We start from the raw sequence: 56,274 nt of genomic DNA, 5'->3' as shown, positions 1-56,274 counted from the left end.
CGCACGAACTTGGCCAGGATGTCGCCGCTGGCATCGAGCGCCAGCACGCGCTCGCCGAGGATGCTCTCGTCGTTGACCAGGCGCGCCGGCGAGCCGGTCGACGACAGGATGATCTGGTCTTTGCGCGAATAGTCGGTATCGCGATGCGTCGCCGTCGGGTTCTCGGCGAACCAGCCGGTGCCGGTGCCGGAAAACTGCGCGCCGTACTGCGCCCGCCAGTCGAAATACAGGGCGGCCGCTTCGTCGTAGCTCGCCAGCAGGTCCGGCGTTTCCTTGACATAGCCCTTGCCGGCCAGGATTTCGGGAATCGTCCGACCGGCAATGTCCGGCCCGGTGATACGCAGCGTCGCCGTGGCCATGCGGGCGCGCGAATTGGCCTTCAGTTCGACGAAGATCTTGCCGCTCTCCTCTTCCGACGGCGGCGTGTAATCGAGCCGCGTCACCACCCAGGCCAGCGGCTTGCCGGTGATCGCCGCCGAAAACACCCAGCCGCGCGTGGCGTCTTCGGCGAGATAACGGGCTATCGCCGGCACCGCCATTTCCAGTTCTTCCGCCGCGAAGCGCCGACCGTCCTCGGCAAAGGCCCGGCGCAAGGTGGCGATCTGCGCTGCCCGGGCCCGCAGTTCGGCATCGCCGGTCGCGTACAGGGATTGCAGCAAATCGAGCTCGGTCGCTTCGAGTTGCTGGAAGCCGAGTTCGACGCGATTGCCGAAACGCAACTGCTCGCGGACAAATTCAAGACGCGGAAAACGCTGCAACATCGTTTCGATGTGCGCTCGGTCGATCTGCAACTTCATCGGCTGCCTCCCTGGCAATTGAACCGAGCAACAACTAGCCAGTTTCGTGCCTTGCGACCGACGCGGCCAAAGCATTAAAAATCAAACAATTGGCGCAAGCCGCCATTGTCGTGCTTGCGACAGGCTTTCGTGGGACAATCCGCTCCCCGTAGAAGAAAAGACCGCCATGCACCCGCGCAACAAGAACGCCAACGGCTACGACCTCGCCGCCCTGACCCCCACTTCGGCGGCACTGGCGAAGCACATCAAGACCACGCCGGCCGGCACCGCCAGCATCGATTTCGCCAACCCGGCGGCGGTCAAGGCGCTCAACCGCGCGCTGCTCATGCACCACTATCAGGTCAAGGGCTGGGAGATTCCGGAAGGCTACCTGTGCCCACCGATCCCCGGCCGCGCCGACTACCTGCACAGCGTCGCCGACCTGCTCGCCAGCTGCAACAAGAAGAACATTCCCGGCGGTGCCGGCGTGCGCGTACTCGACATCGGCACCGGCGCCAATCTGGTCTACCCGCTGATCGGCCACGCCGAATACGGTTGGTCCTTCCTCGGCGTCGATATCGACGAAGCGGCGCTGGCCAACGCGCAGAAAATCCTCGCCAAGAACCCGGAACTGGCCGGCAGCATCGAACTTCGCCACCAGCCGGTCTGGGACAACATCTTCACCGGCTTGCTGCGCAGCGGCGAAAGTTTCGACCTGTCGATCTGCAACCCGCCCTTCCACAACTCGCCCGACGAAGTGCTGGCGGTCAGCCAGCGCAAGTGGAACAACCTCGGCAAACCCGGCGCCAAAAAAGGCAGCGCCCAGCCGCGCCTCAACTTCGGCGGCGGCGGTACCGAACTCTGGTGCAATGGCGGCGAACGGGCCTTCGTCAAATCGATGATCGAGCAGAGCTGCAACATCCCCAAGCGCGTGCTGTGGTTCACCAGTCTGCTGTCGCAAGCCGACAACCTGCCGCACATCGAAGCCGCGCTGAAAAAGGCCAAGGTCGTCGAATCGCGCATCATCCCGATGGCGCAGGGCCAGAAGCAGAGCCGGCTGATTGCCTGGACCTTCTGTGCCAACGGTGACCGGGAGAAGTGGCGGCGCGAGCGCTGGTCCTCAACCCCGGCATTTGGCACCCCTGTCACAGGCGATGACATACCGGCGGCAAGCGAGCCCTTATAATCCCTGGTTTTCGTACTGGAATCCTGCCTGTGTCCGATCGCCTTGCCGTCCTACCCCAATACCTGCTGCCCAAACAGGCGCTGACCCGCCTCGCCGGGCGACTGGCTTCCGCTGAAGCCGGCGCGCTGACCACCGCGGTGATCCGCTGGTTTGTCGGCCGTTACGGGGTAAACATGGCCGAGGCAGCCAATCCTGACATCGCCAGCTACAAGAGCTTCAACGAATTCTTCACCCGGCCGCTCAAGGATGACGCCCGCCTGCCGGCGGCAGCGGATTTCCTCTGCCCGGTCGACGGCGCGATCAGCCGGTTCGGCGCGATCGAGCGCGACCAGGTATTCCAGGCCAAGGGCCACAGCTATTCGACCACCGCGCTGGTCGGCGGTGACCGCGAACTCGGCGCGCAGTTCGAGAACGGCAGTTTCGCCACCCTCTACCTCAGCCCGCGCGACTACCACCGCATCCACATGCCCTGCGACGGCCAGTTGACGCGGATGATCCACGTTCCCGGCGCGCTGTTCTCGGTCAACCCGACCACGGCGCGCGGCGTGCCCGGACTGTTCGCGCGTAACGAGCGCGTCGTCTGCGTCTTCGACACCGCCAGCGGTCCCTTCGTGCTGGTGCTGGTCGGCGCCACCATCGTCGGCAGCATGGCCACCGTCTGGCACGGCATCGTCAATCCGCCGCGCCCGGGCGTTGTCCGCGAATGGCGCTACGACGGCGAGACCGTGGTCAGGCTGAAGAAGGGCGAGGAAATGGGCCGCTTCCTGCTCGGCTCGACCGTCGTCATGTTGTTCCCGAAGAACACCCTGAGCTTCAATCCCGACTGGGCACCGGCCCGCGCCATCCGCATGGGCGAGGCGATGGGGCAGAAGACCGCACGGGAGGGCGCATGAACGACAAGCGCGCCATCCTGCTGATGCGCAGCGTCAGCGCCCTGGCCATTTTCCTGCCGATGCTGTGGATCGCCTGGGCGTACACGCCGGTGCCGCTGCTGATCACCCTCGGCATCGCCGCCTCGCTGGTCTCGATCCGCATCGGCCAGGCCGGCGAAGCGCGTTACGGTCGCCGTGTCCAGGTCACCGAGATGCTGCCGCTCGGCCGTCAAGGCGACAAGCAGATGCTGATCGGCGGCATCGCCGGCTACCTGATGATCGTGTTCTTCGGACTCGCCGCCTGGCTGGCCTTCCACGACTGAGATGCAGATCTGGGTCGATGCCGACGCCTGCCCCGGCGTCATCAAGGAAATCATCTACCGCGCCGCCGAACGCAAACAGATCAAAACCACGCTGGTGGCCAACCAGATGCTGCGCACGCCGCCGTCGAAGTTCATCCGCGCCATCCAGGTAGCCAGCGGCTTCGATGTCGCCGACGCGCACATCGTCGACCAACTGAGCACCGGTGACCTCGTCGTCACCGCCGACATCCCGCTTGCCGCACAGGTCATCGAACGCGGTGCACATGCGATCAACCCGCGTGGCGAGCTGTACACCACGGCAACCATCCGCGAGCGCCTGAACATGCGCGATTTCATGGAAGGCCTGCGCGCCGCCGGCATCGAGACCGGCGGCCCGGCCGCTTTCAGCCAGGCCGACCGGCAGGCTTTCGCCAACCAACTCGACCGCTTCCTGGCGAAAATTCCGGGTTAGTGGTTAGTTCTTGCGGCCGTGGCCGGTGCGCTGTTGCGTCGCCGCCAGGATGCCGCGCAGGATATTGACTTCGTCCCGCTCCAGATCGGCCCGGCCAAACAGCCGACGCAACTTGGGTAGCAAACGGCCAGGCTGCGCCGGGTTGAAAAAGCCTGTTTCGGTCATCACCGCCTCGAGATGGCCGTACAGCCCCTCGATCTCGTCATGCGTGGCCGGCGGTGCGGTGAACGGGGTGGTCAGTTGCTCACGCAGCGGTGCCGCACCGGAAAACGCCGCCATCCGGCATTCGTAGCAGAGCACCTGGACGGCAGCCCCGAGATTGAGCGAACTGAAATCCGGATTGGTCGGAATGGTCACCGCCGCCTGGCACTGCAGGACTTCCTCGTTGGACAGGCCCATGGTTTCGTTACCGAACACCAGCGCCACCTCGCCCAGGCTCGCCCGTTCGAGCAAGCGCGCCATGGTGTCGCGCGGCGTGCCGATGGTCGGCCCCAGATCGCGCTGCCGCGCCGACAGGGCAACGGCGAAGACACAACCGTGCAGGGCCTCGGCCAGCGAATCGCTGACCCTGGCGCTGGCCAGCAGGTCAACGGCGCCGGTCGCCCGGGTATCGGCTTCCGGATCGGGAAACTGCTTCGGGCTGACCAGACGCATGTCGGACAGCCCCATGGTCTTCATCGCCCGCGCCGCCGCGCCGATATTTCCCGGGTGGCTGGGGCGGCACAGGACCACCCTGATGCGGGACAACAGGACTTCTGGTTTCATGGTGTAAAATTCGCGCTTTCCCAAATATGAATCGGCGGGTCACGGCCCACCGATCGCTCTTTCATAAGCCATGCATCCAGTCATCAATATCGCCGTCAAGGCCGCGCGTCGCGCTGGCCAGATCATCAACCGCGCTTCCAACGACCTCGACATGCTCAAGGTTTCGTCGAAGCAGCCGAACGACTTCGTCACCGAGGTCGACAAGGCAGCCGAAGCGGCGATCATCGAAGTGCTGACCGAGGCTTATCCGAATTACGGCATTCTAGCAGAGGAGTCCGGCGTCACCCCGGCCAAGGGCGGCCGCGACGCCGAGTACCAGTGGATCATCGATCCGCTCGACGGCACCACCAACTTCATCCACGGCATGCCGCAATACGCCGTGTCGATCGCCCTGGCCCGTGGCAACGTCCTCGAACACGCGGTCGTCTTCGACCCCAACCGCAATGAACTGTTCACCGCCTCCAAGGGTGCCGGTGCCTTCCTCAACGAGCGCCGCATCCGCGTCTCCCGGCGCACCCGCCTGGGCGAAGCCCTGATCGGTACCGGCTTTCCCTATCGCGAATTCGACAAGATCGACCTCTACCTGGCCATCTTCAAGGAACTGGCGGAAAAGACCGCCGGCCAGCGCCGTCCCGGCGCCGCCTCGCTCGACCTGGCCTATGTCGCCTGCGGCCGTTACGACGGCTTCTGGGAATTCGGCCTGGCCCCGTGGGACATGGCTGCCGGCGCCCTGCTGATCTCGGAAGCGGGTGGCCTGGTCAGCGACCTGCGCGGCGAAGCCAACTACCTGGAAACCGGCAACCTGATCGCCGGCACGCCCAAGGTCTTCGCCCCGCTGCTCAAGCTGATCGAGGACAAGCTGCCGGAATCGATCCGCGGCTGAACCCGCTTCACGCCCAGGTATTGACCGTAGTCCCTGCGGCCGACCTGGGCGTTGAATCGTAGGCCGCCAGGCGGCCACGCCCTTCTTCCTCGCTGCCACGCATTGCGGCCGCCCGCTGCTGGCTCATTTCCATACGAGCCGAAACTTCCATCTGGGTAGCGGCAGCGGCCACTGCCCTGTCCTGCGGTGAAGGATCGGACGGTGCCAGTGCCGCCCCGCGGATACGCTGTGCCCGCGACACCGTTTCTTCGGGGGTACGTCCCGGCGAAGTATCGATCCGCACTTCACCGGCCACGGCGTAATTCACCCCATCCGGCCCCTTGCGATAACTGTAGCTGGCCCCCGAAGTGACCATCCCGGCACCAGCCGCCATATGCGCCATTTCGTGCTGACGAACCTGACGATCGATCTTCTTCAACTCGGCGACCTGTTGCTGCTCCTCCGGCGTCAGGGTTTTGGCCGCACCGGACGTAGCCCCGCCCTGCCCCGATCGACTGGCGACCGATGCATAGGCGCTACCTCCCGCACTGACACCTGAAACGTTCATCAAAACCCTGTTGAAAACCAATACCCGTGATTCATCTTAGGCGCTGATGCGATTTAATCAATTTTCGCGTCCGGCAGAAAGGCCATTGAACACAAAATCACGGACATTTGATTGACCCACTCCGCGCTTCTGCTACAATGCGCGGCTTCCGGAGAGGTGGATGAGCGGTTTAAGTCGCACGCCTGGAAAGCGTGTGTGGGTTAATAGCCCACCGCGGGTTCGAATCCCGCCCTCTCCGCCAGGACACATGAAAACCCGCTCGGCCATCGCCCAGCGGGTTTTTTCATTTGCTGGCATGTGGATATTTGTTTCCCATCGGGGTCATGGTAGGGTTCCGACACTACATTTTGTCCGGAAAGCAATTTTCAGCCATGAAACGGCTACTGCCCCGCCTCCTGTTCGGCGTCCTCTGCATTGCCAGCATCTTCGGCCATGTCATCGGGAACTGGCAGATTCCGCTGCTCACATTGCTGGACAACTACTCCTACGATGTCCGCACACGCGCTTTCATGCCGGATACGCTGGACGAGCGCATCGTCATCGTCGACATCGATGAAAAAAGCCTGGGCGAGCTTGGCCGCTGGCCGTGGAACCGAAAGGTGATGTCCGACCTGATCAGGCAACTGACCGATGAATACCGGGTTGCCGTGATCGGTTTCGATATCGTGTTTGCCGAGCGCGACGACAGTTCCGGGCTGCCGGTGCTTGAATCGCTGGCCAGCGGCGAATTCCGCAACAACGTCGAGTTCCGTCGCGCCGTCGAAGCACAGCGACCGCTACTGGACTATGACCGGATTTTTGCCGAGACGTTGCGCGAGCGTCCGACCGTGCTTGGCTTCCATTTCTCCGAACGTCCCGGCGGCTCCCCGGGCAGCGCATTGCCGCCGCCACAGCAATTCCCGGCCCCTTTACCGGCCGGACAATTTCCCAGCTGGCCCGGTTATGGCGGCAATCTGGCGGCATTCCAGGAGGCAGCGGCAAGCGGCGGCCACTTCAACCCGAAGATCGACAACGACGGCATCATCCGCCGGGTTCCGTTGCTGGCAGAAAACGACGGCAAGTACTATCCCGCCTTGTCGCTGGCCATGCTGCAACTGCTCGTCGGCCAGGGAGAACTGCACCCATACGTACCGGCCCCCGGGGAGCCGGTCGAAGCGATCGATGTCATCGGCCTGCGTGGCATGGTGCGCCTGCCGGTCGATGGCGATGGCTGTGCGCTGATTCCCTACCGGGGTCGCGAGGGTAGCTTCCCCTATGTCTCAGCAGCCGATGTCCTCGCCGGTCGTGCCGATTTCGAGCAACTCTTCGGCCGGATCGTGCTGATCGGCACCAGCGCCCCCGGACTCAAGGACTTGCGGGCGACGCCCGTAGGCGGCAGCTATCCTGGCGTGGAAACACACGCCAACCTGCTGGCCGGCGCACTCGACGGCTCGGTCAAGGAAAAACCGTATTACATGCTTGCCGCCGAGATCGTGGCGCTGATCCTTGCCGGTGGCATCCTGGCGCTATCGCTACCCTTCATGTCACCACTGCGTGGAACACTGCTCACACTGGGCATCTTCGGCATTCTGGTCGCAGCCAACTTCGCATTGTGGCAGGTGCATGTCGTCATGCCGATTGCTTCGGCCACGCTGGCCATCCTGATGATCTATGTCTTCAACGCCGCCTGGGGATTTTTCTGGGAGTCCAACGCCAAACGCCAGTTCACCGCACTGTTCGGGCAGTATGTCCCCCCCGAGCTGGTCGACGAGATGGCGAAGAACCCCGAGGAATACAGCATGGAGGGGCGCAACGCCGACATGAGCGTGCTCTTCTCGGACGTTCGGAACTTCACGACGATTTCCGAAGGCCTGCCGCCCAGGGAACTGAGCGCGCTGATGAACGAGTATCTCGGTGCGATGACCCTGATCATCCAGAAACACCGGGGCACGCTCGACAAGTACATCGGGGATGCCATCATGGCGTTCTGGGGCGCCCCCGTCGCCAATCCGCTGCACGCACGGGAAGCAGTGATGACTGCGCTCGAAATGCAGCGCCGCCTCCGCTCGCTGGGCGAAACCTTCGCGGCAAAAGGTTGGCCGGTGCTGAAGATCGGCATCGGCATCAATAGCGGAACCATGACTGTCGGCGACATGGGCTCTTCCGTTCGCAAGTCGTACACGGTGATGGGCGACGCGGTCAATCTGGGCGCTCGCCTCGAAGGCATCACCAAGGAATACGGCGTCGGCATCGCGGTCGGAGAGAAGACCCGGGACGCCTGCCCGGACATCGTTTTCCGGGAACTGGACAAGGTGCGAGTCAAGGGCAAGGCCAGCGCGGTATCGATTTACGAACCCTTGGGCACGACAGAATCCGTAACCCCTGAGCGGATGGAGGAACTGGCGAACTGGTCGCAGGCCCTGACGCGCTATCGCGAACAATCATGGGCAGCCGCGGAAACGATCCTCCGCGACCTGCAACGAAAAGCCCCGGATGACATGCTCTACCGCGTTTATCTCGAGCGTATCGCCCACCTGCGCGAATTGCCACCAGGCAACAGCGAGTGGGACGAAGGCGTCACATCCTTCAATACGAAGCAAGCGCGCTAAGCTCGCGCGCCCTTTTCTGAAGAATGGATCAGCCCACCCAGCGCCGGGCGTTGCGGAACATCCGCATCCACGGGCTGTCCTCGCCCCAATTTTCCGGGTGCCAGGACATCTGCACGGTACGGAAGACGCGCTCCGGGTGCGGCATCATGATCGTGAACCGGCCGTCGGCCGTGGTCACGGCGGTCAGGCCGCCCGGCGAACCGTTCGGGTTGTACGGATAGACCTCGGTCGGCTCGCCCTTGTTGTCGACGTAGCGCACGGCGGCCAGGCACTTGCCCTGATCGTCGGCGTTATCGAAGACGGCACGGCCCTCGCCGTGCGAGACGACGATGGGGATCTGCGAGCCTTCCATGCCGGCGAAGAAGATCGACGGCGAATCGAGCACTTCGGTCATCACGAAGCGCGCCTCGAATTGTTCGACCTGGTTGCGACGGAAGGCCGGCCAGTGTTCGGCACCGGGAATGATGGACTTCAGTGCGCTCATCATCTGGCAGCCGTTGCAGACGCCAAGTGCGAAAGTATCCGGGCGGTTGAAGAAGGCGGCGAACTCGTCGCGGCAACCGTCATGCATCAGGATGGTCTTGGCCCAGCCCTGGCCGGCGCCGAGCACGTCGCCGTAGGAAAAGCCGCCGCAGGCGACGAGGCCCTTGAAGTCCTTGAGGCTGACGCGGCCGGCGAGGATGTCGCTCATATGCACGTCGACCGACTGGAAGCCGGCGCGGTCGAAGGCGGCGGCCATTTCATAATGGCTGTTGACGCCCTGCTCGCGCAGGATGGCGACGCGCGGGCGACCGCTGATGTCCTGATAGACCTGGGTGAAATCTTCCTGCGGATCGAAGGTGATCTTCGGCGTCAGACCGGGGTCGGCAACGTCGAGGATGCGGTCGAATTCCTGCTGCGCGCAATCCGGGTTGTCGCGCATCGCCTGCATGCGGAAGCTGGTTTCCGACCAGGCACGCTGCAGGTCCACGCGCTTCTCGCGCAGCACGCGCTTGGCGTTGCGGGTGACGCGGATTTCGTCCCACTCGTTCAGGTGGCCGACGAAGTGGTAAGGCACACCGCAGGCGCGCAGGATCGGCGTGACCTTCTCGCGGTCGGCACGACGGATCTGGATCAGCGCACCGAGTTCCTCGTTGAACAGGGCGCGGACGATGTTCTCGAAATCGCGGCCGGCCATCAGGTCGGGACGTTTCTCGGCACCATCGACATCGAGCGCGGCAGCGTCGAAACAGACGCCGTCGAGGTCGAGCGAGACGCCGCGGCGGCTGGCGAAGGCCATTTCGCAAGCAGCGACGAACAGGCCGCCGTCGGAACGATCATGGTAGGCGAGCAACAAGCCATCGCGGTTGAGCTTCTGCACCGCGTCGAACAGGCCCTTGAGCTTGGCCGGTTCATCGACGTCCGGCGCATCGTCGCCGGTGGCGTCATAGACCTGCGCCAGACAGGAACCGCCGAGGCGGTTCTTGCCGAGGTCGAGCAGCAGCAGTTCGGTTTCGCCCTGCTCGGTGGCGAGCAGCGGGGTTTTCGTCTTGCGCACGTCGTCCACCGCAGCAAACGAGGTGACGATCAGCGACAGCGGCGACACGACCTGCTTCTTCTCGCCGTTTTCTTCCCAGGCGGTGCGCATCGACAGCGAATCCTTGCCGACCGGGATCGACACGCCGATCTGCTTGCACAGCTCGGAGATACCTTCGACCGTCGCGTACAGGCGAGCGTCCTCACCCGGCACGCCGCACGGTGCCATCCAGTTGGCCGAGAGCTTGACCTTGTCCAGGCTGCCGACGTCGGCCGCGGCCAGGTTGGTCAGCGCCTCGCCGATGGCCATGCGACCGGAGGCCGGCGCATCGAGCACGGCGAGCGGCGTGCGCTCGCCCATGGCGAAGGCTTCGCCGAGATAACCCTGATAGCCCATCGTGGTGACGGCGACGTCGGCCACCGGCACCTGCCACGGCCCGACCATCTGGTCGCGCGCGGTCATGCCGCCGACCGAGCGGTCGCCGATCGAGATCAGGAAGGTCTTGTCGGCGATGGTCGGCAGACGCATCAGGCGGTAGGCGGCGTCCTTGAGTTCGATCGAAACGGCGTCGAAGGGCACGAAGGTCGACGACTGCGACGTGACATCGCGGGTCATGCGCGGCGGCTTGCCGAGCAGCGCTTCCATTTCCATATCGACCGGATTGACGCCGAAGTAGGCGTCGGTGACGGTCAGGTGTCCGTCGCCGGTGGCTTCGCCGACCACGGCGAACGGGCAGCGCTCGCGCTCGCACATGGCCTGGAATTCGCCGATACGGGCGGGCGGAATGGCCAGCACGTAGCGTTCCTGCGATTCGTTGGACCAGATTTCGGCCGGCGACATGCCCGGTTCCAGGATCGGCACCTTGCGCAGGTCGAACTTGGCGCCGACGCCGCCCGAATGGGCGAGTTCCGGCAGGGCGTTGGAAACGCCGCCGGCACCGACGTCGTGCACGGAGAGAATCGGGTTGTCCTTGCCCATCTGCCAGCAGCGGTCGATGACTTCCTGCGCACGGCGCTGGATTTCCGGGTTGCCACGCTGCACCGAGGCGAAGTCGAGGTCTTCGGCATTGACGCCGGCCGTCATCGACGAAGCGGCACCGCCGCCCAGGCCGATCAGCATGCCGGGGCCGCCAAGTTGCACGAATAGCGTGCCGACCGGGAAAGTTTCTTCCTTGAACGACTGCTCGGCCTGGATGGAACCGAGGCCGCCGGCGATCATGATCGGCTTGTGGTAGCCGCGCACGGTGCCGGCCACGTCCTGCTCGTAGGTACGGAAGTAGCCAGTCAGATTCGGACGGCCGAATTCGTTATTGAAGGCGGCGGCACCGATCGGGCCTTCGAGCATGATGTCGAGGGCGGAAGCGATGCGCGACGGGCGGCCGTAAGCCTTTTCCCAAGGCTGGGTTGCCTCGGGAATGTTTAGGTTGGAGACAGAGAAGCCACAGAGGCCGGCCTTCGGCTTGGAGCCCTTGCCGGTGGCGCCTTCGTCGCGGATTTCGCCGCCGGAGCCAGTGGAAGCACCGGGAAACGGGGAAATCGCGGTCGGGTGGTTGTGCGTCTCGACCTTGGTCAGGATGTGGGTCAGCTCTTCCTTGTAGCTGTAGCCACGGTCGGCGTCCGGGTAGAAGCGCTGGATGGTCGCGCCTTCGATGATCGAGGCGTTGTCGGCGTAGGCCATGACCGTACCCTGCGGGTTGGCGGCGTGGGTTTCGCGGATCATGCCGAACAGCGTCTTGTCCTTCTTCTCGCCGTCGATGACCCAGGAGGCGTTGAAGATCTTGTGGCGGCAGTGTTCGGAATTGGCCTGGGCGAACATCATCAGTTCGACGTCGGTCGGGTTACGGCCGGCCTTGGTGAAGATGTCCAGCAGGTAATCGACTTCGTCGTCGGACAGCGCCAGGCCTAACGTGGCGTTGGCGTCGACCAGCGCGGCCTTGCCGCCGGCCAGCACGTCGACAGTCGACAGCGGCTTCGGCGCGAAGTGGCGGAACAGTTCGCCGGCTTCGGCAAAACCGGCGAGCACCGATTCGGTCATGCGGTCGTGCAGCAGGCCGGCGACGGCTTTCTTCTCGTCAGCGGTTAGCGCCCGGTTTTGCTTCACAACCACATGGAAGGCGACGACGCGCTCGATGCGCTCGATCGCCGGTTCCAGATCGCAGTTGAAGGCGATGTCGGTGGCCTTGGACGACCACGGTGAAATGGTGCCGATACGCGGCGCGACCAGGAACAGTTCGCCTTTATCTTCACCGGCCGGCACTTCTTCCAGCAGCTTGGCCAGCTTGGCGCGCTCGTCGGCAGACAGCGCACGTTTCTGCGCGACGACGTGCCAGTAATCGGCGGTCACCGACTCGATGTCCGCCACTGCCGTCGTCAGGCGGGCGAGCAGGCGTTGCAGGCGGAAGGCGGAAAAGGCGGCGTCGCCCTTGAGGCAAAGAATGTCGGCCATGGATGTGGTATCGGGTTAGGCGGAGAGGCCGGCATTATACCCGAGGCCCACCACCTTACCGCTTGATCGGTGCGTTACGCCCCGACATGCTGTCGCTCATCCGGTAAACGCCGTCGATGAACAACCCATCCGGGTTGCGACGGCAAAACTGTTCGATGTTGCGCTCGACGGTCGCTGCCGATACGTCGGTCACCTGCTGACGCGGGTTGGCATAGTTGTGACCGCTGAGAAATCCCCGCGCCCAGGCAACATGGGCGGCGCGCAATTCGGCTTCCTCGGCGCCCTGGCGCCAGGCCCGGCAGGAGTTGTCGTCAAAGGCGAGGATCTTGAGGCCGGAAGCCATGCCCGCCGTCGCGCCGGTTGCCAGAACCGCGAACACCAGCCAGGTTGCCACGTGCTTCTTGATACCCATCATTACTCTCCGTTTGCCATGTTATCCCTGGCCCAAGGATAGACTACCCGGCCGCCATCGCGAAATCCACCTGCCGAAACGTCGATTACCTGAACTGCCATCCCGCGCCACGGTCAACCCCGACATTGCCCGGAAAACCACCATGTCTGCCAGCTTTCGCCCTTTCACTTTCGACAACACCTACGCCCGGGAACTCCCGGAATTTTGCGTTCGCTGGCAGGCGGAAACAGCCAGCGCACCAAAGCCGATCCGCCTGAACCGGGAACTAGTCAGCGAACTCGGCGGTGATCCGCAGCTACTGGAGAGCACCGACGGCATCGCCATGCTCGCTGGCAATCTTGTTCCGGCCGGCGCCGAACCGGTCGCCCAGGCCTATTCCGGCCACCAGTTCGGCGGTTTCTCGCCGCGCCTGGGCGACGGCCGCGCTTTATTGCTCGGCGAGGTGACTGACTGCCAGGGCCGGCGCCGCGACATCGCCTTCAAGGGTTCCGGGCGCACCCCCTTCTCGCGCAACGGCGACGGCAAGTGCGCGCTGGGTCCGGCGCTGCGCGAATTCCTGGTCGGCGAGGCGATGCACGCGCTCGGCATCCCGACCACGCGTGCACTGGCCGTGGTCGCCACCGGCGACATGGTGCGCCGCGAGCGCGCCCTGCCCGGCGCCGTGCTCACCCGCGTCGCCGCCAGCCACCTGCGCGTCGGCACCTTCGAGTTCGTCGCCGTGCATCACGGCCCGGCCGCCGTGCAGCAGCTCGCCGACTACGCCATTGCCCGCCACGACCCGCAACTGATCGGCCGCGAAGATCGCTACCTGGCGCTGCTCGACGCCGTCGCCGGCCGCCAGGCCGAACTGGTCGCCCGCTGGCTGGGCGTCGGCTTCATCCACGGCGTGATGAACACCGACAACATGACCATCTCCGGCGAAACCATCGACTACGGCCCCTGCGCCTTCCTCGAAAGCTACCACCCGCGCACCGTGTTCAGCTCGATCGACAGCCAGGGCCGCTACGCCTACGGCCGCCAGGCATCGATTGCCCAGTGGAACCTCGCCCGCCTGGCCGAAACCTTGCTGCCGCTGATCGACACCGACACGGACCGCGCGATTGCCACCGCCACGGCGGTGATCGAAGGCTTCCCCGAACGCCACGCCGCCTGCTGGCTGAACGTGATGCGCGCCAAGCTCGGCATCGATGACAGCGGTGACGCCGAAACCGACCGCACCCTGGCCGACGATTTCCTGACCCTGCTGCAACGCGGTCGCCACGACTTCACCAACAGCTTCCGCGCCCTTTACGACTTCGCCGACGGCCGCCCGCAGGCGCTCGCCCGGCTGTTCGCCGACGACCCGGACGCCGTCGCCTGGCAGCAACGCTGGCAAGCCCGCCAGCCGCAACGCGATGCCGCCCTGCTGGCGACCATGAAGCGCGCCAACCCCTGGCTGATCGCCCGCAACCACCAGGTCGAAAACGCCCTCGAGGCCGCCGTGGACCGCAACGATCTGGCCCCCTTCGACGCCCTGCTCGCCGCACTGCGCGCGCCCTTCGACGAACGCGACGCCGACCACCGCTACACCGAACCGGCTGCGCCGGAAGTCACCGCCAGCTACCAGACTTTCTGCGGGACCTGACCCGGTAAATCACCGGCTGGTTTTCAGGGCATCCAGAACAGAGCGATCGGCCTTGCCATCGACAGTCTTGCCACTGGCCCGTTGAAAATCCTCAATGGCCTTACGTGTCTTTGCGCCATAAAGCCCATCCACCGGACCAGGGTCGTAGCCCCGTTGCTGCAAGGCTTCCTGAATCTGACGCACCAGGACACGCTGGCTGTCATTTCTGGCGGCCGCGCCCGCAAATCGACGCATGTAGCCCGCCAGGCCTTCCTCAGTCAGCAAACGCCGGTCAACGTCAAAACCGCGCTTCTCGGCTTCTTGAAACCAGCGCATGGCCTCCTCCGCATTGGCCGGAACACCCTGGCCGCGGGCGTAGGCAACACCCATCATGAAGGCAGCAAACTCGTCCTTGAGTTCGGCTGACTTGCGGAAGTGCTCAACCGCCTTGCTCCGGTCGGCGCGCACGCCGTCTCCCCCTTGCCAGAGCCAGAGACCGAGCATGTTGTGCGCCGGGGCATAACCGGCATCCGCCGCCTTGGTGATCAAGCGCCTTCCTTCAACAACATCCTTGCGCACGCCGACACCCCGCACATACATGCGTCCAAGCATCATCTGCCCATAGGCGCCACCGGCTGCGTCGGCCTCCTGATAGGACTGCGCCGCCGCCTCGAACTGTTTCTGGCTGTAGGCTTCTTCGGCCCGCAAGGTCGCCATGTCCGCTTTGACATGATCGACGACGGCGCACCCCGATGTCAGCGAGACAAAGGAGATGACCCAGAGCAGGCGAACGGATGGTTTCGTGTTCATGACGATTCCCCTAAGAGATGTTTCAGCCGACTGCTATATGACTGTGTCCAAAAAAAACCGGGTACGAGACAGCCTCGGGTACCAGCCGGTGACTGCCAAGCTCATAGACGTGAAGCCCCTGCATGTAGCCGGTCACCACGTAGTGCCGTCCGTCCTCCAGCAGCGCAATTCCGCTGGGGTGATTCAAGCCATGGCGGCGCGTGTCCCCACCGCCCACCACACGACCATCGCCGGCGTCGAAAGCCAAGACGGCATGACTGCTGGGGAAAGTCGCGATGAACTGACGGTGCACCGGGTCGAAGACGATGGACAGACCATGTCGCATCTTTCGTTCGGCATCGCGCCCCATGACAACCGGCGGCTCACCGCGGGCGAACAGCAGCGGCGGCACCGGCAGGTAATGCACGCCGTCTTCGGCGGTAATGTCTTTGGGATACGCGACAGCCTCATCCGCGAGCGCCGACATCAACGCCGCTTCGTCCCCGAGCAGGGCCTGGATTGCCGATACCCGATTACCACCAGCAGCCAGATGACGGAGTTCAGCATGTGCACTGGCCCCACCGAATTTCTCGAGAAGACGCCCACTGGCGACATCGATCACGGCAACACAGGCCTCGACGACATGCCTGGGCACTCCCAGACCGGACTGTCCGTCCCTTGGCAAAGAACCATAGTTCGCCACCGCCAATTCCCGTCCACCTTCAAGAAAGCAGAGATCGTGCGGGTCGATGCCGAAGGAGGAATAACTGTCGACAATTGCAAGCGTCCGGGGATCGCGGATGGAGACCCGGCCATACCGGACCGCTGGCGCATCGCCATTCAAAGCGGCACGCGGCGCCCGCTCGGATAACAGCACATGACCGTCGGCCGCAAATGCCGCATGACCGCCGCCGCGCCAGCCGATATCGAGCGATGGCGCAATTGCCAGCAAATCCAGTGTCTCGGGATCGAAGGCAACATGGTCTCCAGCCTCAAAACCGCAATAGACCCCCACCCTACCATCCGGAGATATCTTTACATCATGCCCTTGCACCGGAAAAACAGCTTGCAGCAGATCGCCCGTCGGCGACACCCGGGTCAGTAGTCGGGCCGGGCCTGTTACCGGGCTTTTCCCCAGAAGTGCCCGCGCCAGCACCGGATGCTGAAGTAGTGGCAAGCCATTGGCCCAAGCCAGTCCGGGTTCGTAGCCAGGGACGAATACCCTTCCCGGCCTGCGCCGCTCCCCCACCGCCAAGGCAGCACCCGGCAAGCCGGCGATTGGCACGATCAGGCTGCTGCGCAGAAAATCACGCCGATTCACGATTGACTCCTAATGCGAGCCACCGCCGCTGCCGGCCAGAGATTGCTGCTCGATCTGAGTCAACTCGCGCTCCATGGCGATTCGCTGATTCTTGATCCGGTTCTTGTATTCGTACTGCGCAGTCATGTCTGCCGAGTTCCTGCCGACATCCGCCAGATCGACCGTATCCCGGGTACTCGGGCCAATCAGCTTCGGTCCCTGCATCTCCAGCACCGTCTGGTTGATCTGATCCTGCACCCACTGCTCTTCCTGTTGCAGTCGGGAGATTTCCCGTTTCAACTCGTTCGTACGCTCCGAACTGTTGATGACTGCCGCCGGTCTAGCCTGGGTGGATTTGGCTGCCGGCGCCATCGCCGACCCGCCGCATCCTTGCAAGCCAACGATCGACAAACACAGGACAAGGATGCCTGTTCCCGCTGTTGAACGTATCATGACGACCTCCCGCGATAGAAGCTTCGACCTAGAGCAAACTTCGCCTTTACCCTATTCCAATGGCAAACCCATGCATTGATCTTGGTCAACACATGGATTTGTCCTTGCATCCATCAATCCGCATGCGCCTCCTCCACACCTCCGACTGGCACCTCGGCCAGCATTTCATGGGTAAAAGCCGGCAGGCCGAGCATCAGGCGCTGATCGGCTGGTTGCTCGAACAGGTGGCGGAACACGGCGTCGACGCGGTGCTGATCGCCGGGGACATCTTCGACACCGGCACGCCGCCGAGTTACGCCCGCGAGCTGTACAGCCAGTTGGTCGTGCGCCTGCACGAGGCGGGCGTCGCGCTGCTGCTGCTCGGCGGCAACCACGATTCGCCGGCAACGCTGGGCGAAAGCCGCGAACTGCTGGCGCGCCTGGGGACGACGGTGATTGCCGCGACGCACGCCGATCCGGCGACGCAGGTGGTCGTCCTGGCGCAGCGCGACGGCGCGCCCGGCTGCATCGTCGCCGCCGTGCCCTTCGTCCGCCCGCGCGATGTGCTGCAGAGCCAGGCCGGGCAGAGCGCCGAAGACAAGCAGTTGTCGCTGCAGCTGGCGATCCAGCAGCACTATCAGACGGTCGACGCCGCCGCCCGGGCAAAAATGGCCGAGCTCGGCGTCACCCTGCCCGTCGTCGCCACCGGCCACCTGACCACGGTCGGCGCCAGCGCCAGCGAATCGGTGCGCGAAATCTACGTCGGCGCGCTCGAAGCCTTCCCCACCGCCGCCTTTCCGCCGGCCGACTACATCGCGCTCGGCCATATCCACCGGCCGCAGAAGGTCGGCGGGCTGGAACACATCCGCTACTGTGGCTCGCCGCTGCCGCTCGGCTTCGACGAAGCGAAGCAGCAGAAGGAAATGCTGCTCGTCGACCTCAGCGCCGACGGCCTGCAGGCGGTGACACCGCTGCCGGTACCGCGCTTCCAGGCGCTAGTGCAGATTTCCGGCAAGCTCGCCGACCTGCCGGCGCAGATCGGCGCCGCCGCCGCCCAGGGCACACCGGAGCGCCCGACCTGGCTGGAAGTCACCGTCGCCGAGGATGACTACCTCGCCGACCTGCCGGCGCGCATCGAGAAGATGACCGAAGGCTGGCCGGTCGAAGTCCTGCGCATCCGCCGCCAGCGCGGCAACGCCGCCGCCCGCCTGGCATCCGTCGCCAGCGAGACGCTGGACGAACTCAATCCGCACGAAGTCTTCGCCCGCCGCCTGCAGCAGGAGGAACTCGACGCCGAATTGCAGCAGGCGCTGCTGCAACGCTACCGCGCCGTCGTCACCAGCCTGCACGGGGAGGAAGCATGAAGATCCTGACCCTGCGCCTGAAGAACCTCAATTCGCTGAAAGGCGAATGGACCATCGACTTCACCCGGCCGCCATTCACCGACAACGCGCTGTTCGCGATCACCGGGCCGACCGGCGCCGGCAAGTCGACGCTGCTCGACGCCATCTGCCTCGCGCTCTACCACCAGACGCCGCGCCTGAAGACGATCTCGGCCGCCGACAACGACATCATGACGCGGCACACCGCCGACTGCCTGGCCGAGGTCGAATTCGAGGTCAAGGGCGCTGTCTACCGCGCCTTCTGGAGCCAGCGCCGCGCCCGCGACAAGGCCGACGGCGCGCTGCAGGCGCCCAAGGTCGAGCTAGCGGCCGGCGACGGCACCATCCTCAGCACCCAGACCAACGACAAGCTGAAGCGCATCGCCGAGATCACCGGCCTCGATTTCCCGCGTTTCACCAAGTCGATGCTGCTCGCCCAGGGCGGCTTCGCGGCCTTCCTCAACGCCAGCGCCAACGAGCGCGCCGAACTGCTTGAGGAACTGACCGGCAGCGAAATCTACGGCGAAATTTCGCGCAAGGTCTTCGAGCAGGCGCGCGAAGCCAGGGACAAACTCGCCCAGCTCAAGGCCCGCGCCGATGGCATGGAGCTGATGCGCGACGAGCAGCGCGCCGCGATGCTACAGGAAAGTGCCGTGCTGGAAACACAGCTCGCCGACCTCCAGCGCCAGCACACGCAAACGCAAGCACAGCGCCAATGGCGCCTTGATCTCGCCCATGCCGAACAGGAAGTCACCGCCGCGCTCACTCGCCAGCAAACCGCCGACGCCGCGCTGGCCGCCGCCGCGCCCGAACTCAAGCGCCTGAGCGACAGCGAACCGGCCGAAGCGCTGCGCCCGCTGCACCAACAATGGCAGCAGGCCGACGCCGCCGTCCGCCAGACCGCCGCCGAACGGCAGGCACTGCTCGGTGAACGCAGCCGCCTGCAGGCAGCCCAACTGGCCGGCCACGACGCCGCCGCCAGCCACGCCGCCGCCGTCGCCGCCCAGGCACAACAGGCCCTGCAACAAAGCCGGCGCGAAGCGAAGGAGATCGACGACTTCTGCGCCGCCCACGCGCAGCGCGCCCAGCTCGGCGAACGCCTCGGCACCTGGCGCCAGCAGTTCGAGCAGCGCAGCCGACTGGCCCGCGAACTCGCCGCCCAGCAGCAGGCGCAGCAGAAACTCGCCGCGGAGCAGGCCGCCAACGAACGGCAACGCGCCGCCCAGCAGTTGACGGTCGACGCCGCTCAGAAGGCAAAAACCGCTGCCGACGCCGTGCTCGAGGCCAGCCGTGCCGAACAGAACCAGCGCCTCGCCGGGCAAACACTGGCCGAGCTGCGCGCCCACTGGCAGCGCGAGCAGGCCGCCGGCAACCGCTGGCAGCAGCTCGACGCCCTCGCCCGCCAGCGCCGCGAACTCGCCGCCCAGCAAGGCGCGCAGGCGCAGCAACTGCAGCAGGGCGAACCGCAGATCGCCGCCCGGGAAAGCAGGCTGGTCGCGCTGCGCGAGCAGCACAAGGTGCTGAATGCTCAGGTCGCCGACAAGCAGAAGCTGCTCGAACAGGAACGCCTGATCCGCAGCCTCGCCGACCACCGCCGCCAGTTGCAGCCGGGCCAGCCCTGCCCGCTGTGCGGCGCGCACGAGCACCCGGCGATTGCCGACTACGCCGCGCTCGACGTCTCGGCCACCGAGGCCGCGCTGCAAGCGGCGCAAAAGTCGCTCGCCGAGCTGGTCGACAAAGGCCAACAACTGCGCGACGAGCAGACCAAGGCGAAGACCGCGTACGCCGCGCTGCAGGAGCAGCAGGCGAAAACCGCCCGCGACCTCGCCCGCCTCGCCGACGACTGGCAGACCCAACTCGCCGCGCTGCCGGCCGACAGTCTTGCGGTCGACGCCTGGCAGGACGAAAAAACCATCGCCGCCGCCCGCAACGCGGCTGAACAACGCCTGGTTGTGCTCGACGAGCACATGAAAGCCGCCGAACGCGGCGAACAGGCGGTCAACGCCGCCACCAAAACCGCCGCCGACGCCGCCCAGGCGCTGCTCGCCGCCGGCAACCAACTGCAACTGCTGATCCAGGCCGGACAAACCACCGCGCTGCGCCAGGCGGAAATCGCCAAAGCCAGCCAGGGCATCGCCGCCGAACAGGCCGAACTCGACGCCCGGCTCAAGGAAACCCTGACCGACATTCCCGCCGACCCGGCCGCCTGGCTCGCCGAGCGGGAGACCGAATGGCAGCACTGGCAGCAGACTCAGCGCCGCCGCCAGGAACTCGCCACCCAACTCGTCCAGCAACAGGAACGCGCCGAAGCCGCGCAAACCCAGGCCGCTCACTGGGCTGAACAAGCGGCGAAACTGCGGACCGCAGCCGCCGACGCTCTCCCGCCGACGCCTACCAGCGCCGAAGCCGACCCCGCCGCCGCCCTCGCCCGCTGCGCCGAGCGCCTGGCCGAACTCGGCCAGCAACTCGCCGCATTGCAGGGCCGGCAGGCACAACTCGACGCCAATCTCGCCCGGCAGCAGCAAACCCTCGCCGACGCCGCCAGCGCTTGGCAAACGGCGCTCGCCGCCAGCCCGTTCAAAGACCTCGACGCCTACACCGCCGCGCTGTTGCCGCCAGAAGAACGCCAGCGCCTGCTGCAAGCCCGGGAAACCCGGCAAGCCGTCAAGCAGCAAGCCGACGCGCTGCTCCAGGCGGCGCGCGAAAAACTCGCCCGCCTGCACGCTGCGCCCGCCCTCCCCGCTAGCGCTAGCGCTAGCGGCGAAACCGAAGTACCGCCGCTCGCCGACCTCGACGCCACCCTCGCCCAACTCGACCAGCAGCGCCGCGAACTCAGCGAACAGCTCGGCGCCCGGCGCGCCCTGCTCACCCGTGACCAGGAGGCGCGGCAGAGCCAGCAGGCGCTATTCCAGGAAATTGCCGCGCAGACCGCCGACGCCGACCTCTGGCAACGCCTCGACGGCCTGATCGGCTCGGCCAAGGGCGACAAGTTCCGCAAGTTCGCCCAGGGCCTTACTCTCGACCACCTGCTGCAGCTCGCCAACGGCCACCTGGCCCGTCTGCACGGCCGTTACCTGCTGCGCCGCAAGAGCAGCGGCGAGCTCGAACTCGACATCGTCGACAGCTGGCAAGGCGAAGTTGCCCGCGACACGCGCACCCTCTCCGGCGGCGAAAGCTTCCTGGTCAGCCTGGCGCTGGCGCTCGCCCTCTCCGACCTGGTCAGCCACAAGACCAGCATCGATTCGCTGTTCCTCGACGAAGGCTTCGGTACGCTCGACGCCGATACCCTGGAAATCGCCCTCAACGCCCTCGACACGCTCAACGCCAGTGGCAAGATGATCGGCGTCATCAGTCACGTCGAAGGAATGAAAGAGCGGATTCCGGCGCAGATCCACGTCGAGAAGGGCGGCGGGATCGGCTATTCGCGGTTGCGGCTCTAACACAACAAAAACCCCCGCCGGTTTCCCGACGGGGGTTTTCAATTGCGGCCTTGGCTTGGACCAGCTTGATCTGCTCCATGTACCCCGGCACCGTGACGATGCAACCAGCCATAACGCACATCGCGGCTAGTTCGGCCAAGCCGAGGTAGACGCAGGTGTCGATGCCCAAGCGGTTCGGGATGTTCGACTTGCCTTCGAGGACTTTGCCGGCGGCGCGGAAGTGGACGATATTGGTAATGCACGAGCCGATAAAGACTTCATCGATCTTTTCGCTGGCGGCTTCGGCCAGGTCGACTTCTATGACTTCGACGTGCTGAGCGTTGGCATTAGTCTTGAGCAGTGTGCCGTTGGCAATCCACGCTTCCATGGCAACGATGCGGCACCTTAGCGTTCGGGTTCCTGATAGCCCTCGGCGATCATCCACTTCATCAGGGTGATGTTGGATACAATCGCCAGCTTGGCCTTCGAGGCCGAAGCCAACACTCAGACAACATAAAACATGAACCTCGAAAAACTCGAACGCGACCTCTGGGAAGCTGCCGACAACCTGCGCGCCAACTCCAAGCTCACCGCCGCGCAATACGCCATGCCCGTCCTCGGGCTGATCTTCCTGCGCCACGCCTACAACCGCTTTCTCGCCGTCAAGAAGGAAGTCGAGCCCAGCCTGCCCAAGCGCGACGGCAAGGCCCGCGGCTTGATTCCCGGCGACTTCATCGGCAAGGCCGCCATCTACCTGCCGCCCAACGCCTACTACGAGCACCTGCTCGCCCAGCCGGAAGGCCCGGAATTGGCCGAAGCCGTGGTCACTGCCATGGAGCACATCGAGGTCTACAACCCGACGCTGGCCGGCATCCTGCCCAAGGCCTACCGGGGCTTCGAGCCGCGTCTGCTCATGGACCTGCTCAAGACCTTCAACCGCGATTCCCTGAAAAAAGCCTCGGGCGACGTTTTCGGCAAAATCTACGAATACTTCCTCAACAAATTCGCCCAGACCGGCGCCCAGGAAGGCGGCGAATTCTTCACGCCGCCCTCGCTCGTCCGTCTCATCGTCAACATCATCGAACCAGATCGCGGCACCGTCTTCGACCCCGCCTGCGGCTCCGGCGGCATGTTCGTGCAGACCGGCCACTTCATCGAACTCCAACGCCACGCCAAGCCGCACCAGCGCGTCGTCTTCCACGGTCAGGAAAAAGCCGAGACCAACGCCCACCTGGCACGCATGAATCTCGCCGTGCACGGCCTCGAAGGCGACATCCGCATCGCCAACAGCTTCTACGACGAGCAGCCGGAACTGATCAACCGCTGCGACTTCGTCATGGCCAATCCGCCCTTCAACGTCGATGGCGTCAACACCGACCAGATCAAGAAGCAGGTCGGCAAATGGGACGAAGAAGCCGAAGCCGCCGGCATCGCGCAAACGCCGGAAGCCGGCAAACGCCTGCCCTTTGGCCTGCCCGGCACCAACGCCAAGACCAAGGCCATCTCCAACGCCAACAGCCTGTGGGTACAGTATTTCTACGCCTACCTCAACGCCACCGGCCGCGCCGGTTTCGTCATGGCCTCCAGCGCCTCGGACGCCGGCAACAAGGACAAGGACATCCGCCGCCGCCTGATCTCCACCGGCCACGTCGACACCATGGTCGCCATCGGCCCCAAGTTCTTCTACACCCGCTCCCTGCCCTGCACCCTGTGGTTCTTCGACAAGGCCAAGCCGCAACAGGTGGCAGGCAATGCCTGCAACAGCCAGGATCGAGTGCTGATGCTCGACGCCCGCAATGTCTACCACGTCGAATCCGCTCGCCACCACCGCTTCACCGAAGAACAACTGGCCAACCTCACCGCAATCGTCTGGCTGCACCGGGGCGAAGACGACAAATTCCGCGAATTGGTGGCCAATTACCAGTCGACCGCCAGAAAGCACCTGAGCCAACTGGAAAGCATCCTCGCCGAACGCCGCAGCGCACTGAGCGCCGCGCTGGCCCTGGCCGAAAACTTCGCCAACAAGGCAACGCCGGAAGAGCTCAACCGCAAGCGCAAGGACGACGACGAAAGCAGCACGCCGATCACCGCCGAGCAACTGGCCGACTTTGCCGCCAGCGTTCAAGACCTGCAAGCCGACATCGCCACCGGCGACGCCGAACTCGCCGCCCTGCTCAAAGCCAGCGACGCCGAGCGCGCTATCGCCGCCCGCCCGCACGACACTTTGGCACTCGCCGAACAAACCGCTGGCCAGGCCCGCCTCGAAGCCCTGACCGACCACCTACGCGCTGCCATCAAGCGCATCGAGGCCGACCACAAAGCCTGCGGTCGACTGCTCGAAAACGCCGAAAAAGCCCTGCACGCCAAACAATCCGCCGCCTGGGACAACAAACAGGCCCGCGACCTGCGCCGCGCCCTCGCCCCCGCCGACGACGTCTGGCTCAAGGCCCACGACGACCAGCCGACACCGCACGACGCCACGCTGGACACGCTGAAAGCCGCACTGCACTTCATCGCCCAGGGCCACTGGCTGCTGCACCGCTTCCCGGCAGCTCGCTATGCCGACGTCGCCGGGCTGTGCAAGTCGGTGACGCGGGCGGAGATTGAAAAAGCGGACTGGAGTTTGACGCCGGGGCGGTATGTCGGGGTGTCCGCAGAGGCTGGCGACGAAGAGGACTTCGCCGAACAAATCGCTGCGCTACAAACGGAATTGACTGATCTACACAACGAGTCGCAGGGCCTCCATGCCAAGATTTCGGCCGTATTGAAAGCTGTCGGCTTATGAGCCAAGTCGTATTCCATCCTCAAAAACTGGCTGACTTCATTTCCCTGAAACGTGGTCATGACCTGCCAGAAAACCAGCGCCTACCGGGGGACATTCCCGTTGTCTCTTCCGCTGGCATTACCGGTTTTCACAATGAGGCAAAATGCGAAGGGCCTGGTGTAGTCACCGGCCGATACGGCACGCTCGGCGAACTGCACTACGTCGAAGCTTCTTACTGGCCCTTGAACACAACTTTGTACGTCGACGACTTCAAGGGCAACGATCCGCGCTTTGTGTATTACTTTCTGCAAACGCTCGACCTTGCTCAATTCAACGGCGCAGGGGCCGTTCCCGGATTAAACAGAAACGCGCTGGCAATGATTGATGTTGCCGTACCAAAACCCAACGATCAAAAGATCGTCGCCGAACAGCTAACGTCGTTTGATCTGCTGGCCGACAACCTGAAGCGGCAAATCAAGATTCTCGAAGAAGCCACCCGGCTGATTTACACGGAATGGTTTGTCCGACTGCACTTTCCTGGCCATGAAAAAGCAAAAACCAGCGGTTCGCTTCCTGACGGCTGGCGCCAAGAAGCCCTCGGACAGCGCATCGAACTCAACTATGGAAAGTCACTCAAGGAGTCCGACCGACAACCGGGAGAGATTCCCGTTTTTGGCTCCAGCGGTATTGTCGGCAGCCATTCAGGCGCACTTTCCCACGGCCCAGGCATCATTGTTGGCCGCAAAGGCAACGTCGGCAGCATTTTTTATTCGGCCGTGCCTTTCTTTGCTATCGACACCGTATATTTCATCAGCCCAGAGCAAACTACATTCTTCCTGCTTCACACCTTACAACGTATGAATTTCGTCAGCAGCGATGCCGCAGTCCCTGGCCTGAACCGCAACTACGCCTATTCCCAGCCGGTCATCTGGCCAAGCAATTCGGTTCTCAGCGAATTCGAGGCAACCTGCGCTCCGATTTACGAGCAAATCACGACACTCGCAAAACAAATTGCCGCCCTGAAATCCGCCCGCGACCTCCTCCTCCCCCGCCTGATCTCCGGCCAGCTCCGCTTATAATCCCTGGTCATAAGCCAAACAGTTATACCGGACCATGACCTACCTCAGCCAGATTTATAACCATCGCCTCCCTATCCTCGTAAATACTGAGCAAATCATTCTGGAATGCATCCAAGAGGCACACCGACGAACGAGCAGACCCGAAGAGCCAGACTTTGTCGCCATGTTGACCATGGAGGGCGCCCCGAAGCTGCAGGCGCTAATCAGCGGCATTCTGGCTGGCACGGGGATTAGCTGCACCACGACGGGAGTGTTCTGCCATCAGACACCCAAAGCAAAGTTTGGAACGGATAAGCCGTGCGAACTTGGCGATATTCTGCTGGCCCACATCCACTCCAAGGGCGGCAAAGTTCAGAATCGCAATTCCCTACTGCTGCAAGCCAAGATGGCGAAGGATGCCGACCTGTCCGGGGGCTATACGATCCAGCCGAAAGATCAGCATCAATTGAAGCTGTACAGGGAATGGCCCCAGTTTGAGTACTACCGATCCGGTCCAGAACTCAACGGCAAGAAGCGAACCGTATTTCCGGGCGCTCCGCACCCTGGTGCGCAATACCTTTTAATTGACCCTTCAGACTATTTCAACCCCAATGAATTCGATTATCCGCCACCTAGCCAATACCCTTGCGGGGTCTGGATGCCCGAACCCGTTGTTTATCCTTATTGGAGACTCTCGGAGGCAATTTTTGGTTTACTTAGCCTCTCGTCTGGCCGGCCATTTGGAGCCCAGGATGAACTCTGCGGTTGGACGCAGATCGTTTGGGATTTATTGCGAAGCAGCCTGACGAAGTCCTTCAACCGGCGCAACATCGGTGTAAAGGATGAAGATCGGGTCGCCGGAACGCGCCCGGATGAATTGATGACGTATTGCACCTTTTCCAAAGGGCGTTTCGGTTCTTCCGTCGTCGAGGATATTTTGGGGACACCTATTCAAGACAGCTTGTCACTTGATGGGAACAATTTCCCGCCAGAAGGAAGCTTCCGGAACATGCCGGGGTCCGATGATGAAGGTTACGCCAGCGTGCTGCTGATCGAAACCAACGAGGAATAGGAAAGCAAAAGTGAACGCCAACGCCTATTCCGAAGACCAGATGATCCAGGCCGGCACGGCCGATTTCTTCGCGGAGCATCTGGATTGGCGTTCGGTTTATGCCTTCGATCGCGAGGATTTCGGCCCGGACAGCCTGCTCGGTCGCAGTCATCGCGGCGAGGTGGTGCTGCTCCGCGAATTGCGCCAGGCGCTGAAGAAGCACAACCCCAAGGCCCCACCGGCCGCCATCGAGGCGGCCATTTCGCAACTGGTGGCCGACGATGCGGGCAAGAGCCTGTGCCAGATCAACGAGGACAAGCATCGGCTGCTGCTCAACGGCGTCGAGGTCGAGGCTCGCGACGAGGCCGGACGGCTGGGCTGTTTCGTACTGACGGTGATCGACTTCAAGACGCCGGAGCGCAATGACTTCCTGATCGTGCGCGAGTTGTGGGTCGATGGCCTGCAACCGCGACGGCCAGACCTGATCGGCTTCGTCAATGGTCTGCCGCTGCTCTTCATCGAGGTGAAGCGCTACGACAAGGACGTCAAGCTGGGCTTCGACAAGAACCTGACCGATTACAAGCGCGACATCCGCCAGCTGTTTTTCTTCAACGCCTTCGTCGTCCTGTCCAACGGCCACGATGCCTTGTTCGGCTCGATCACCAGCCCGTGGGAACACTTCTACCGCTGGCGGCGGCTCAACGAATCCGACGCCATGCCGCCCAAGGAAGCGCCGTTGCTCGAACTGCTGCTGCGCGGCATGGGCAGCAAGATGGCGCTGCTCGACATCGTGCAGAACTTCACCGCCTTCGACCATGGCGAAGGGTCGGCCGAAGCGGCCAAGATCATCGCCCGCAATCACCAGTACCTGGGCGTCAACCGCGTGGTGCAGCGGCTAACTTCCACTGAGCCCACCGTGCGCGCCGAGGTGGATGCCGGCCGGCTCGGCGTCTTCTGGCATACGCAGGGCAGCGGCAAGTCGTATTCGATGGTGTTCCTGGTCAACAAGGTACGGCGCACGCTGGGCGGCCAGTATTCCTTTTTGGTCGTTACCGACCGCATCGACCTCGACGGCCAGATCGCCGGCACCTTTGCCCATTGCGACGTGATCGCCGACGCCAAGGCGGCGCGCATTCCGGACAGTGCTTCTGTTCAGGACCGTCTGGGCCTTAAACTCCGAGTCCAGTTTGCCTTGGTACAAAAATTCAAGAAACCGCCGCCGCAAAACGGATATACCGATGAACCCAATCTTATCGTGCTGTCCGACGAGGCACACCGCACGCAATACGGTACGCTGGCCTGGAACATGCGCCGTGCCCTGCCGAAAGCCAAGTTCCTCGGCTTTACCGGCACGCCACTGATCGACACCCAGGAAAAGCAGCTGACCCGCGATGTGTTTGGCGGCTATGTCTCGATCTATGACTTCAAACGGGCGGTCGAAGACGATTCGACGGTGCGGCTGTTCTATGAAAATCGGGGCGGCAAGCTGACGCTGATCGACCCCGATGTGCACGAGAAAATCCGCGAACGCATCGAAGCCGCCTTTGCCGCCGGCGAGATTGACGAAGATCAGGAAGACGCCCTCTACCGCAAGCTGGCGCAGGAATACCCGCTGGTCACTTCCAAGGAACGCCTGCAGAAGGTGGCGGCCGATCTGGTCGGCCATTACACCCGGCGCTGGAACACCGGCAAGGCGATGCTGGTCTGTTGGGACAAGCTGACCTGTGGCCGGATGTATGCCTATGTTCAGGATTGCTGGCAGGCGCGCATTGCCGAAATCGAAGCCAAACGCGAAGCCGAAGCAAAACGCCTGGCCATCAAAGGGCTGTCTGCAAGCCAGTATCTGGACTTGCTCGACCGGCAACTGGCCTGGTTGAAGGAAACCGAAATCTGCGTCGTCATCAGCGGTGCCGACAGCAAGGAACTGGCCAAGGAATACGCCGCCTACGACCTGGACCTGGCGCCGCACGCCCGCAAGCTGGCGACTCGACAACTGGACGAGGATTTCAAGCGGGCCGACCATCCTTTCCGGCTAGTCATCGTCTGTGCCATGTGGCTGACTGGCTTCGACGTGAAGAGCCTGGCGACCTTGTATCTCGACAAGCCAATGCAGGGCCACACGCTGATGCAGGCCATCGCCCGGGTGAACCGGGTGTACAAGGACAAGAAATCCGGCTGGGTGGTGGACTACAACGGCATGGTGCGCAGCCTGCGCCGGGCGCTGGCCACTTTTGCCGCCGGGGCCGACGAATCACTGGAGAATGCTGCGGTCGACCCGATGGAAGACGACAAAATAGCGGTGGCCGACTACGCGGCCAACGTCAAGGCAGCACGAGAGCATGTGGAAGGTCTGGGGTTCGAACTGGAATTACTGATGACCAGCCAGCGCCTGGAAAAGCTCGAACCACTGGTCTTTGCCGTCGGCTGCGTCAAGCGCAACGACCAGACGCGGGTAACCTTCAACGTGCTGGTCGAAACCATGCAGGCCAAGTTCCGCGCCCTCTTCCCGCATCCGGACTTGGCAGCCTATTACGAGCAGCACGATGCGCTATGCGCGATCTACAACAAGCTCAACGAGAAAAAACAGGTAGAAGACATTTCCGCCATGTTGCGCGAGCTGAACGATGTGGTTGATGACGCGGTACAGTTCGAGGCCCCCAAGGTGGCCGAGCCGACGCGTAACCCTTACGACATTTCCAGGATCGATTTCGAGCGCCTGCAACAGGAATTCGCCCGCGCCGAGAAGCAGCAGGAAACCTTCGACCTCAAGGAGCGTATCGAAAACCGCCTGGCCCGCATGCTGCGCGCCAACCCGAACCGCGTCGATTTGTACGAGAAATACCAACGCATCATCAAGGACTACAACCGCGAGAAAGACGCAGCCGAAATCGCCCGCATCTTCGAGCAATTGATGGCGCTGGACAAGGAACTGGATGCAGAAGAACGACGTTTTGTCCGCGAGGGTTTCGACAACGACGAGCAACTGGCGATTTTCGACCTACTGCAAAAGGAAAACCTGAAGCCCGCCGAAATAGACCGCATCCGCAAAGCAGCCAAAGATTTACTGCCCAAGCTGGAACAACGCAGAGTGCTGGCCGATTACTGGCAGGAACGCGCCGCTTCCCGCGCTCAGGTGGAAACGGCAATACTCGACCACCTATACGAAGAACTGCCGGAGACTTTTGCCGAGAACGAGGTTCGACTGCTGAGCGCGCGGGTGCTGGGCCTGCTGATGAGGCCGGGCGACGAACGGCGTCTGCATTGAAGAGAATGCCATGAGCACTGAATTCAACATCTACTGTGACGAAAGCCGGCATACCTCCGATAGCTCGGACCGCTATCTGGTCATTGGCGCCTTGAGTTGTCCGCGTGAGGCCAAGCGAGGAATTGTCCATCACTTTCACCAACTGCAGGCCAAGCATTCGGCACGAGGTGAGTTTGGCTGGAGTAAGGTAGCCCCAGGCAAGGCAGCTTTTTTCCAGGAGTTGATCGAGCTTTTCCTTAACACGCCGGAGTTGCGTTTCCGCTGCCTTGTCGCCGACCGCAGCCAGTTCAAGCACGACCTGTTCAACGACGGCGACAAGGAACTAGGCTTTTACAAGTTGTATTACCAGACCCTGGTGCACTGGCTGGAACCTGGCAAGACCTATCACATCTACCTAGACTGGCAGCAGAACGCTTGCCAGCAGCGCTTCACCGACCTGCGCCAGATTTTGCGGCATAAGCTGAGCGGTCGGGCCAAGGTGGCTTGCCTGGAGCCGGTCAGTTCGCATGAACTCCCCTTGCTGCAATTAACCGATTTGCTGATCGGTGCTGTTGGTTATGCCTGGAATCAGCGAGATGCCAGCAAGGCGAAACTGACCTTCTGCGAGCAACTTGCAGCGGGCATCGGCAAAAAGTCACTGACCTTTTCATCGCCTTGGAAAAACAGCGACCCCAAGCTCAATATTTTCAACTGGCAAGGGCAGTAAGGCATGGCTGGGCACCTGTGGAAGCTGCTACGCCTGAAACCGCCGGATGGCAATCTGTGGAAAGCCTATCGGCGAGTTTTCATCGAAACCTATGTCCGGGATACCGAGGGAAATCAACTTGTTTTCACCGACTGGCGAGGGCGTCCGATCAAGTTTGGGGCAGACAGTTTCAAGCATGCTTTCACCCGCAATCCAAATTTCCGCCAGGGCATGGATCATGAGAAAGAACTGGATCTACGCCGGGCAGAACGGATTCTGTGGATCAGGGAGGTTCTGAACGTTACCGCCGGAACGGTGTTGCTATACCGGGAGCAGTTTGCCGAAAACAACAAACCGAAACGCCGCCGACTTTTCTATGTGATCGAAGAAGCTTACGTGGTGATTTTCAATGAACCAACCGACCCGTCAGAACCCCTACAGTTCGTGTCCGCCTACCCAACCAGTGACCGTGATTACCAACAAGAAATCCGGCGCAAAAATGGAGCACTGATTGAACAGCGACGGGGAAAAGCCATACCAGACGGAAATACTGAAGGAGAAAAATAAAAAGCCCCAGTTCTTGACGGCGACTGAGGCATTCGCACACTGGTGCGCCAGGATCCAAAGCCGAAGGCAAAGGGTCATCGGCTACAAGGCCGAAGTCAATGATAGCCCATAACCACTTGAGCAGTAACGCGATGACGTTAAAAATCTCACACTTTTAACGCCTATCGCTCTTAAGACAACATAAAGCCCCCGCCGGTTTCCCGACGGGGGCTTTTCATTTTCCTGCGGTCGACCGGTAAAACCGGCCGATTTTCAGAACTTACATCTCGACCGTAGCCGCCTGTTCCACGAACTCCGGAATCTGGTCGAAGTTCATGTAGCGATAGACTTCGGCGGCCTTGGCGTTCACCAGCTTGATCTGCTCCATGTACTCCGGCACCGTGACGATCCGGCCGGCCAGGGCGCACATCGCGGCCAGTTCGGCGGAGCCGAGGTAGACGCGGGTGTCGATGCCCAGGCGGTTCGGGAAGTTGCGGGTGGAGGTGGAGATCGCCGTCGAACCCTTGCGGATCTGCGCCTGGTTGCCCATGCACAACGAGCAGCCCGGCATTTCCATACGGGCGCCGGACTTGCCGAGCACGCCGTAGTAGCCTTCTTCGGTCAGGATCAGCGCGTCCATCTTGGTCGGCGGGGCGATCCACAGGCGGGTCGGGATGTCCGACTTGCCTTCGAGGACCTTGCCGGCGGCGCGGAAGTGGCCGATGTTGGTCATGCACGAACCGATGAAGACTTCGTCAATCTTGTCGCCGGCGACTTCGGACAGCAGCTTGACGTCGTCCGGATCGTTCGGGCAGGCCAGGATCGGCTCGGTGACTTCGGCCAGGTCGATTTCGATGACGGCGGCGTACTCGGCGTCGGCGTCAGCCTTGAGCAGCGTGCCGTTGGCGATCCACTCTTCCATGGCGGCGATGCGGCGCTTCAGCGTGCGGGCATCCTGATAGCCTTCGGCGATCATCCACTTCATCAGGGTGATGTTCGAACGCATGTACTCGACGATCGGCTCCTTGTTCAGGGCGATCGCGCAAGCGGCGGCGGAACGCTCGGCGGCGGCGTCGGAGAGTTCGAACGCTTGTTCAACCTTGAGATCCGGCAGGCCTTCGATTTCCAGGATGCGGCCGGAGAAGACGTTCTTCTTACCCTTCTTCTCGACGGTCAGCAGGCCCTGCTTGATGGCGTAGTACGGGATCGCGTTGACCAGATCGCGCAGGGTGATGCCGTCCTGCATCTTGCCCTTGAAGCGGACCAGCACCGATTCCGGCATGTCCAGCGGCATGACGCCGGTGGCGGCGGCGAAGGCGACCAGGCCGGAACCGGCCGGGAAGGAGATGCCGATCGGGAAACGGGTGTGCGAGTCGCCGCCGGTGCCGACGGTGTCCGGCAGCAGCAGGCGGTTCAGCCAGGAGTGGATGACGCCGTCGCCCGGACGCAGCGAGACGCCGCCACGGGTCGAGATGAAGGACGGCAGTTCGCGGTGCATCTTGACGTCGACCAGCTTCGGATAGGCGGCGGTGTGGCAGAAGGACTGCATGACGAGGTCGGCGGAGAAGCCGAGGCAGGCCAGATCCTTCAGTTCGTCGCGGGTCATCGGGCCGGTGGTGTCCTGGGAACCGACGGTGGTCATCTTCGGCTCGCAGTAGGTGCCCGGACGGATGCCGGTGACGCCGCAGGCCTTGCCGACCATCTTCTGGGCCAGCGAGAAACCCTTGCCGTTGTCGGCCGGGTTCTGCGGCAGGCGGAACAGCGTCGATTGCGGCAGGCCGAGGAATTCACGGGCCTTGGTCGTCAGGCCGCGGCCGATGATCAGCGGAATGCGGCCGCCGGCACGGACTTCGTCGAGGATGACCAGGGTCTTCAGTTGCGATTCGGCGATCACGGCGCCGTTCTTCAGCGCGGTGACCTTGCCGGTCTGTTGATCGACCTTGAGCTCGATCTCGTCGCCCATGTCCATCTGACCGGCGTCGATTTCGATCGGCAGGGCGCCGGCATCTTCCATCGTGTTGAAGAAGATCGGGGCGATCTTGGAACCCAGGCAGACGCCGCCGAAGCGCTTGTTCGGCACGAACGGGATGTCTTCGCCGGTGAACCACAGCACGGAGTTGGTGGCGGACTTGCGGGAAGAACCGGTACCGACCACGTCACCGACGTAGGCGATCAGATTGCCCTTGGCGGCGAGCTTTTCCAGTTGCTTGATCGGGCCGCGCGAGCCCGGCTCGTCAGCTTCGATACCCGGACGCGGGTTCTTCAGCATGGCCAGGGCGTGCAGCGGGATGTCGGGACGCGACCAGGCATCCGGGGCCGGCGACAGGTCGTCGGTATTGGTTTCGCCGGTGACCTTGAACACGGTCAGCTTCTGCGAAGCCGGGACTTCCGGACGCGAGGTGAACCACTCGCCGTCGGCCCAGGACTGCATGACGGCCTTGGCGTTGGCGTTGCCGCCCTTGGCCAGTTCGGCGACATCGTGGAAGAAGTCGAACACCAGCAGGGTCTTCTTCAGGCCTTCGGCGGCGACGGCGCCGCAGGTCGGGCAGGCGAGCAGGTCGATCAGCGGCTTGACGTTGTAGCCACCGAGCATGGTGCCGAGCAGTTCGGCGGCCTTCTCGCGGGAAATCAGCGCACAGGCTTCTTCGCCCTTGGCGACCTTGGCCAGGAACTCGGCCTTGACCTTGGCGGCATCATCGACGCCAGCCGGCACGCGGTAGGTGATCAGTTCGACCAGGGCGGCTTCTTCGCCCTTCGGCGGGTTCTTCAGCAGGGCCACCAGTTCGGTGGTCTGTTGCTTGGACAGGGGCAGCGGCGGGATACCGAGGGCTGCACGCTCTGCTACGTGGGCGCGATAGGCTTCAAGCACGGCGACTTCCTTTCGTAAAGGGTTGCTCTAGGGGAAACGAATATTTTACGACAACGGCGGCGGCTGGATGGTTCGCATGACAACGCCCCTGGCCGGCACCCGCAGGTCTTATATATTTTATATGTTAGTTCACCCGTGCGCCACATCTTCGAAGCCCGGACCGGACCACGATTGCCCATTTTTCAGGCACCAACCACAAAGCCCTTGTCGCTCAATGGATTGCAGCAGGCATCCAGAGCTTATCCACAGGCTTGTCCGACCCAAACGGGGATAAATGCCTTTTATGCACACAGGCTGATAGACTTGCCCCTTTTGCCCAGCGACCCAACGACATGTCCCGCATTGCCGCCATCTCCCGCCTCGGCCAGCAAGTCTGGCTCGACAACCTGTCCCGCCAACTGCTCGAATCCGGCGAACTCGCCCGCTGGATCGCCGACGATGCGATTGCCGGCGTCACCTCGAACCCGGCCATCTTCTACAACGCGATCCGCACCGATGCGGCTTACGCCGAAGCCGTGAGCAAGCTCAAGAACAGCCAACTGGATGCCGAACTGCGCTTCGAAGCACTGGCGCTCCCCGACGTCCAGGGTGCCTGCGACCTGCTCCTGCCCCTCTACGAGCAAAGCGGCGGCAACGCCGGTTTCGTCAGCTTCGAGGTGTCGCCGACCCTGGCCGCCGACACCGCCGGCACCCTGGCTGCCGCCCGGCGCCTGTGGGCGGAGATCGGCCGTCCGAACGCGATGATCAAGATTCCGGCAACGCCGGCCGGCCTGGGCGCGATCACCGCCGCCATCGCCGACGGCATCAACGTCAATGTCACGCTGATCTTTTCGCCGGGGCAACTCGCCGACGTGCAGCACGCCTATCGCGCCGGCATTGAGCAGCGTTTCGCCGCCGGCCTGCCGGTGGACCGCATCGCCTCGGTCGCCAGCGTCTTCATCAGCCGGCTGGACAGCCTGATCGATCCGAAATTGCCGGCCGAACTGCAAGGCCGGACAGCGATTGCCATGGCTCGCCAGGCTTACGCCGACTGGCAGGAACTGCCGGCCCTGCCCGGCCAGGCGCGCCAGCAGATGCTGCTGTGGGCCTCGACATCGAGCAAGAATCCCAATTACCGCGACGTGCTTTACGTGGAGCAACTGATCGGCGCCGGCACCGTGAATACCGTTCCCGATGCCACGCTGGCGGCCTTCCGCGACCATGGCGAAGCGCTCGCCACGCTGGCTGACGACCGCGAGGGCACGGCCCATCAACTGGCGGCAATCGCCGCGCTGGGTCACGATCTCGACGTGATCGGCGAAGAACTGCAGACGGCCGGCCTCAAGCAGTTCGACGAAGCCTTCGCCAAACTGCTCGACCTGGTCCGCTGATCGTCAGTGCGGCTGGCTCAACCGAGCCAGTCGCGCAAATCCTCGATCAGGTCGTCGACACCGCCGAGCGACAAACCGAAGAAATCGCAGACCAGCGGCGCGGCCTTGGCCCACTCGTGATCGACGCCACCGGCCTGCAGGCGGATGATGTGTTCGGCGAGCACATTGATGGCGATCTGCGCCAGGACGACGGATGAAAATTCGCTGCGCCGCTGCAGGACGCTGTAGTCGTGGTGGCGCAGGATGGCTTCGGCCACCTCGTCGGGCAGTCGCCAGCGGCGCGCCAGGAAGTAGCCGACCACCGCATGGTTCGTCCCCAGGTACTTGTCCTCGACCTCGGTAAACATCATGTCCTCGGCGTCGTTGGCCTCGCCGAGTACCGAGCGCGTCTCGGGGAAACGCCGCATCAGCAGCGGAATGCCGCAATCGTGGAACAAGCCGAAGGTGTAGGCCACATCCGGCCGAATGCAGCGCAGGCGGCGGGCAATCTCGCCGGACAGACGCGCGGTCAGCGCCGAACTCTCCCAGAAACGTTCGAGACTGGCCGAATCCTTGCCCGCCAAGGCAACCTTGAGCAGTTGCGAGACCACCAGGTTGAATACCTGCCGCGTTCCCAGAACGTTGATCGCCTGGTTGATCGACGACAACTTGTGGCCAGTCGAGAATGCCGGTGAATTGGCAATCTGCATGACGTGCCCCGAGAGGGCGACGTCGCTGGACATCAGGCGCACCAGTTCGCGATGATCCGGCTCATCCTTCTTCAGTTCCCGGTCAAGTTCGACCAGGATCGACGGGCAAGGCGGAATGTCCACGCCGCTGAGCATGGACTGCAGTTGTTGTTCTTCTGGGACGGATTTCATTTAGCGCATCTCCGGGGATTGCCGTGGAGATTAGCTGCTTGTTGCGTTTCGATAAATATAACGAAAGTAATAGAGCGGTATCAAAGTACCAATCCATGCCGTCTGCGAGCCTGTAGACAAGCATCGTGCTCGACGTCGAATTCACGACACGGCGACGGTCTTTCGTCGTAGATCGTACACCTGACCTGCCCTCCGATTTCCCCGGCCAGCGCCACGCAGCGCGGCGCGGCGTCATCGGTGCCGCACATGCGCACGATGGCCGGCGTCACCGGCACCGTCATCGCCGCCGGCACGCCCTGCCCCCAGGCGAAGGCGCCGCCGGCCAGCTCGGCCGGGTGGAAATCGACGCGAAAACTGGCGCAGCAGGCACCGCAGGACTGGCAGATGCTGCTCATCCCAGATCCACCCGGCAACGCCACAGACCATGCCCGGAAGCGAGATACTTCTTTTCGAACGGCGTCATCGGGTCGTCGGTCGCATAAGGCTCGGCAACGACCGTCTGGCCGCTCAACAGACTCAGCGCCTGGGCCATTTCCTCGATGTAGATGGCCCAGTTGCTGCGACATTCGACCATGCCGCCCAGTTCGCGCCACACCGGAAAAACCGCGTGCCCGTGCCAGCGCCGCGCCAGATGGCCGATCTTCGGCCATGGGTTGGGATAGAGGTTGTAGTGCCGCGCCAGCCGGATGCCTTCGGCCGCCAGCAGACGCCAGAAATCGACCAGATCGGCTCGCACCAGCACCGCATTGGCCGGCAACGGCAAAGGCTTGCCACGATTGATGCGGTCGATCGATTGATCGACGCCGAAAACGAAATGGTCGGGAAACTCGGCAGCGATGCGCAGCGTGCTCCAGCCGACGCCGCAACCGGCATCGACGATCAGCGGCGCCTGCGGATTCCAGGCATCGCGCGCCGCCAGCGCCGCGGCAAAGGCTTCGCGGTTGTAATCGGCCAGCGGCTTGCGGAAAGGGTGCGCCAGGTGCCGGCGCAGCAGATCGGGCAGATCCGGGTGCGGCCCGTCCTGGGCGCTGCTGATGAAGCGCGAGTTCCCGCTCATGCGATCAGCGGCCTTTCGCACAGGATGCCTTCGGCGAGCAGCAGCGCATCGATTTCCTCGGCTGCCTTGACCGGCCGCAACCGGTCGTGCAACAGGCCGGCTTCCGGGTAGTTGCGGCGGACCAGCGCCAGCCATTGCTTGAGCCGGCCGCCCGCATGTTCGGGCAGGACCTTGCGGCGCACGCCCTGCCAGTAGGCAGCGATGCACGGCACCACCGCCGGCCAGCCGCCCAGCTCGTGGCCGCGGATGCGTTGCGCCAGCAGCGGGTCGGCCACCGCACCGCGGCCGAGCATGATGTCGGCACAGGCCGTTGCCGCCCGGCAGGCATGGTAGTCGTCGACCGTCCACACCTCGCCGTTGGCGATGATCGGAATGGCGATGGCTTCACGGATACGCGCGATCCATTCCCAGCGCGCCGGCGGCCGGTAACCATCGACCCGGGTCCGCGCATGCACGATCAGTTCGTCGATGCCGCCGGCCTGCAGCGCCTGTGCGCAAGCCACGGCCAGATTCGTATCGTCGATGCCCAAACGCATCTTGGCGGTGAATGGAATGTGTGCCGGCACCTCGGCGCGCACTGCGGCGACGATGCGCTGCAGCAATTCCGGCTCGCCGAGCAACGCCGAACCGCCGCGATGACGGAACACGGTCGGCGCCGGACAGCCGAAGTTGATATCGACGCCGGCCGGGTCCAGCGTTACCAGGCGACGCGCATTGGCCGCCATCAACTCCGGATCGGAACCGAGCAACTGCACGCGCATCGGCGTCCCCGACTCGGTCCGGCTGCCATTGAGCAATTCCGGGCAGGTACGCAGGAAAGTCTTCGCCGGCAGCACGTTGTTCGACACCCGGACGAATTCGCAAATCCCCCAGTCGTAACCGCCGACCGCCGTCAGCACGTTCCGCAACAGCGGATCGGCGAGGCCCTCCAGCGGGGCGAGGAGAATTCGGGACATCGGGAAACTTTCGGCAAATGCTTGAAAAGGCGCGCATTATAATCCCGCCCCATGTTACGCATCGTCCTCGACACCAACGTCGTCCTCGACCTCTTCCACTGGGCCAACGTGGATGCCGTCCCGATCATGGCCGCGCTGGAAGCCGGGCGCATCGAATGCCTGGTCGACGAGCGCACGCTCGACGAACTGCAGCGCGTCCTGACCTACCCGCAACTGAAGCTGACGCCGGACATGATCGCCGAGCGCTACGCCCGCTACAGCGCCCTGATCACCGTCGTTCCCGCCGGCGAAGCCGCCCCCCTGCCCCGGTGCAAGGACCGCGACGACCAGAAGTTCCTCGAACTGGCCGAACGCAGCGGCGCCGACCTGCTGGTCAGCAAGGACAAGGCGCTGCTCAAATTGCGCGGGCGTACCAAGCTGGCGTTTCGTATTGTCAAGCCGAAAGAGGCGTCGTTGTTGATCGATACGCAGGGACAATCTCCCCAATAGCGCGCTTCCATTGGCTAGGCCGGCGGGATATGCGCTATATTAGGCAAAGACGTAAAACCCTTGCCACCGCAGGATTCATCCGGAAACGGCCCGCCGAGTTTTGCCAGTGCCGCCGCCGGCCATAGTCAACCCGCTGACTTATTTCAGGAGAACCGTCATGAGCACCAAGAAAACCAAGACCCCGAACATCGATATCGGCATTGCCGAAGCCGACCGCAAGAAGATCGTCGCCGGCCTGTCCGCCCTGCTGGCCGACAGCTACACGCTGTACCTGATGACCCACAACTTCCACTGGAACGTAAAAGGCCCGCAGTTCAACAGCCTGCACAACATGTTCATGGGTCAATATACCGAGCAGTGGAACGCCCTCGACATGATCGCCGAGCGCATCCGCGCGCTGGGCTTCCCGGCACCGGGCACCTACAAGGAATTCGTCAAGCTCGCCTCGATCAAGGAAGTCGAGGGCGTACCGAGCGCCGACGACATGATCCGCCACCTGGTTGCTGCGCAGGAAGCCACCGCCCGCACCGCGCGCAAGCTGTTCCCGGTGGTCGACGCCGCCGATGACCAGCCGACCGCCGACCTGCTGACCCAGCGCCTGGAGGTCCATGAAAAGACCGCCTGGATGCTGCGCAGCCTGCTCGAAGACTGAGGCGCCAGCCTGGGCAGGATTGCGATCCTGCCCTTGTTTTTTTCGGTGCATCGATTGATTTCCGCCGGAACATCGCCATCTGACGAGACATCAAGTCAATGAAGAGAAAACGGTCATGGAAGAAAACCTGCACATCGTCTGTCCGCAATGCACCGCGGTGAATCGCGTACCGCAGGCCCGGCTACGGGAAAGCCCGGTGTGCGGCAAATGCGGACAGGCCTTGTTCACCGGGCACCCGGTGGCGTTGACCGATGCCAGCTTCGACAAAATGATCGCCCGCAACGACATCCCGGTCCTGGTCGATTTCTGGGCACCCTGGTGTGCGCCCTGCCGCATGATGGCGCCGCAGTTCGAGCAGGCGGCCGCCGATCTGGAACCGCTGGTCCGTCTGGCCAAGGTGGATACCGAAGCCGAACAGATGCTCGCCAGCCGTCATGGCATCCGCAGCATCCCGACGCTGACGCTATTCAAAGACGGCCGCGAAATCGCCCGCCAAGCCGGCGCCATGGGCGCGGCCGACATCCTGCGCTGGGTCCGCAGCAAGCTGTAAGTCGCTGCTTCGGCGGACGGGGCAAAGGGAAAACTTCGCGCCGCGTCACTCCTGCCGGCGGCGGAACACCCAGGTCTTGTCGTCGGAGGCTTCCGGCGCGAAGGCGTAACCTTCGCTGTCGAAATCCTTCAGGCCTTCCGGCGCGGTCAGCCGGTTGACCACGGCGTAGCGCGTCATCAGACCGCGCGCCTTCTTGGCGAAGAAACTGATGATCTTGTACTTGCCGCCCTTCCAGTCCTCGAACACCGGCTGGATCAGCGTTCCCTTGAGCTTGCGCCCGACCGCCGCCTTGAAATATTCCTCGGACGCCAGATTGACCACCACCGGTCGCGGCATTGCGTCGAGTTCGGCGTTGATCGCGTCGAGCAGGGTTTCGCCCCAGAAGGCGTAAAGATCCTTGCCGCTGCGGTTGGCGAATTTCGTTCCCATTTCGAGTCGATAGGGCTGCATCAGGTCGAGCGGCTTGAGGATGCCGTAGAGCCCGGAAAGGATGCGCACATGCTGCTGGGCGAAGTCGAGGTCGGCAGCGGACAGGGTCTTCGCCGACAGGCCATCGTAGACATCGCCGTCGAAGGCGAGCACGGCCTGCTTGGCGTTGTCCGGCGTAAACGGTTGCGACCACTCGGCGTAGCGGTTGAAATTGAGCAGCGCCAGTTGGTCGGAGAGATCCATCAAGTTGGCGATGTCGGCCGGCGACAGCGCGTGCAACTGGTCGATCAGCGTCTGCGAGCGATCCAGGAAAACCGGCTGCGAAAAGGTCGAAACATGCGGCGGGGTCTTGTAATCGAGCGATTTGGCGGGGGAAAGGAAGATCAGCATGACGGGAACCTGTCGGCAGTTTTGCGGTTTAACACGACGCCCGATTTTACCGGCTGTTAAAATTCCTCTTTTGCTTTTTTTGGAACACCGATGAAACGTACCCGCTTCGGTTCGCGCGACCGCCTTTCGCGCGACGCGGCAGAACTGCAACGCCTGGCCGTCGGCCTTTCCGAATCCGGCGGCAAGCTGGAAGACGCCTACTGGGAAACGCAACTCGCCGAAGCCGTGGACAACCTGCTCAAAAATGGCGGCGAAGACGACATCAACATCGCGCTCGACCGGCTGTTCGAAGCCAACCCGCGTGGCCACGACGAACTCGCCGACATGGTCGAATCGCGCGCCGAAACCCATCGCCTGGACGTTGACGGCCAGCCCTGGGAAGTCATGCTGTTCGCCGCGCCGGTGCTGGCCTGGTCGCGCTTCTCGATCGCCGCCTGCCAGTTGCCCAAGAGCTCGCTGCAGGCGCTCGCCGTGCAACTCGGCGCGCACGTCTTTGGCGGCCAGGCCAAGGTGGCGCTGGCCGACTTCCTGTTCAGCCCGGACCAGTTGCCGCGCAGCTTCTGCGACACCTGGCAACTGACCCGCGAACTCGGTGAAGCCGCGCTGGCCGGCAAGCATCTTGCCGTCGACGGCAGCCACCTGCCGGAAACCAACCGCTTCCTGTCGGATGTCCGCTACCTGATCGGCGCCATTGCCGTACCGCGCGGCAACGCCCTGTTCCGCTGGAACGAGAAGGACGGCGGCAAGGAAGATTCGCTCAAGGAATGGATCAAGCAGGGCAGCCCCAGCCTGGAACCGCTGCTCACCGGCTGCGCCTGGCAGCCGCTGCTGCCGGATGCCTATCACGCCGCCTGCCGCAACGCCGACCGCGCCTCGCGCCCGTACTCGGCCAAGGCCTCGATCGCCTTCCTGCAGACCACGCTCGGCCTGATGCCCGATGCCATCCGCGCCGTCATCGGCCCCTGTTACGACCGTCGGCTGGAGGAATACCGCGTCGGCCTCGGTCCCAAGGATGGCGAGGCGGTCTATCACGGCATCGTCTGGCCGCTGCTCGGCGGTGACGACGAGAACGCCGACATCGCCGGCGAAATCGAGGCTGCGCTGCGCGAAACCGGGGTCAAGGAAGTCCGCTTCCTCGATCACCACTTCCCGATGGAGTTCTGCGACGACTGCGGCGCGCCGATGTTCCCCAACATCGACGGCGAACTGGTCCATGCCGAAATGCCGGAACAACCGGCCGCCACCTCGCAGCATCTGCACTGATGAGCCGTAACGCCGACTGGCTGGCACGCAGTCAGGCTGCCGTCTGGCATCCGTGCACGCAGATGCGCCACCATGCCGACACGGCGTCGCCGGCGCATCTGCCGCTGCTGCCGATCGCCCGTGGCGAAGGCCCCTGGCTGATCGACTTCGACGGCCGGCGCTACCTCGACGGCATCAGCTCGTGGTGGACCAACCTGTTCGGCCACGCCGAGCCGCGCATCAACGCGGCGCTGCGCGAGCAACTGGCAACGCTCGAACACGTGATGCTGGCCGGCTTCACGCACCAGCCCGTGGTCGAACTGTCCGAGCGCCTGTCGGCGCTGACCGGCGGCTCGCTCGGCCACGCCTTCTACGCGTCCGATGGCGCTTCGGCGACCGAAATCGCGCTGAAGATGAGCTTTCATTACTGGCGCAACGTCGGCCGCCCGGAGAAGGCGGAATTCCTCTGCCTGGCCGGCAGCTACCACGGCGAGACGGTCGGCGCGCTGGCGGTCACCGACGTCGCCATTTTCAAGGACGCCTACGCGCCGCTGGTGCGCCACGCCGCGCATGTGCTGCCCACGCCCGATTTCCGTCTGGCCGAAGCCGGCGAAACGCCGGCCGACGTCGCCCGCCGCGCTGCTGCCGGCCTGGCCGACTGGCTGGAAAAGCACGGCGAACGCACCGCCGCGCTGATCGTCGAACCGCTGGTCCAGGGCGCCGCCGGCATGGCGATGTACGACCCGGAATACCTGCGCCTGGCCCGCCAGCTATGTGACCAGCACGAAGTGCACCTGATCTGCGACGAGATTGCCGTCGGTTGTGGCCGCACCGGTACTTTCTTCGCCCATGAGCAAGCGGACATCCGCCCTGACCTGATGTGCCTGTCCAAGGGCATTTCCGGCGGCTACCTGCCGCTCTCGGTGGTCCTCAGCAGCGACACCCTCTACGCCGCCTTCCTCGACGACTCGGTCGCCCGCGCCTTCCTGCACTCGCATTCCTACACCGGCAACCCACTCGCCTGCCGGGCGGCGCTGGCAACGCTCGACATCTTCGCCGAGGACGACGTGCTCGCCGCCAATCGCGACCGGTCGCGGAAAATCGGCGCCATGCTGGCGCCGCTGGCCGGCCATGCCCAAGTCAAACACCTGCGCCAGCGCGGCATGATCGCCGCCTTCGACGTCGTCAGCGACGACCCCTGTTTCTCGCGCCGCTTCTACCGCGCCGCGCTCGACCACGGCGCGTTGCTGCGACCGATCGGCAATACCGTTTACCTGATGCCGCCCTACATCGTCGGCGACGACGAGATCGCCCAACTTGGCCGCGCCATCGACGGCGCACTGGAGCGCGCACTGCGATGATCGGTCTATTCCTCAAATCCCTGCTCGGCGCGCTGGCGGTGTTGATCATCGCCCTGCTGTCGCGCTCGAAGAGTTTCTACATCGCCGGCCTGGTGCCGCTGTTTCCGACCTTCGCCCTGATCGCCCACGCCATCGTCGCCCAGGAACGCGGCATGGCCGACCTGCGCACGACGGCGCTGTTCGGCCTGTGGTCGCTGATTCCCTACGCCATCTACCTGCTCGCGGTGTTCTGGCTGAGCACCCGGCTGACGCTGTGGCCAACGCTGCTCCTGGCCACCCTCGGCTGGCTGATCGCGGCCGGCATTTTGCTGTTCGCCTGGACGCATTTCCAGCCGACGCCCTGAGACCGCCACGGCAACAGCGCCTTCGGAAAAACCGAAACGTTATGTCCGGTTTTCAGGGTGCAATCGAAGCGATGCTTGGTTAGGATAGGCACTCCACTACGTGACAAGAGGAGACGCCCATGAAAGTCAAGGCAACGATTCAACGTGGTACCCGTTATCTGTGCACCAAGATCGGTGCAGTCGTCATCGCCATCGAACAGGTGGCCATCGTCAAGGGTCTGGCGATGTGGGAAGTCGAAGGCGAAATCGCCGGCGGCATCCGCAAGCGCTTCATCGTTTCCCAGCGCAACCTGCTGCCTTTGCAGCCAGCCTAGATCACACCGGCCGGGCCGGCTTCCGTTAAAATCCGTCTCCTTTGCCCGGTTGCAAGCCGGGCCTGACATCCTGACGGATTTTCCTGGTCGGCCACATGCCTGAAACCTCATCCTCCCTGCTCGAGGGCAGCCTCGACGCAGAATTGCAGGAACTCGCTGCAGCCGGTCTGCGCCGGCAGCGGCGGACCCTGGATTCGCCTTGCGGACGCATTGCCACGGTCGATGGGCGTGAACTGCTGAACTTTGCCAGCAACGACTATCTCGGCCTGGCCGGTGACGCCGGACTGGCCCGCGCCCTCGCCGACGGCGCGCTGGACTGGGGCGCCGGCAGCGGCGCGTCGCACCTGGTCGCCGGGCATCTGCAGCCGCATGCCGACCTCGAAGCCGCGATTGCCGAATTCACCGGTTTCCCGGCCGCGCTGACCTTTTCCACCGGCTACCTGGCCAACCTGGCGGTCACACCGACCCTGGCTGGTCGCGGCGACGCGGTCTTCGCCGACAAGCTCAACCACGCCTCGCTGATCGACGCCATGCAACTGGCCAAGGCCAACGGCGCCGACGTCCACCGCTACCCGCACAACGACCTGTCGGCGCTCGAACGCCTGCTGGCAGCCAGCAACGCGCGGCGCAAAGTCGTCGTCACCGACGCCGTGTTCAGCATGGACGGCGACCTGGCGCCGCTGCCCGGCCTGTTCGCGCTGGCCGAGCGCTTCGACGCCTGGCTGGTGATCGACGACGCGCACGGTTTCGGCGTCCTCGGCGCCAAGGGTCGCGGCAGCCTGGCGCATTTCAACCTGCCCGCCGCCCCGCGCATCCTGCTGATGGGCACGCTGGGCAAGGCCGCCGGCGTCGGCGGTGCTTTCGTCGCCGGCTCGACGCGCGCCATCGACTACCTGCTGAACAAGGGGCGCAGCTACATCTTCACCACCGCCACCCCGCCGGCCATCGCCTGCGCACTGCTCGCCAGCCTGCAGCGTATCGAAAACGGCAACGCACTGCGCCAGCAATTGAACGCCAACATCGCCCGCCTGCGCGACGGTGCACGCGATCTACCCTGGACCCTGCCGGCCTCGATGACGGCCATCCAGCCGCTGATCGTCGGCGACAACCAGGCTGCCCTCGACCTGGCTCAGGCGCTGTGGGCGCGCGGCCTGTGGGTACCGGCCATCCGCCCACCCACCGTACCGCGCGGCACGGCCCGCCTGCGCATTTCCGTATCAGCGGCCCATACCGCGGACGACATCGACCGACTGGTTGCCGCCCTCAAGGAACTTGCATGAACGCATCTCTCTTCTTCCTGCCCGGCTGGGCGCTCGGGCGCGGCCCGCTGAACGCCGCCGTCGAGGCGCTGGCCGGACAATTCATCGACCTGCCCGGCTACCGCGAAACACCGCCGATCGCCGATTTCGACGCCGCCGTTGCCGACATCGCCAGCCGACTGCCGGCAGGCGCGACACTGGCCGGCTGGTCGATCGGCGCGCAACTCGCGCTGGCCATCGCCGCACGCCATCCGGACAAGGTCGGCAAGCTGCTGCTGGTCGCCGGCACCACCTCCTTCGTCCAGCGCGACGGCTGGCCGCATGCCATGGCGCCGGCGACGCTGGCCGAATTTGCCGCCGCCATCCGCGCCGACGCGGCCGGCATGCTGCCGCGCTTCGTCGGCGGCTTCAACCGGGGCGACGCGCTGGCCAAGGAAGTGACGCGCCAGATCCTCGACCTGGCCGACCCGCTGCCCGGCGCCGAAGTACTCGACACCGGCCTGAACTGGCTGCGCGACGTCGACCTGCGCACCGATGCCGCGCTGGTTCGTGCGCCGACCCTGCTGCTGCACGGCGACGCCGATCCGCTGATGCCCGCCGCTGCCGCACAGATGCTGGCTGCCCTGATCCCCGGCGCCCAACTCGAACTGCTGCCGGCCTGCGCGCACGCCCCCTTCCTCTCGCGCCCCGACGATTTCCTCGCCGCCGCCCGTCGCTTCCTGAATGACTAGACCCTCCCGGGCCCGCGTCCGCCAGTCCTTCGAACGCGCTGCCGCCACCTACGACCAGGCCGCCATCGTCCAGCGCCGCATCTGCGACCATCTGGCCGCCACCTTGCCGGCGGCCATCGACGCGCAGCGCATCCTGGATGCCGGCTGCGGCACCGGCTACGCGCATGCCTTGCTGCAACGCAGCTTCCCGGCCGCCGAGCTGTTCGCCCTCGACCTGTCGACGGCCATGCTCGAACGCGTAACCGGCAACTGCCGGCGTCTGGCCGGCGACCTCGAACGACTGCCGCTGGCCGACGCCAGCCTCGACCTCTACTGGTCCAGCCTGGCCATGCAATGGTGCGAAGCGCAGCAGGTTTTCAGCGAAGCCCGGCGGGTACTGCGCCCGGACGGGCGCCTGGCAGTCAGCACGCTGGGACCGGCGACCTTTCACGAATTGCGCACAGCCTTCGACGGCATCGACAGCCATCAGCACACACTGAGCTTCCAGTGCGCCGACGCGCTTGGCCGGCAGGCCGAACTCGCCGGCTTTGCCGACGTCCGCCTGGAAATCCGGCAGGAAACCCTGTTCTACCCCGACCTGCGCAGTCTGCTGCGCGCCGTCAAGGCCGTTGGCGCCAACCAGGTCGGCCCCGGTCGCCGGACCGGCCTGATGAGTCCCGGCACCCTGCGTCGGCTTGAAGCCGCCTATGAATGCCAACGACAAGACGATGGTATACCATTGACCTACGACATAGTTTTCATCCACGCCAGATCATGAGTTCCGCCTATTTCCTGACCGGCACCGACACCGAAGTCGGCAAGACCCACATCACCTGCGCCCTGCTGCACCGCGCCCGCCAGGCGGGACTGTCGGCGGTCGGGCTAAAACCGGTTGCCGCCGGCACCGACGCGCTGGGCGAGAACGACGACGTCCGCCGCATCCTGGCCGCCAGCAGCGTCGAACTGCCGGCCGACATCGTCAATCCCTACTGTTTCGCACCGGCCATCGCACCGCACATCGCGGCGGCCGATGTCGGGGTGGATATCGATTTCTCGCGTATCGCCGACACCGTCGGCACGGCCAGACGCCAGGCCGATCTGGTCATCGTCGAAGGCGCCGGCGGTTTCTGCGTGCCCTTCGGGATCGACCGCAACGGCGCCGATCTGGCCATGGTCCTGGGCTTGCCGGTAATCCTGGTGGTCGGCATGCGCCTGGGCTGCCTCAATCACGCGTTGCTGACGGCGGAAGCCATCGCCAATCGCGGATTGTTCATTGCCGGCTGGGTGGCCAACCGGATTGACCCGGAAATGAGCCGATTCGAGGAAAATCTCGCCACCCTGAAGGAATTGCTCGACGCGCCCCTGCTCGGGGTCGTTCCCTACGACCCGGCGGGATCGCCGGCGGCAGCGGCAAACTGCCTGAGCCTACCCGGCTGACAGGCCGCGCAAGACCTCGGCAACCTCATCGACGCGGGCCAGCAACATGTCAACCCGCCCCCGGGCATCGTCTACCTGGCCATTCTTCGCCTGATATTCCAGCGTCTGCGCCAACTCGGCCCCGAATCCGTCGGAAAAGGTCGCCAGCAGCCCCTTGATCGTGTGGGCCTCGCGCTGCAGGGCGGCGCTGTCGCCGGCAAGCGCAGTCAGCAAGGCCTGGCGGTTGTTGTCCAGTTCCGTCAGGAACATGTCCACCATCATGGCAAAGATGCCCTCATCCCCGCCCAATCGTTCGAGGATGGCCGGCTTGTCGAGTACAAAGGGATTCATGCGCGGTCTCCGTCAGCCATGGCTCATATTTTCGGGGCTTCCTCGTCGCGGAAGCGTTGCCGGACTTCGAGCGCCTCGTCCCAACCGGCAATGAAGGATTCGACACAGAGCGGGTCGAAGTGCGTGCTGCGGCCCTCTTCCAGAAAACGCATGGCGTCGTCGAGTGCCCAGGCTTTCTTGTACGGGCGCTCCGAGGTCAGGGCATCGAACACGTCGGCCACGGCAACGATGCGACCGAACAGCGGGATCGCACTGCCCTTGAGCCCGCGGGGATAACCGCTGCCGTCGTATTTTTCATGATGCGACCGGGCGATCTCGGCACCGGCCTGAAGGATTTCCGAACCGCTGTCCTTGAGCAGGTCGTAGCCCAGCATCGCATGCTGTTTCATGATGTCGAATTCCTGCAGCGACAGTTTTCCCGGCTTGAGCAGGATGTGATCGCGGATGCCGATCTTGCCGACATCGTGCAAGGGCGCTGCCTGCAGGATCAGATTGCAGGTTGCGGCGTCGAGATCGAGGCCGCGGGCGATGATTTCCGAGTAATGCGCCATGCGCTGGATGTGCGCGCCGGTTTCCGGGTCGCGGAATTCGGCGGCGCGCGAAATGCGGAAAATCAGTTCGCGTTCCCGTTCGCGGATATCGCGGGTTCGCTCGGCGACCTCGTCGGCCAGATGGGCGGCACGGTCGGCAAGAAACTTCTGGCCGGTGCGCAGCGCGAGCATGTTGCGCACGCGCGCCGAGAATTCGATGCGGTCGATGGGCTTGGTCAGGAAATCGTTGGCGCCGCCGAGCAGCGCCTCGTAGCGGACATCCTTCTGGTCGTTGGCGGTGATCATCAGCACCGGGATTTCGGTCCGTCCGTGCAAGGCGCGGAAGGCGGCGATGAACCGCAGGCCGTCCATCTCCGGCATCATGTAATCGACGATGACCAGATCCGGCACATTGCCCCGGCACCATTCCAGCGCCTTCAGCGGATGATCGAACATCACGGGTTCGCACTCGCCGAGCTTGAGCACCAGCGCCCTGATCAAGGTCAGGTTGATTTCGCTGTCGTCAATGATCAAAACCTTGTGCATTCGCCCATCCGCGCTTGTCCAAACCGCATGAAGTATATAATGCGGCGCCATGAAACTACTCTTCGATCTCTTCCCGGTCATCCTCTTTTTCGCCAGCTTCAAGTACGCCGGCGCACATCCGGAGGCCGCAGCCGGCTGGGTCGCCGGCCTGCTCGGTGGCGCCGCGGTCAATCCGGCACAAGCGCCCATCCTGCTGGCGACCATCGTTGTCATCGTGGCCACCGCCGCCCAGATCGCCTGGGTCCATTTCCGTCACGGCAAGGTCGACAAGATGCTGTGGATCAGCCTGGGCCTGGTGGTCGTTTTCGGCGGCATGACGCTGGCTTTCCAGAACGAGGCCTTCATCATGTGGAAACCGACGCTGCTCTACTGGGCCTTCGCCGGCAGCATGCTGATCGCCGCCTGGTTCATGAAGAAAAACGCCATCAAGGCCATGCTCGGCGAGCAGATGAAGCTGCCGGACGCGGTCTGGGACCGCCTCAATCTCGCGTGGATTGGCTTCTTCCTCGTCATGGGCGTACTCAACCTGGTCGTCGCCTTCAATTTCTCGACCGATACCTGGGTCAATTTCAAACTGTTCGGCGGCATGGGCCTGATGTTCGCCTTCGTGCTGGTGCAAGGCGCGATGCTGTCGAAATACATGGAAGAAGAAAAATGATGTTCTACGCAATCATCGGCGAGGACCGCCCCGGCACCCTCGAACAACGCATGGCCGCCCGCCCCGCCCACGTCGAGCGCCTGCTCGCGCTGCAGCAGGAAGGCCGTCTGCTGCTGGCCGGCCCCTGCCCGGCAATCGATTCGCCCGACCCGGGCAGCGCCGGCTTTACCGGCAGCCTGATCGTTGCCGAATTCGCCTCGCTGGCTGCCGCCAAAGACTGGGCCGACGCCGACCCCTACATCGCCGCCGGCGTGTACGAAAAAGTCACCGTCAAACCGTTCAAGAAAGTCCTGCCCGCCTGATGCACGCCGACACCCTGGCCATGCTGCGCGAGCGCCTGGCCGTACTCAAGCCCGAGTCCCTGCATATCGAAGACGAATCGCATCGCCATGCCGGCCACGCCGGCGCCCGCGACGGCGGTCATTTCCGGGTCGATATCGTGGCCAGTGTTTTTTCCGGCAAAAATACACTCGCCCGTCATCGCCTGGTGTACGATGCCGCAGGCGACCTGATGCAAGGTCGCATCCATGCCCTGGCGATCAACGCCCGGGCACCGGAAACCCCATGATTTTCGTTCAACCCCACGGAATTCCAACATGTTCAAACTGACCTCCCTGGCCGCACTGATGCTGGCCGGCAGCCTCGTTTCCGCCCCGGCCCTGGCCCAGGGCAAGCCTTTCGCCACGGTTAACGGCCAGGCCATCCCGCAATCGGTATTCAATGCCTTCATGGCCGAACAGAAGGCCCAGGGCGCACCCGATTCCGAAGAGCTGAAGAACGCCGTCAAGGAAGAACTGGTTCGCCGCGAACTGCTCTCCCAAGAAGCGAAGAAGAAAGGCCTCGACAAGAAACCCGAGATCCAGGGCCAGATCGAACTGGCACGCCAGGCCGTCCTGATCCGTGCCTTCCTCGCCGACTACGTGCGCAGCAACCCGATCACCGATGCCCAGCTGAAGGCCGAATACGACAAGATCAAGGCCTCGCTCGGCAACACCGAATACAAGGCCCGTCACATCCTGGTCGAGAAGGAAGACGACGCCAAGGCCATCATCGCCAAGCTCGACAAGGGTGAAAAATTCGCCACGCTGGCCAAGCAGTCGCTCGACCCCGGCTCCAAGGACAAGGGTGGCGAGCTCGACTGGAGCGCCCCGAACGCCTACGTCCCGCCGTTCGCCGAGGCTCTGCCCAAGCTGAAGAAGGGTGAGTACACCAAGACGCCGGTGCGCACCGACTTCGGCTTCCACGTCATCCAGCTCGACGACAGCCGCGCCCTGACGCCGCCGCCGTTCGAACAGGTCAAGCCGCAACTGCAGCAGCGCGCCGGCCAGATGCAGGTGGACAAGCTGATCAACGACCTGCGCAGCAAGGCCAAGGTCAACTAAGCCGCAATCCAGACAATGCCCGCCGCACGGCGGGCATTTTCACGACAAGCCCACACCTTGTCCAACCGTTCTCCCATCCCGGACAGCACGAGTCCCTCGCGCACCGCCCAAGCAGCCGGGCGCTGGCTGACCCGGGTCTTGTTCGTGCTGTTGCTGCTGGCTTTCGCCGGCGGCGAACAGGCCGCCCTGTTTTCCGGACTGAATGCCCGACTCGGCGACGTGCTGCTACGCTGGCACGCCATTGACCGGCAGCCACCGGCAGACATCGTCCTGATCGACATCGACCAGGCCAGCCTGGATGCGCCGGAAATGCTCGAACTCGCCGGCAACTGGCCATGGCCCCGCGCCACCCACGGCGAACTGGTCGAGTTCATCGGCAGCGCCCGTCCCGCCGCCATCGCCTTCGACCTGATCTTCAGCGAACCGGACCTGTTCCGCCCCGGCAGCGACGCCGTGCTCAGCCAGGCCATTCTCACCAATCAGGCACTGCTCCCGCTGGTTATCGCCGGCGATGGGCAGGCCACGCCATTACGCGACCTGCCTGCCGGCATCGGCGCCAGACCCGGACCGGTCGCCGACCCGCAAGCCGCCCTGCCGCTGATCGCGCCCAAGGCGATCGACCCGACGGCCTGGCAGACCGGGCTGATCAATTTCCTCGCCGACGACGACCAGATCGGCCGCCGCTACTGGATCGACTACCCTCATCGCGGCTGGACCCTGCCGTCGCTGCCCCGGCGCATCGCCGAACAGTCGGGCTGGGCCGTCCCGGCCCGCGATGCGATCGCCCTGCACTGGTATGGACATCCCTTCCAGCGCTATTCCTACCATGAGGTTTTCCTGTCGGCCTTGCGTAGCAATGGCACACCGCCCGACCTGAAGGGCAAGATCGTCATCATCGGCGCCGCTGCGCCCGGCTTGCACGACCTTCGCCCGACCCCGCTGGGCGCCACGACCCCCGGCCCCGAAATCCTCGCCACCGCCGTCGCCAACTTGCGCGACGACGACTGGCTGCGCCCGGTACCCGCGGCCTGGAACCTGGCGCTGGGAATTTCCGGGATGCTCCTGGTCGCACTGGCCTTCACCCGTCGCCCCAACCCGGTCGCCATTGCCGGCGCCCTGGCGTTGTTCAGCGCCGTCGTGGCCGGCAGTACCTGGCTGCTGCTGGACCGCAACATCCAGTGGATGCCGTTCTCGGCGCTGCTGGCGATCTGGCTGACCCTCGCGCTGGCCGCCACCGCCTCGTACCTGCGTGAACGACGGCAACGCGACCAGGCCATCCAGATGTTTGCGCGCTTCCTCGACCCGAACGTCGTACGCTCCCTGACCGACGAAGGCCGGCTGGCGCAGGCGGAAGCCAGTGCCAGCCGCGAAATCACCGTTCTCTTCTCGGACATCCGGGGATTCACGACGATTTCCGAAAGCCGCCCGCCGGAAGAGGTCGTCCGCCTGCTCAACCGCTACTTCGACATGCAGGTGGCCGCCATTTTCGAACAGGGCGGCACGCTCGACAAATTCATCGGCGACGCCATCATGGCGTTCTGGAATGCCCCCCTGGACGAGCCCGACCACGCCGTCAAGGCGGTCAGGGCGGCGCTGGCGATGAGCGATTCGCTGGCCCGCTTCCGGGATTCTCTGGGCGACTCCGACGCCCGCTTCGATATCGGCATCGGCGTACACACCGGCCCGGCCGTCGTCGGTTTTCTCGGCGCCAGTCAGCGGCTCGACTACACGGCCATCGGCGACACGGTGAACCTGGCCAGCCGCATCGAGGGCGAAACCAAGGGCGTTGCCCGCATTCTCGTCTCGCAGGCGACACGCGACGCCTGTGGTAATGTATTCGACTTCATCGACCATGGTGAGGTCACCGTCAAGGGACGTCACCAACCTGTCCGCCTGTTCGAACCCCGGGAGCGCACATGACCCGATCGCCTTTCCGCATCATTCACCAGGGCACCCTCGTCGTCGCCCTTCTTCTGGCCGGGAATGCCCTGGCCACACCGGGTACGCTGATCCGTGCCAGCGACTTGCTGGCCGATGCCTATACCGATGCCAAGAGCCTGGCCAGCCTACCCGCCGATGCCAAGCTGACCGTACTCGAGGGCAAGGGCGGCTGGAGCAAGGTTCGAACTGAAGACGGCAAGACCGGCTGGGTCCGCCTGCTCAACGTGCGTATCGCTGCCCCGGCAGGGGCCGGCGGCAACACGCTGACCGCCATCGGCAACGTCGTCCGCACCGGCACCACGAAAAGCGCGGCGACGACCGGCGCCAAGGGCCTGTCCCGCGAAAAACTGGCCCAGTCCCAGCCCAACCCGCGCGAAGTCGCCAAGCTGGACGCATTCCGCGCGAAGCCAGCCGAAATCAACCGGTTTGCCGCCGCCCGCAAGCTCAGCGCACGCGACATTCCCGAATTGCCCAACTGACCACGGCGGAGCGCAACCATGAAGCTTTTCATCATCGCCCTGAGCAGCCTGGTTTTCGCCAGCGGCTGTACCGAACAGTTACGCCGGGCCGGCATCGACGAACGACAGCTACAGGCCGTCGGCGGCGTCGCCTCGACACTGGCCCGCGCGGAAACGACACCGGCCGAAGAGGCCCAGCTTGGCCAGGCGGCAGCGGCAACCCTGCTCGGCACCGCACCGCTGGTCACCGACCGCGAAATGATGCAGTACATCAATCAGCTCGGTGGCTGGATTGCCCGGCAAACTGGCCGCAGCGACATCAACTGGCGTTTCGGCGTCATCAACAGCAGCAACGTCAACGCCTTTGCCGCGCCGGATGGCTATGTGTTCGTGACCAAGGGCCTGCTGCGTGAACTGCGCGACGAATCCGAGCTGGCCGGTGTGGTGGCGCATGAAATCGCGCATGTCGTGAAACGCCATTACGTGGTCGCGATGCGCAAGAAGGACACCTCCAACGCGCTGACCAACCTTGCCGCCACGACCGCTCAGCGCAACACCCGCAACGCCGACATCGTCGCCCAGCCGCTGGCCAACCTGGCCCAGAACCTGTATTCGTCGGGTCTGGACAAGGGCGACGAGTACGAAGCCGATCGCCTCGGCGTCGTCTATGCGGCGCGCGCCGGCTACGATCCCTACGGTCTCGTCCGGGTGATCGCCATGTATGCCGGCAACAGCAGCAACCACGACTTCGAACTGCTGTTCTCAACCCACCCCGCCCCGCAGGACCGCCTGAGCGCACTGGACAAGGCCATGGGGGAACGGCTCGATGCCTTCGAAAGCAAAAGCATCAGTGACAGCAAGTCTTTCCAGCGGATGAAGCAGAAAGCCATGCAACTGGCCGACCCGCGAAATTGAGCGCACGCACGCCAACCTTGCCCGGACGCAAACCGGCTGGGCAAGGAATAAAACGGGCAAATCGGGAAGGGAGAAGCCGTTGAGCCGGTTTGGTGCGTCGAGAGGGTTTCGAACCCCCGACCCCCGCCGTGTGAAGGCGATGCTCTACCACTGAGCTATCGACGCAAACCTGAAACAACGACCTGCTTCGCCTGTTATTCCGACATCTTGGGTGTCGGCTTTCGTTGCCGCTGAAACCGGCAGGAGACGAAGAAGAGGCGCGCATTTAACCATAAGTCGTGCAGCGGGTCAAACCGTGGTCGGCTAAAATAGCGGACTTTGTTTCCGACACGAAAATCCGATTCCAATGAAGCCTGTCCGCACCCGTTTTGCCCCCAGCCCCACCGGTTACCTGCACATCGGCGGCGCCCGCACTGCCCTGTTCTCCTGGGCCTATGCGCGCCGCCACGGGGGCCAGTTCATCCTGCGCATCGAAGACACCGATGTCGCCCGCTCGACCCCGGAAGCCGTTCAGGCCATTCTCGACGGCATGGCCTGGCTGGAGCTGACGCACGACGAAGGCCCCTTCTACCAGATGCAGCGCATGGACCGCTATCGCGAAGTGATCCAGCAGATGCTGGCGGCCGGCACCGCCTACTACTGTTACACCACCCGCGAGGAGCTCGACGCCCTGCGCGCCGAGCAGGAAGCACGCAAGGAAAAGCCCCGCTACGACGGTCGCTGGCGCCCCGAGGCAGGCAAGACCCTGCCGACGCCGCCGGCCGGCGTGCCGCCGGTGATCCGCTTCCGCAACCCCAAGGACGGCGTGGTCGCCTGGGACGATGCGGTCAAGGGACGCATCGAAATCGCCAACGCCGAACTCGACGACCTGATCATCGCCCGCGCCGACGGCACACCGACCTACAACTTCTGCGTCTGCGTCGACGACTGGGACATGGGCATCACCCACGTCATCCGCGGTGACGACCACGTCAACAACACCCCGCGCCAGATCAACATCCTGCAGGCGCTCGGTGCCGAAGTGCCGATCTACGGCCACCTGTCGATGATCCTCGGCGACGACGGCGCCAAGCTGTCCAAGCGCCACGGTGCCGTCTCGGTCATGCAGTACGACGAGGATGGCTTCCTCAAGGAAGCCGTGATCAACTACCTGGCGCGCCTGGGCTGGTCCCACGGCGACGACGAAATCTTCACCCGCGAGCAGTTCGTCGAGTGGTTCGACCTCGACCACATCACCGCTTCCGCCGCCCAGTTCAATACCGAAAAGCTGCTGTGGCTGAACCAGCACTACATGAAGCAGCTCCCGGTCGCGGAACTGGCCGCACACATCAAGCGCCGGCTGGCCGCCCGCGGTATCGACAGCGATGCCGGCCCCAGCCTGGAGAAGGCCGTCGCCCTCTACGTCGACCGCTGCAACACGCTCAACGTGCTGGCCGACGCAGTCGAGGTGTTCTACACCACGGTCACCCCGAGCGCGGAACTGCTCGCCCAGCACCTGACCGAGGAAACCCGGCCGGCGCTGGCCGATTTTTCTGCCGGGATCGCCGAAGTCGCCTGGGAGATCCCGGCGATTGCCGCCCTGATCAAGGAAACCATTGCCCGCCACGGCCTCAAGATGCCGAAACTGGCGATGCCGCTGCGTGCCATCCTGGTCGGACAGACGCAAACGCCGTCGGTCGATGCAGTGATCGAGCTGATCGGTCGCGACCGTGTACTGGCCGCCCTGAAAAAATATCTCTAAAAATCGTGAAAGGCCCTTTACAAGGGGAAAGACGCTCCCTATAATGCGGCCTTCTTTCGAGCGGGGGTATAGCTCAGCTGGGAGAGCGCTTGCATGGCATGCAAGAGGTCAGCGGTTCGATCCCGCTTACCTCCACCATAAAAGCTCGAAGGAAAGTCCGGGTCCCCATCGTCTAGAGGCCTAGGACACCGCCCTTTCACGGCGGTAACTGGGGTTCGAATCCCCATGGGGATGCCAAAGGTTTTGGTGCGGAGTGGTAGTTCAGTTGGTTAGAATACCGGCCTGTCACGCCGGGGGTCGCGGGTTCGAGCCCCGTCCACTCCGCCAATTTACAAATCCGGTTGATCCGGTTTGTTTTCTGCCAGTCGCGACGGCGACGGCATGAAGCAAAGATTCGGCTGTCTCTCTGAACTGGGGGTATAGCTC

General features: G+C 63.8%; 51 protein-coding genes, 5 tRNA genes and 1 pseudogene (1 of these 57 only partly in view). 39 read left to right on the top strand and 18 right to left on the bottom strand.

The annotated features are described in order from the left end of the window. On the bottom strand, positions 1 to 797 hold the beginning of the coding sequence (locus Q0799_RS09445; protein ID WP_298397577.1) for an ATP-binding protein. 904 nt of this gene lie to the left of the window's left edge; 797 of the gene's 1,701 nt are visible here — the first part of the coding sequence; its start codon is at positions 795 to 797; the stop codon falls past the left edge of the window. Between the two features lie 166 nt (positions 798 to 963). On the opposite strand from Q0799_RS09445, the gene rlmF reads away from it, so the two are divergent. From rlmF to Q0799_RS09425, 4 genes are read left to right on the top strand one after another with little or no spacing between them, the layout of a single operon-like run. After that, entirely contained in the window at positions 964 to 1,962 is a 999-nt protein-coding gene (gene rlmF, locus Q0799_RS09440) for a 23S rRNA (adenine(1618)-N(6))-methyltransferase RlmF (RefSeq protein WP_298397575.1), read from the top strand. 29 nt (positions 1,963 to 1,991) lie between these two features. Then, on the top strand, positions 1,992 to 2,855 hold the full coding sequence (gene asd / locus Q0799_RS09435) for an archaetidylserine decarboxylase (protein ID WP_298397573.1): 864 nt from the start codon (positions 1,992 to 1,994) through the stop codon (positions 2,853 to 2,855). After that, positions 2,852 to 3,157 carry a hypothetical protein gene (locus Q0799_RS09430; RefSeq protein ID WP_298397571.1) on the top strand — a complete coding sequence of 102 codons (306 nt, stop codon included), beginning with the start codon at positions 2,852 to 2,854 and terminating at the stop codon, positions 3,155 to 3,157. Before asd ends, Q0799_RS09430 begins: the two co-directional genes overlap by 4 nt. A gap of 1 nt (position 3,158) precedes the next feature. Then, positions 3,159 to 3,608, top strand: coding sequence for a YaiI/YqxD family protein (locus tag Q0799_RS09425; protein WP_298397569.1), 450 nt, complete (start codon positions 3,159 to 3,161; stop codon positions 3,606 to 3,608). Positions 3,609 to 3,611: 3 nt separating this feature from the next. On the opposite strand, the gene Q0799_RS09420 is transcribed toward Q0799_RS09425, so the two are convergent. Beyond that, the gene (locus Q0799_RS09420; RefSeq protein WP_298397567.1) at positions 3,612 to 4,373 is read right to left on the bottom strand and encodes an RNA methyltransferase; all 762 of its coding nucleotides are present in this window, start codon (positions 4,371 to 4,373) and stop codon (positions 3,612 to 3,614) included. A 70-nt stretch (positions 4,374 to 4,443) separates the two neighbouring features. Between Q0799_RS09420 and Q0799_RS09415 the strand changes: the two genes are divergently transcribed. Continuing rightward, positions 4,444 to 5,256 (top strand): inositol monophosphatase family protein, encoded by an 813-nt coding sequence (locus Q0799_RS09415; protein ID WP_028995815.1) that lies wholly within the window; start codon positions 4,444 to 4,446, stop codon positions 5,254 to 5,256. Positions 5,257 to 5,263: 7 nt separating this feature from the next. Here the strand turns inward: Q0799_RS09415 and Q0799_RS09410 are convergent, their stop codons facing one another. Continuing rightward, positions 5,264 to 5,803, bottom strand: coding sequence for a putative metalloprotease CJM1_0395 family protein (locus Q0799_RS09410; RefSeq protein ID WP_298397564.1), 540 nt, complete (start codon positions 5,801 to 5,803; stop codon positions 5,264 to 5,266). A gap of 150 nt (positions 5,804 to 5,953) precedes the next feature. Between Q0799_RS09410 and Q0799_RS09405 the strand changes: the two genes are divergently transcribed. Both Q0799_RS09405 and Q0799_RS09400 read left to right on the top strand, forming a co-directional pair. Continuing rightward, positions 5,954 to 6,044: transfer RNA gene (locus Q0799_RS09405), tRNA-Ser, on the top strand. A gap of 130 nt (positions 6,045 to 6,174) precedes the next feature. Further along, on the top strand, positions 6,175 to 8,391 hold the full coding sequence (locus Q0799_RS09400; RefSeq protein WP_298397562.1) for a CHASE2 domain-containing protein: 2,217 nt from the start codon (positions 6,175 to 6,177) through the stop codon (positions 8,389 to 8,391). A gap of 28 nt (positions 8,392 to 8,419) precedes the next feature. On the opposite strand, the gene purL is transcribed toward Q0799_RS09400, so the two are convergent. Together purL and Q0799_RS09390 are read right to left on the bottom strand one after the other, a co-directional pair. Further along, positions 8,420 to 12,352, bottom strand: a complete 3,933-nt coding sequence (gene purL, locus Q0799_RS09395; protein ID WP_298397560.1) for a phosphoribosylformylglycinamidine synthase — start codon at positions 12,350 to 12,352, stop codon at positions 8,420 to 8,422. Positions 12,353 to 12,407: 55 nt separating this feature from the next. Next, positions 12,408 to 12,767, bottom strand: coding sequence for a hypothetical protein (locus Q0799_RS09390; protein WP_298397558.1), 360 nt, complete (start codon positions 12,765 to 12,767; stop codon positions 12,408 to 12,410). Between the two features lie 139 nt (positions 12,768 to 12,906). Here Q0799_RS09390 and Q0799_RS09385 point away from each other — a divergent pair, with 139 nt between their 5' ends. After that, complete coding sequence (locus tag Q0799_RS09385; RefSeq protein ID WP_298397556.1) at positions 12,907 to 14,388, top strand: YdiU family protein; 1,482 nt, start codon at positions 12,907 to 12,909, stop codon at positions 14,386 to 14,388. Positions 14,389 to 14,397: 9 nt separating this feature from the next. Here the strand turns inward: Q0799_RS09385 and Q0799_RS09380 are convergent, their stop codons facing one another. Genes Q0799_RS09380 through Q0799_RS09370 form a run of 3 tightly spaced genes read right to left on the bottom strand, consistent with a single transcriptional unit; the run spans position 14,398 to position 16,828 of the window. Continuing rightward, positions 14,398 to 15,177, bottom strand: coding sequence for an SEL1-like repeat protein (locus Q0799_RS09380; RefSeq protein ID WP_298397554.1), 780 nt, complete (start codon positions 15,175 to 15,177; stop codon positions 14,398 to 14,400). A 22-nt stretch (positions 15,178 to 15,199) separates the two neighbouring features. Further along, positions 15,200 to 16,477, bottom strand: coding sequence for a DUF1513 domain-containing protein (locus Q0799_RS09375; RefSeq protein ID WP_298397552.1), 1,278 nt, complete (start codon positions 16,475 to 16,477; stop codon positions 15,200 to 15,202). 9 nt (positions 16,478 to 16,486) lie between these two features. Next, on the bottom strand, positions 16,487 to 16,828 hold the full coding sequence (locus tag Q0799_RS09370) for a hypothetical protein (RefSeq protein WP_298397550.1): 342 nt from the start codon (positions 16,826 to 16,828) through the stop codon (positions 16,487 to 16,489). Between the two features lie 203 nt (positions 16,829 to 17,031). Here Q0799_RS09370 and sbcD point away from each other — a divergent pair, with 203 nt between their 5' ends. Together sbcD and Q0799_RS09360 are read left to right on the top strand one after the other, a co-directional pair. Next, positions 17,032 to 18,252, top strand: coding sequence for an exonuclease subunit SbcD (sbcD, locus tag Q0799_RS09365; RefSeq protein WP_298397548.1), 1,221 nt, complete (start codon positions 17,032 to 17,034; stop codon positions 18,250 to 18,252). Further along, on the top strand, positions 18,249 to 21,710 hold the full coding sequence (locus tag Q0799_RS09360) for an AAA family ATPase (RefSeq protein WP_298397546.1): 3,462 nt from the start codon (positions 18,249 to 18,251) through the stop codon (positions 21,708 to 21,710). Before sbcD ends, Q0799_RS09360 begins: the two co-directional genes overlap by 4 nt. 43 nt (positions 21,711 to 21,753) lie before the next feature. Here the strand turns inward: Q0799_RS09360 and Q0799_RS09355 are convergent. After that, positions 21,754 to 22,154: pseudogene (locus Q0799_RS09355) on the bottom strand (aconitate hydratase B); the annotation flags it as partial. A gap of 55 nt (positions 22,155 to 22,209) precedes the next feature. Here Q0799_RS09355 and Q0799_RS09350 point away from each other — a divergent pair. Genes Q0799_RS09350 through Q0799_RS09325 form a run of 6 tightly spaced genes read left to right on the top strand, consistent with a single transcriptional unit; the run spans position 22,210 to position 31,079 of the window. Beyond that, positions 22,210 to 24,474: an N-6 DNA methylase gene (locus tag Q0799_RS09350; protein ID WP_298397544.1), complete on the top strand. Its 2,265-nt coding sequence runs from the start codon at positions 22,210 to 22,212 to the stop codon at positions 24,472 to 24,474. Then, positions 24,471 to 25,532 (top strand): restriction endonuclease subunit S, encoded by a 1,062-nt coding sequence (locus Q0799_RS09345; protein WP_298397542.1) that lies wholly within the window; start codon positions 24,471 to 24,473, stop codon positions 25,530 to 25,532. Before Q0799_RS09350 ends, Q0799_RS09345 begins: the two co-directional genes overlap by 4 nt. Before the next feature lie 34 nt (positions 25,533 to 25,566). Then, complete coding sequence (locus tag Q0799_RS09340) at positions 25,567 to 26,583, top strand: hypothetical protein (RefSeq protein WP_298397540.1); 1,017 nt, start codon at positions 25,567 to 25,569, stop codon at positions 26,581 to 26,583. A 10-nt stretch (positions 26,584 to 26,593) separates the two neighbouring features. Then, on the top strand, positions 26,594 to 29,827 hold the full coding sequence (locus Q0799_RS09335) for an HsdR family type I site-specific deoxyribonuclease (RefSeq protein WP_298397538.1): 3,234 nt from the start codon (positions 26,594 to 26,596) through the stop codon (positions 29,825 to 29,827). Between the two features lie 10 nt (positions 29,828 to 29,837). Further along, positions 29,838 to 30,533, top strand: a complete 696-nt coding sequence (locus tag Q0799_RS09330) for a DUF3800 domain-containing protein (protein WP_298397536.1) — start codon at positions 29,838 to 29,840, stop codon at positions 30,531 to 30,533. A 3-nt stretch (positions 30,534 to 30,536) separates the two neighbouring features. Continuing rightward, on the top strand, positions 30,537 to 31,079 hold the full coding sequence (locus Q0799_RS09325; protein ID WP_298397535.1) for a hypothetical protein: 543 nt from the start codon (positions 30,537 to 30,539) through the stop codon (positions 31,077 to 31,079). A gap of 259 nt (positions 31,080 to 31,338) precedes the next feature. On the opposite strand, the gene acnB is transcribed toward Q0799_RS09325, so the two are convergent. Then, positions 31,339 to 33,927, bottom strand: coding sequence for a bifunctional aconitate hydratase 2/2-methylisocitrate dehydratase (gene acnB / locus Q0799_RS09320; RefSeq protein WP_298397533.1), 2,589 nt, complete (start codon positions 33,925 to 33,927; stop codon positions 31,339 to 31,341). A gap of 332 nt (positions 33,928 to 34,259) precedes the next feature. Between acnB and tal the strand changes: the two genes are divergently transcribed. Continuing rightward, positions 34,260 to 35,297: a transaldolase gene (tal, locus tag Q0799_RS09315; RefSeq protein ID WP_298397531.1), complete on the top strand. Its 1,038-nt coding sequence runs from the start codon at positions 34,260 to 34,262 to the stop codon at positions 35,295 to 35,297. Between the two features lie 17 nt (positions 35,298 to 35,314). On the opposite strand, the gene Q0799_RS09310 is transcribed toward tal, so the two are convergent. From Q0799_RS09310 to Q0799_RS09295, 4 genes are all read right to left on the bottom strand, one after another. Next, positions 35,315 to 36,157, bottom strand: coding sequence for an HDOD domain-containing protein (locus Q0799_RS09310; protein ID WP_298397528.1), 843 nt, complete (start codon positions 36,155 to 36,157; stop codon positions 35,315 to 35,317). 80 nt (positions 36,158 to 36,237) lie between these two features. Next, positions 36,238 to 36,552 (bottom strand): YkgJ family cysteine cluster protein, encoded by a 315-nt coding sequence (locus tag Q0799_RS09305; RefSeq protein WP_298397525.1) that lies wholly within the window; start codon positions 36,550 to 36,552, stop codon positions 36,238 to 36,240. Continuing rightward, positions 36,549 to 37,214, bottom strand: a complete 666-nt coding sequence (locus Q0799_RS09300) for an SAM-dependent methyltransferase (protein ID WP_298397522.1) — start codon at positions 37,212 to 37,214, stop codon at positions 36,549 to 36,551. The genes Q0799_RS09305 and Q0799_RS09300 overlap by 4 nt, the downstream gene beginning before the upstream one ends. Continuing rightward, on the bottom strand, positions 37,211 to 38,170 hold the full coding sequence (locus Q0799_RS09295; RefSeq protein WP_298397519.1) for a tRNA-dihydrouridine synthase: 960 nt from the start codon (positions 38,168 to 38,170) through the stop codon (positions 37,211 to 37,213). Before Q0799_RS09295 ends, Q0799_RS09300 begins: the two co-directional genes overlap by 4 nt. A gap of 51 nt (positions 38,171 to 38,221) precedes the next feature. On the opposite strand from Q0799_RS09295, the gene Q0799_RS09290 reads away from it, so the two are divergent. The 3 genes from Q0799_RS09290 (at position 38,222) to trxC (ending at position 39,861) form a co-directional block, all read left to right on the top strand. Next, entirely contained in the window at positions 38,222 to 38,659 is a 438-nt protein-coding gene (locus Q0799_RS09290) for a putative toxin-antitoxin system toxin component, PIN family (protein ID WP_298397516.1), read from the top strand. Positions 38,660 to 38,816: 157 nt separating this feature from the next. Then, complete coding sequence (locus Q0799_RS09285) at positions 38,817 to 39,311, top strand: Dps family protein (RefSeq protein ID WP_298397513.1); 495 nt, start codon at positions 38,817 to 38,819, stop codon at positions 39,309 to 39,311. Positions 39,312 to 39,426: 115 nt separating this feature from the next. Continuing rightward, positions 39,427 to 39,861, top strand: a complete 435-nt coding sequence (gene trxC, locus Q0799_RS09280; RefSeq protein ID WP_298397510.1) for a thioredoxin TrxC — start codon at positions 39,427 to 39,429, stop codon at positions 39,859 to 39,861. A 45-nt stretch (positions 39,862 to 39,906) separates the two neighbouring features. On the opposite strand, the gene yaaA is transcribed toward trxC, so the two are convergent. Beyond that, on the bottom strand, positions 39,907 to 40,680 hold the full coding sequence (gene yaaA, locus Q0799_RS09275; protein WP_298397507.1) for a peroxide stress protein YaaA: 774 nt from the start codon (positions 40,678 to 40,680) through the stop codon (positions 39,907 to 39,909). A 90-nt stretch (positions 40,681 to 40,770) separates the two neighbouring features. On the opposite strand from yaaA, the gene Q0799_RS09270 reads away from it, so the two are divergent. The 8 genes from Q0799_RS09270 (at position 40,771) to bioD (ending at position 47,347) form a co-directional block, all read left to right on the top strand. Further along, on the top strand, positions 40,771 to 41,943 hold the full coding sequence (locus Q0799_RS09270) for a DUF2863 family protein (RefSeq protein WP_298397504.1): 1,173 nt from the start codon (positions 40,771 to 40,773) through the stop codon (positions 41,941 to 41,943). Next, positions 41,943 to 43,283, top strand: coding sequence for an adenosylmethionine--8-amino-7-oxononanoate transaminase (bioA, locus tag Q0799_RS09265; protein ID WP_298397501.1), 1,341 nt, complete (start codon positions 41,943 to 41,945; stop codon positions 43,281 to 43,283). Before Q0799_RS09270 ends, bioA begins: the two co-directional genes overlap by 1 nt. Continuing rightward, complete coding sequence (locus Q0799_RS09260; RefSeq protein ID WP_028995874.1) at positions 43,280 to 43,627, top strand: GlpM family protein; 348 nt, start codon at positions 43,280 to 43,282, stop codon at positions 43,625 to 43,627. The genes bioA and Q0799_RS09260 overlap by 4 nt, the downstream gene beginning before the upstream one ends. Positions 43,628 to 43,746: 119 nt before the next feature. Continuing rightward, on the top strand, positions 43,747 to 43,941 hold the full coding sequence (locus tag Q0799_RS09255; protein WP_028995875.1) for a hypothetical protein: 195 nt from the start codon (positions 43,747 to 43,749) through the stop codon (positions 43,939 to 43,941). Positions 43,942 to 44,036: 95 nt separating this feature from the next. Beyond that, positions 44,037 to 45,221, top strand: a complete 1,185-nt coding sequence (bioF, locus tag Q0799_RS09250) for an 8-amino-7-oxononanoate synthase (RefSeq protein WP_366940773.1) — start codon at positions 44,037 to 44,039, stop codon at positions 45,219 to 45,221. After that, the gene (locus Q0799_RS09245; protein ID WP_298397492.1) at positions 45,218 to 45,931 is read left to right on the top strand and encodes an alpha/beta fold hydrolase; all 714 of its coding nucleotides are present in this window, start codon (positions 45,218 to 45,220) and stop codon (positions 45,929 to 45,931) included. The genes bioF and Q0799_RS09245 overlap by 4 nt, the downstream gene beginning before the upstream one ends. Then, entirely contained in the window at positions 45,924 to 46,688 is a 765-nt protein-coding gene (gene bioC, locus Q0799_RS09240) for a malonyl-ACP O-methyltransferase BioC (protein WP_298397489.1), read from the top strand. Before Q0799_RS09245 ends, bioC begins: the two co-directional genes overlap by 8 nt. Beyond that, entirely contained in the window at positions 46,685 to 47,347 is a 663-nt protein-coding gene (gene bioD / locus Q0799_RS09235) for a dethiobiotin synthase (protein WP_298397486.1), read from the top strand. The genes bioC and bioD overlap by 4 nt, the downstream gene beginning before the upstream one ends. On the opposite strand, the gene Q0799_RS09230 is transcribed toward bioD, so the two are convergent. Next, the gene (locus tag Q0799_RS09230) at positions 47,336 to 47,677 is read right to left on the bottom strand and encodes an Hpt domain-containing protein (RefSeq protein ID WP_298397483.1); all 342 of its coding nucleotides are present in this window, start codon (positions 47,675 to 47,677) and stop codon (positions 47,336 to 47,338) included. The two genes, bioD and Q0799_RS09230, sit on opposite strands and share 12 nt — an antisense overlap. A gap of 23 nt (positions 47,678 to 47,700) precedes the next feature. Next, positions 47,701 to 48,753 carry an HD domain-containing phosphohydrolase gene (locus Q0799_RS09225; RefSeq protein ID WP_298397480.1) on the bottom strand — a complete coding sequence of 351 codons (1,053 nt, stop codon included), beginning with the start codon at positions 48,751 to 48,753 and terminating at the stop codon, positions 47,701 to 47,703. 49 nt (positions 48,754 to 48,802) lie between these two features. Between Q0799_RS09225 and Q0799_RS09220 the strand changes: the two genes are divergently transcribed. Genes Q0799_RS09220 through Q0799_RS09190 form a run of 7 tightly spaced genes read left to right on the top strand, consistent with a single transcriptional unit; the run spans position 48,803 to position 54,107 of the window. Then, complete coding sequence (locus Q0799_RS09220) at positions 48,803 to 49,411, top strand: septation protein A (RefSeq protein ID WP_298397478.1); 609 nt, start codon at positions 48,803 to 48,805, stop codon at positions 49,409 to 49,411. Next, complete coding sequence (locus tag Q0799_RS09215; RefSeq protein ID WP_028995882.1) at positions 49,411 to 49,713, top strand: YciI family protein; 303 nt, start codon at positions 49,411 to 49,413, stop codon at positions 49,711 to 49,713. The genes Q0799_RS09220 and Q0799_RS09215 overlap by 1 nt, the downstream gene beginning before the upstream one ends. Further along, a complete protein-coding gene (locus Q0799_RS09210; RefSeq protein WP_298397475.1) occupies positions 49,713 to 49,979 on the top strand; it encodes a BolA family transcriptional regulator in 267 nt (88 codons plus the stop codon). Before Q0799_RS09215 ends, Q0799_RS09210 begins: the two co-directional genes overlap by 1 nt. Before the next feature lie 28 nt (positions 49,980 to 50,007). After that, the gene (locus tag Q0799_RS09205) at positions 50,008 to 50,793 is read left to right on the top strand and encodes a peptidyl-prolyl cis-trans isomerase (protein ID WP_298397472.1); all 786 of its coding nucleotides are present in this window, start codon (positions 50,008 to 50,010) and stop codon (positions 50,791 to 50,793) included. Positions 50,794 to 50,808: 15 nt separating this feature from the next. After that, the gene (locus Q0799_RS09200) at positions 50,809 to 52,713 is read left to right on the top strand and encodes an adenylate/guanylate cyclase domain-containing protein (RefSeq protein WP_298397470.1); all 1,905 of its coding nucleotides are present in this window, start codon (positions 50,809 to 50,811) and stop codon (positions 52,711 to 52,713) included. After that, a complete protein-coding gene (locus Q0799_RS09195; RefSeq protein WP_298397467.1) occupies positions 52,710 to 53,213 on the top strand; it encodes an SH3 domain-containing protein in 504 nt (167 codons plus the stop codon). Before Q0799_RS09200 ends, Q0799_RS09195 begins: the two co-directional genes overlap by 4 nt. An 18-nt stretch (positions 53,214 to 53,231) precedes the next feature. Further along, entirely contained in the window at positions 53,232 to 54,107 is an 876-nt protein-coding gene (locus Q0799_RS09190) for a M48 family metalloprotease (protein WP_298397464.1), read from the top strand. Between the two features lie 90 nt (positions 54,108 to 54,197). Here Q0799_RS09190 and Q0799_RS09185 read toward each other — a convergent pair. Beyond that, positions 54,198 to 54,272, bottom strand: a tRNA-Val gene (locus Q0799_RS09185). Positions 54,273 to 54,453: 181 nt separating this feature from the next. Between Q0799_RS09185 and gltX the strand changes: the two genes are divergently transcribed. The 4 genes from gltX to Q0799_RS09165 all read left to right on the top strand — a co-directional run bounded on the left by gltX (position 54,454) and on the right by Q0799_RS09165 (position 56,175). Continuing rightward, positions 54,454 to 55,848 carry a glutamate--tRNA ligase gene (gltX, locus tag Q0799_RS09180; protein WP_298397461.1) on the top strand — a complete coding sequence of 465 codons (1,395 nt, stop codon included), beginning with the start codon at positions 54,454 to 54,456 and terminating at the stop codon, positions 55,846 to 55,848. Between the two features lie 62 nt (positions 55,849 to 55,910). Beyond that, positions 55,911 to 55,986, top strand: a tRNA-Ala gene (locus tag Q0799_RS09175). A 23-nt stretch (positions 55,987 to 56,009) separates the two neighbouring features. Then, positions 56,010 to 56,085, top strand: a tRNA-Glu gene (locus Q0799_RS09170). A gap of 13 nt (positions 56,086 to 56,098) precedes the next feature. Beyond that, positions 56,099 to 56,175, top strand: a tRNA-Asp gene (locus tag Q0799_RS09165). Positions 56,176 to 56,274 lie beyond the last annotated feature (99 nt).

Source organism: uncultured Azonexus sp. (genome assembly GCF_937982035.1).
Lineage (GTDB): Bacteria > Pseudomonadota > Gammaproteobacteria > Burkholderiales > Rhodocyclaceae > Azonexus.
This window is presented reverse-complemented; position numbering and strand designations above follow the sequence as displayed.

Excerpts from the sequence above, each read along its gene's own strand:
- rlmF (WP_298397575.1), top strand. The coding sequence starts at position 964 with ATGCACCCGCGCAACAAGAACGCCAACGGCTACGACCTCGCCGCCCTG.
- Q0799_RS09430 (WP_298397571.1), top strand. The coding sequence starts at position 2,852 with ATGAACGACAAGCGCGCCATCCTGCTGATGCGCAGCGTCAGCGCCCTG.
- Q0799_RS09425 (WP_298397569.1), top strand. The coding sequence starts at position 3,159 with ATGCAGATCTGGGTCGATGCCGACGCCTGCCCCGGCGTCATCAAGGAA.
- Q0799_RS09420 (WP_298397567.1), bottom strand. The coding sequence starts at position 4,373 with ATGAAACCAGAAGTCCTGTTGTCCCGCATCAGGGTGGTCCTGTGCCGC.
- Q0799_RS09415 (WP_028995815.1), top strand. The coding sequence starts at position 4,444 with ATGCATCCAGTCATCAATATCGCCGTCAAGGCCGCGCGTCGCGCTGGC.
- Q0799_RS09410 (WP_298397564.1), bottom strand. The coding sequence starts at position 5,803 with ATGAACGTTTCAGGTGTCAGTGCGGGAGGTAGCGCCTATGCATCGGTC.
- Q0799_RS09400 (WP_298397562.1), top strand. The coding sequence starts at position 6,175 with ATGAAACGGCTACTGCCCCGCCTCCTGTTCGGCGTCCTCTGCATTGCC.
- purL (WP_298397560.1), bottom strand. The coding sequence starts at position 12,352 with ATGGCCGACATTCTTTGCCTCAAGGGCGACGCCGCCTTTTCCGCCTTC.
- Q0799_RS09390 (WP_298397558.1), bottom strand. The coding sequence starts at position 12,767 with ATGATGGGTATCAAGAAGCACGTGGCAACCTGGCTGGTGTTCGCGGTT.
- Q0799_RS09385 (WP_298397556.1), top strand. The coding sequence starts at position 12,907 with ATGTCTGCCAGCTTTCGCCCTTTCACTTTCGACAACACCTACGCCCGG.
- Q0799_RS09380 (WP_298397554.1), bottom strand. The coding sequence starts at position 15,177 with ATGAACACGAAACCATCCGTTCGCCTGCTCTGGGTCATCTCCTTTGTC.
- Q0799_RS09370 (WP_298397550.1), bottom strand. The coding sequence starts at position 16,828 with ATGGCGCCGGCAGCCAAATCCACCCAGGCTAGACCGGCGGCAGTCATC.
- sbcD (WP_298397548.1), top strand. The coding sequence starts at position 17,032 with ATGCGCCTCCTCCACACCTCCGACTGGCACCTCGGCCAGCATTTCATG.
- Q0799_RS09360 (WP_298397546.1), top strand. The coding sequence starts at position 18,249 with ATGAAGATCCTGACCCTGCGCCTGAAGAACCTCAATTCGCTGAAAGGC.
- Q0799_RS09350 (WP_298397544.1), top strand. The coding sequence starts at position 22,210 with ATGAACCTCGAAAAACTCGAACGCGACCTCTGGGAAGCTGCCGACAAC.
- Q0799_RS09345 (WP_298397542.1), top strand. The coding sequence starts at position 24,471 with ATGAGCCAAGTCGTATTCCATCCTCAAAAACTGGCTGACTTCATTTCC.
- Q0799_RS09340 (WP_298397540.1), top strand. The coding sequence starts at position 25,567 with ATGACCTACCTCAGCCAGATTTATAACCATCGCCTCCCTATCCTCGTA.
- Q0799_RS09330 (WP_298397536.1), top strand. The coding sequence starts at position 29,838 with ATGAGCACTGAATTCAACATCTACTGTGACGAAAGCCGGCATACCTCC.
- Q0799_RS09325 (WP_298397535.1), top strand. The coding sequence starts at position 30,537 with ATGGCTGGGCACCTGTGGAAGCTGCTACGCCTGAAACCGCCGGATGGC.
- tal (WP_298397531.1), top strand. The coding sequence starts at position 34,260 with ATGTCCCGCATTGCCGCCATCTCCCGCCTCGGCCAGCAAGTCTGGCTC.
- Q0799_RS09310 (WP_298397528.1), bottom strand. The coding sequence starts at position 36,157 with ATGAAATCCGTCCCAGAAGAACAACAACTGCAGTCCATGCTCAGCGGC.
- Q0799_RS09305 (WP_298397525.1), bottom strand. The coding sequence starts at position 36,552 with ATGAGCAGCATCTGCCAGTCCTGCGGTGCCTGCTGCGCCAGTTTTCGC.
- Q0799_RS09300 (WP_298397522.1), bottom strand. The coding sequence starts at position 37,214 with ATGAGCGGGAACTCGCGCTTCATCAGCAGCGCCCAGGACGGGCCGCAC.
- Q0799_RS09295 (WP_298397519.1), bottom strand. The coding sequence starts at position 38,170 with ATGTCCCGAATTCTCCTCGCCCCGCTGGAGGGCCTCGCCGATCCGCTG.
- Q0799_RS09290 (WP_298397516.1), top strand. The coding sequence starts at position 38,222 with ATGTTACGCATCGTCCTCGACACCAACGTCGTCCTCGACCTCTTCCAC.
- Q0799_RS09285 (WP_298397513.1), top strand. The coding sequence starts at position 38,817 with ATGAGCACCAAGAAAACCAAGACCCCGAACATCGATATCGGCATTGCC.
- trxC (WP_298397510.1), top strand. The coding sequence starts at position 39,427 with ATGGAAGAAAACCTGCACATCGTCTGTCCGCAATGCACCGCGGTGAAT.
- yaaA (WP_298397507.1), bottom strand. The coding sequence starts at position 40,680 with ATGCTGATCTTCCTTTCCCCCGCCAAATCGCTCGATTACAAGACCCCG.
- Q0799_RS09270 (WP_298397504.1), top strand. The coding sequence starts at position 40,771 with ATGAAACGTACCCGCTTCGGTTCGCGCGACCGCCTTTCGCGCGACGCG.
- bioA (WP_298397501.1), top strand. The coding sequence starts at position 41,943 with ATGAGCCGTAACGCCGACTGGCTGGCACGCAGTCAGGCTGCCGTCTGG.
- Q0799_RS09260 (WP_028995874.1), top strand. The coding sequence starts at position 43,280 with ATGATCGGTCTATTCCTCAAATCCCTGCTCGGCGCGCTGGCGGTGTTG.
- Q0799_RS09255 (WP_028995875.1), top strand. The coding sequence starts at position 43,747 with ATGAAAGTCAAGGCAACGATTCAACGTGGTACCCGTTATCTGTGCACC.
- bioF (WP_366940773.1), top strand. The coding sequence starts at position 44,037 with ATGCCTGAAACCTCATCCTCCCTGCTCGAGGGCAGCCTCGACGCAGAA.
- Q0799_RS09245 (WP_298397492.1), top strand. The coding sequence starts at position 45,218 with ATGAACGCATCTCTCTTCTTCCTGCCCGGCTGGGCGCTCGGGCGCGGC.
- bioC (WP_298397489.1), top strand. The coding sequence starts at position 45,924 with ATGACTAGACCCTCCCGGGCCCGCGTCCGCCAGTCCTTCGAACGCGCT.
- bioD (WP_298397486.1), top strand. The coding sequence starts at position 46,685 with ATGAGTTCCGCCTATTTCCTGACCGGCACCGACACCGAAGTCGGCAAG.
- Q0799_RS09230 (WP_298397483.1), bottom strand. The coding sequence starts at position 47,677 with ATGAATCCCTTTGTACTCGACAAGCCGGCCATCCTCGAACGATTGGGC.
- Q0799_RS09225 (WP_298397480.1), bottom strand. The coding sequence starts at position 48,753 with ATGCACAAGGTTTTGATCATTGACGACAGCGAAATCAACCTGACCTTG.
- Q0799_RS09220 (WP_298397478.1), top strand. The coding sequence starts at position 48,803 with ATGAAACTACTCTTCGATCTCTTCCCGGTCATCCTCTTTTTCGCCAGC.
- Q0799_RS09215 (WP_028995882.1), top strand. The coding sequence starts at position 49,411 with ATGTTCTACGCAATCATCGGCGAGGACCGCCCCGGCACCCTCGAACAA.
- Q0799_RS09210 (WP_298397475.1), top strand. The coding sequence starts at position 49,713 with ATGCACGCCGACACCCTGGCCATGCTGCGCGAGCGCCTGGCCGTACTC.
- Q0799_RS09205 (WP_298397472.1), top strand. The coding sequence starts at position 50,008 with ATGTTCAAACTGACCTCCCTGGCCGCACTGATGCTGGCCGGCAGCCTC.
- Q0799_RS09200 (WP_298397470.1), top strand. The coding sequence starts at position 50,809 with ATGCCCGCCGCACGGCGGGCATTTTCACGACAAGCCCACACCTTGTCC.
- Q0799_RS09195 (WP_298397467.1), top strand. The coding sequence starts at position 52,710 with ATGACCCGATCGCCTTTCCGCATCATTCACCAGGGCACCCTCGTCGTC.
- Q0799_RS09190 (WP_298397464.1), top strand. The coding sequence starts at position 53,232 with ATGAAGCTTTTCATCATCGCCCTGAGCAGCCTGGTTTTCGCCAGCGGC.
- gltX (WP_298397461.1), top strand. The coding sequence starts at position 54,454 with ATGAAGCCTGTCCGCACCCGTTTTGCCCCCAGCCCCACCGGTTACCTG.